Genomic DNA, 57,671 nt, shown 5'->3' with positions numbered 1-57,671 from the left:
CCAGCGGACCGCATCCATCACCAGCGCTCCGGCAGATCGACGAATTCGCGGCTGCGCACCCGTCCGACCTCCGGCGCCGCGACGCCGCCGGCGAAGACCAGGCCTTCGGGACCGTCCGACCGCAACGGGTAGGTGACGGACCGGGCGTATTCCGCCTCGTAGCGTTCCGACGGCCAGGCGATGCGGTATGCCCCCGCCGCGTCGCGGCGATAGAGCGGGTTGAGGACGAGGTCCGCGCCGGCCTTCGGCAGCGTCAGCCCGTCGATCACCGAGCGCGGAGCCGGCCGCATGCCGGGGCCGGCGACCACGGAGAAGGCCTCGCAGCCGCGGAGCTCCGACGGCGCCCGCGGGCTCGGCGCCCGCGCCGCGGCGAGCGCCGCGGTCAGCTCGTCGTCGTCGTAGACGAGGGCGTCGGGGAACAGCTCCGCGATCTCGTCGGCCGAGACCGCGCGGCCGGCCGAGAAGCCGGGCCTGTCGCTGTTGTGGATATGGCTGAGCGCGAGCCAGCCGTCGTCGCCGGCGTTCTGGCGCAGGTTGTCGAGCAGCGTCGCCTTGTCGTCGAGGAAGTAGAACGCGTCGTTGCAGACGACGAGGTCCACCGGCGCGCCGGGGATCGGCCAATGCTCCGAGCCGGCGTCGAAGCAGACGAGCTGCGCACCGGGCCCGACCACCCAATGCCGGGCGACCCAGAGTTTTGCGAAGACCACGTCGGCCCCCGCCACCTTGCAGCCGCGCTGCTTCAGGGTCCGCAGGTAGTGACCGATGCCGCAGGCGAACTCGAAGACGCAGATCGGATCGTTCCAATGCGCTTCGAGCAGGGCGAGCCCGGCGAGATAGGTCGGGTCGCTCCAGCGATGCAGGAAGTAGTCGCCGACGCGGCCCCAGCCGAGCAGGCGGACGGCATCGCGCAACGTCGCCGTCGCGCGGCCGGCGATCAGCTCGGCGAGCTCGGCCGGGTCGGCCAGCGGGCCGGTCCACCAGTCGTCCTGGTCGGCGAGCAGCAGCGCGAGCGCGGCGTCTGCCTCCTTGGCGTCGAGGTGGACGAGGGCGCGGGCGACAAGGTCGGCGCGGCCGATGCGAAGGTACGGGATGCCGTCGATCACCGGCCAGCGCTCGTTCGCCTCGGCATCGCGCAGGGAATGCGCGCTGTCGGGCTTCAAGGCGTTGCCGGTCGTTGGCGACCGCAGGTCGAAGGGGATCATCGCAACTCTGATGCCGCCTGCGCGGTCATGGCGGGGACGTCATGCGGAGCCCTCACGACGGGGCACTTCCACACGACGTGAGACTTACGGGATGCGCATATCCACGAGCACGCGGTCGTGGAACCCTTTGACCGGGCCGGCGTGGACAAGCTCCATGTCGCCCAGCACCGTCTGCATGGTGAGGGAGGCCGCCTGCAGGTGCTGCGCGATCTGCAGGACGCGATCGACGCAGTCGGCGGCGTGGAAGGCGCGGCCTTCCGCCGTCGCGTCGTCCGGCAAGACGGCGCGGGCGCGCTCTACCGTCTCGCGAAGCGGGCCGTCGAACTCGTCCAACGCCCACTGCGTCGTCCGCGCCATGATCGGCCCGAGATGGTCGCCGAGCAGCATCTCGCCGGTGAAGCCTGCGTCGGGCATCGCGGCGTTGTGGAAGTGATGCGCCATCGCCGCGAGGAACACGGTCGCCGGGTCCGCCCGGTAGAACGGGCTCAGCACGACGCCGTAGACCGCGACGAGGAGGCAGTGCTCGGCGTGGTTCTCCGGCGGCTCGAGCAGGATCCGGGCGCGTCCAGGGCAGGTGACACCCGCTCGCGGCTGCCGCGCCAGGGCCGTGACGAAGCCCGGCACCGGGCCCGGCCGATGCGCGACGCGGCGCGAGAGCCTGCCCCGCAGCGTCTCGCGCAGGCCGGGATCTAGGTTCGACGTGACGCTGTCGAACCCGTCCACCAGCACGCCGGACACCGCCTCTTCGGACAGGCCGGCGGAGGCGAGGAATGCGGCGTCGAGGTCGCACAGGCGGGTGGCGGCGAGCGCCGTGGCGGTGATGTCGAGGGCGACGTCTTCCGCGGAGGCACCCCCGGTCAGCGCACTCCAGCCCTGCGCGAACAAGCGCTCGGCGATGGAGCCGACGCGCCCGGCGGACCGGACGCGCTTGAGGTCGTTCATTTCGACGAACAGGTCGCGAAGCTCGGCCGGCGCGGCAGGCCCGGACGCGCCGTTCACCGGAACGCCGTCCGACATCAGCGGTCGCCGTCCAGCCAATCGAGCAGCATCTTGCCCTGCTTGCCGAAGTCGTGCTCCGGGCCGTGCCCGTTCTTGACCATCGGCGCCTTGAAGAAGGTCGAGAGCTGCTCCTGCACGCCGCCATCGCCGCGCTTCTTGGCGAGGTCGAGGACGCGGGCGATCTCGATGACGAGCGGCGCCGCCAGGATCGAGTCCTTGCACAGGAAGTTGACCTTCACCTGCATGCGCTGGCCCATGAAGCCGGTGATGTCGATGTTGTCCCAGGCTTCCTTGTCGTCGCCGCGCGGGCGGTAATAGTGGATGTGGACCAGATGATCCTCGACTGGGTAGCCGAGGATGGAGTCGAGCACCGTGCCCTTGGTGTTGAGCTTCGATTGGAGCGAGGCCGGGTCATTGAGGGCGAGGCCGTCGCGGTTGCCGAGGATGTTGGTCGAGAACCATCCGTCGACGTGGAGGGCGCGGGCCTTGAAGGCCGGCGCCAGCACCGTCTTCATCATGGTCTGGCCGGTCTTGCCGTCCTTGCCGGCCACCGGCACGTTCATCTCGGTGGCGAGCGAGAGCAGCGCCGGCACGTCGGCGGCGATGCTCGGGGTGAAGTTGGCGTAGGGCACGCCACTCTTGATCGCCGCGTAGGCGTAGAGCATCGCCGGCGAGATGTGCTCGTCGCTGGCGTCGAGGCCCTTCTCGAACGCCTCGGTCGAGTTCAGCACGGCGGCGGTGAGGTCGGGCCAGCGCTCGGTGGAGGCGAGGTTCACGACCACCACCTCGTCGAGGTTGCTCTCCTGCTTGAAGCGGCGCAGGTCGGCGGCGATGATCGACACCGCCTCGCGGTGGTCGGCGGCGACGATGCGGTTGGCGCCGTCGATGTTCTTGCAGAACTTCGCGCTGCCCACCGCCGGCCAGGGCTGGATGCCTTTGAGAACCTGGGCGCCGTTCTCGATGTCCTGCTTGGTGAGCACGCCGTGCCCCTGCGCGGCGGAGGCGAGGTCGTCGCCGTTGAGGTCCCATCCAGCGAAGACGAGATCCTTGTAGTCGGCCATTCCGGCCACCGAGACGCCGGCGAGAGGCAGCCCGTCGAGGCGGTTCGATCCGGACTTGATCATCTCGATGCCGGCGATGGCGGTGGTGGCGACTGCGCCACCCATGCCGACAAACGCAACGCCGACGCGACGACCGGTCTGCATGCTCATGGGGAGAAAATTCCTTAAACGCTTCGGACGCAGAGCTTCGAACGGGCCGAGGCGGACCGCCCTGCGTGGCCCTAGCTAACTGGCGCTCGGGGGCAACGTTCCAAGCCCGAATGCGACATCTTGGTGCCAACCTACGGCTGAATGGCACCCGAACGACTGGTTAAGAAACCGTGAAACGTCAGCGTTAACGGCTCCTTAAGCGCGCCACGGTTGGATCACCGAGCCGTCCCATTCTGGTCACGGCATCCGGCGATAGAGCCGCCGCTCGATCGAAGCCCGGCCCATGAACGCCGCGGCACGAAAAGGACCAGCAATGGGGGTTTTCCCGGAGCCGGCGCGTTGCGCCGACGACGTGAGCCGACTCGTGCCCAACGGGTCGAATTGTGAAGATGATACCGTGGCTTGGCTGCCGCGGTCCGCCTGCGGGACGCAGCGGAACGACGCCAAATTCCGCCGCCCTTCGCCGTTGCGCCGCCGCACCGCGGCCATGGGGCTGGCCGCCCTGCTCGCCGGCTTCGCCCTGCCGCAGACTGCCTTCGCCCCGGCCGCCTTGGCCCACGACCGGATCGACCAGAGCCCGCGTGCCGCGACCGAACTTGCGAGGGCCGAGCCCTCCGACAACCCTGCCGCGTGGAGCGGCGTTCCGGTCGTCGAGCAGGAGCCGGCCACCAGCGCGCTGATCGCCGGCGATCTCGCTGCCCTGCCCCGGCCCTCGCCCGAGACCGACGACACGATCCGGTTCGGCAAGGTCGGCGTGCCGCGCCGGATCGTCGACACGATCCTGAAGGCCGCCTCGGCCTCCGGCGTCGACCCGGTCTACCTGATGGCTTTGGCCGACAAGGAGTCGAGCTTCTCGACCGACGTGAAGGCGCAGACCTCGTCCGCCGAAGGCCTGTTCCAGTTCGTCACCGCCACCTGGCTCGAAATGATCCGCGACTTCGGCGCCCGCTACGGGCTGGACGCCGAGGCGGCCGCAGTGAAGGGGCGCGGCTCCGCGATCACCGTGGCCGCGCCGATGCGCGAGCGGGTGCTGTCGCTCCGCAAGGACCCCTATGTCGCCGCCTTGATGGCGGCCGAGCTGATCAAGCGCGACCGCGGGCGGATAGAGGCCCGCGTCGGCCGGGTGCTGACCACCTCGGAGCTGTACTTCGCGCATTTCCTCGGCACGTCGAGCGCCGGGCGCTTCCTCACCATGAACGTCGATCGCCCGGACGAGGTCGCCGAGCGCGAGTTCCGCAACGCGGCCCGGGCCAACCGGGCGCTGTTCACCCAGAAGGCCGACAAGGCCGCCGGCAAGGCCCGCCGCCATCTCACGGTGGCCGAGGTCTACGACCGGATCGACGGCATGATCGACCGGCGCCTGTCTCGCTACGAAGGTGTCACCGCCATCGCGCCCACGGTCGAGACGGCCGAGCCCGTGCAGGAGAAGCCGGCCCAGCGCGTCCAGGTCACCGAAGCGCTGCCGCCCGACGGCGAATGATCCCTTAGACGCCGGGCCGCCGCGCGTTCGCGAGCTGCGCCGGGGTGTTCTGCGCGCCCATCGCCTGCGCCATGTCGGCGGCCGACTGGCCGGCGGCGTCGCGCCGACCTGGGTCGGCGCCGTGGGCGAGCAGAAGCGCGACGATCTCGGTACGGTCGAACATCGCAGCGGTCATCAGGGCCGTGCGGCTGCCGTCGCCGGTGCCGTCCACGGCGGCGCCATGCAGCAGCAGCAGCGTGGCGATCGCGATGTCGCCCTTGAAGGCGGCGCCGGTGAGCGGCGTCTGGCCGCGGTCGTTGGCGAGTTCCGGGTCGCCGCCCGCCTCCAGGATGACGCGGGCGGTCTCGGCCTGGCCGTTATAGGCCGCCAGCATCAGCAGGCTGTCGCCCTTGTCGTTGCGGATGTTGGCCGGAAGGCCCTGCCCGAACAGCTCCGCCAACTCCGCGGCATGACCCATCCGCGCGTACTGGAACAGGCGGCCGGCGAACGCGACGGTCTCGTCGTCGAGGGCGGGCGGGGGTGCGTCAGCGGACATGCAACGATCTTCGAGCCTGGGTGGCGACACCGCCGATCTGGCGCCGACCCCCCGGCCTGTCCAGTGCGATCCGGGCCGGTCTCAGGCCGCGGCGGAGACCTTCGGGTTGGTCAGGCCGCCGAAGCGGCGGTCGCGGCGGGTGAACTCGGCCATCGCGGCGGCGAGGTCGTCCTCGCCGAAATCGGGCCACATCTGCTCGGTGAAGTGGAGCTCGGCGTAGGCCGCCTCCCAGAGCATGAAATCGGACAGACGCTTCTCGCCGCCGGTGCGGATCAGCAGGTCGACGTCGACCGGCGAGCCGTGCATCGCGCCGGCGACCTCGGCCCCGAACGCCGCGCGCGACGTCGGCTCTCCGGCGAGCCGCACGGCGGCGGCGAGGATCGCGTCGCGGGCGGAATAGTCGACGGCGATGCGCAGGTGGAGCTTGCGACCCTCGGCGGTCGCGGCCTCGGCCCGCTCGATCGCCTCGGGCAGGCCGGCCGGCAGCCGGTCGCGGCGGCCGACGACGCTGAGGCGGGTGCCCGTGCGGGCGAGCCGCGCCGTCTCGTTGCGCAGGTAGACGCGCAGCAGCCGCATCAAGCCGCCGACCTCGTCGGCCGGGCGCTGCCAGTTATCGCTGGAGAAGGCGTAGAGGGTCAGCGTGCCGATCCCGAGCCCTGGGCAGGCCTCGGCCGTGCGCCGGATCGCCTCGACGCCGGTGCGGTGGCCGGCGGCGCGCGGCAGCCCGCGACGGGTCGCCCAGCGGCCGTTGCCGTCCATGATGATCGCCGCGTGGAGGCCCGGCCTGGGGTCGGATGGGCTTTGCATCGTGTGAAGGCTCCGGACGGGAAGCGGCGTGGCAGGCGGAGGCGCAAAAGGGGCGTTCGGCGGTCAGGCCGGGTTGGCATCGAGCCGGCCGGAATCCGGCGCGCGGGCGGCCTTGGCCGCGTCGCGCACCACCTGTTCCAGCACCGCGAGATAATCGAGGAAGCGCGTCCGCCCCGCCGGGGTCAGCCGGCACAGGGTCTGCGGCCGGTTGTGGGCGTGGCCCTTCTCCAGGCTGACCAAGTCGGCCTCCTGCAGCACCGCGAGGTGCCGGCTGAGGTTGCCGTCGGTGAGCCCGCACAGGCGCTTGAGGTCGGGGAACGGAAGGCCCTTCGGGTGGCCGACCAACGAGGTCAGCACGCTCAGCCGCGCCTTCTCGTGGATCACCCGATCGAGCCCTTCGTAGGAGAAGCGGCCGTCGGCCCGGTCAGAGGTCGCCATCGCCGCCTCCCGCGTTCGACATGACGAGGGCGAGCCAGCCCTGCCCGACCGCGAAGGGCAGCCCCATCAGCCAGGGCGAGAGCGCCCGTGTTTCGCTGGCGATCGCCAGCACCGTCAGGCCGGCTAGGAGATACCACGCGCCGGCCCCCTGCACGGCGCGGGGCAGGATCCGCGCCGAGGCGAACAGGCCGAGCCCGACCAGAACCTGCCACAGGCCGGGCAGCATCCAGATCTCGTCGGGGGCGAAGCGCGCGATCACCACGGCGAGGCAGGCGCCCGCGCCCGCGGCCGGGAGGAACCCTTCGATCGCGTTCCAGACCATGGCGTCGGCCAGGCCCGAATGCAGTCGGCGCGAGCGCCGCACGGTCTCGATGCCGATCAGCCCGCCCGCGGCGCAGGCAGTGGCGATCCACAGGCCGAAGAACAGCAGCGGCCGCGCGCTCGGATCGCCGAGCCAGAGCGCCTGCCCGCAGGCGGTGGCGAGCGCCAGCACCCCGGTGGCGGCCAGGGCCGCCGAGCCGAGGCCGCGAAACGCGGTGTCCCGCGCGATCTGCGAGCGGATCGCGACGATGTCCGCCAGGGCCTTGTCGAGGTCGTGCATGAGGCTCTCCGGACCGGATCATGCTTTGCAATGCAAAGTAACCCGAGCCTGCGAATCCGGCAAGCGATTTGTTGCAACCTGCGGTTTAATACGCTGCCGGGTGGCTGTGCTCCGACGCGGGTACGCATTGCCGGGGCGCATCACTTTGCGGATCGTTTCATCCCTCCAACGACGTGCTTCGCCAGCGAATTTCCGACCGTCCCGATGTATCCGTGTGCATCACGAAAGCGCGCAAGAAGTCTTTTGTCGGCGCGCACACCCAAAACCGTGCCATCATCACCGCGAACGCAAACGGGAGAACGTGATGGCGACCGAGAACAAGCGCGGAAACCGCGAGACGAAAAAGCCGAAGAAGGCGGTTTCCAAGACGATTGCTGCGGCGCCCTCGACCAAGGACATGGTCAGCGCCGCGATCAAGACCGCCGGCAAGAAGACGAAGTAGCGCGGCGCAGGCCCAAGACCCGCCACCGGGATAGCGCCGGTGGAAAAGGTGCCGGCGTTGTCATCCCGCTAACCGACGGCATGCCACCACGGGGCATGCTCGATCGCATCTGGACGACGGCCAAGGCGGTATTCGGGGTAGCCCTGCTCGTGGTCTGCGCGCTGCTGGCCGCGCAAAAGCTCGACCGTGAGCGGGCCGAGCAATCCGCCCAGGCCCTGTTCCGCGCCGGCGGCCCCGAGGCCACCGGCTCGATCACCCCGGCCGCGCCGGCCCTGCCGACGCGGACGCCGTCGGAGTAGCCTTACTCGGCGGCCTGTTGCGCGACGTAGCCGAGCCGGCCGTTCAGCTCCTCGATCAGCTTGACCGCGGCTTCCGCGATCACCGTGCCCGGCGGGAAGATCGCCGAGGCGCCGGCCGCGTAGAGCGCGTCGTAGTCGCCGGGCGGGATCACGCCGCCGATCACGATCATCACGTCGCCGCGGCCCTGCTCGGTGAGCGCCGCCTTCAGCTCCGGCACCAGCGTCAGGTGGCCGGCGGCGAGCGACGACACGCCGACGATGTGCACGTCGTTCTCCACCGCCTGCCGCGCGGCCTCGGCCGGCGTGGCGAAGAGCGGCCCGATATCCACGTCGAAGCCGAGGTCGGCGAAGGCCGAAGCGATCACCTTCTGGCCGCGGTCGTGCCCGTCCTGACCCATTTTGGCGACGAGGATGCGCGGGCGGCGCCCGTCGTTCTCCTCGAAGGCCTCGACCAGCCCACGCACCTGCTCGACCGCTGGCGACATACCACCCACCTCCCGCTTGTATACGCCCGAGATCGACCGGATCTCGGCGCGGTGCCGGCCCCAGGCTTTCTCCAGCGCATCGGAGATCTCGCCCACCGTCGCCTTGGCGCGCGCCGCCTCGACGGCGAGCTCGAGCAGGTTGCCCTCCCCTTCCGCCGCCTTGGTGAGGGCCGCGAGCCGCGCGTCGACGTCGGCCTGGTTCCGCTCGGAGCGCAGGCGCTTGAGCTTGTCGATCTGCAGCGTGCGCACGTTGCCGTTATCGACGCGCATCAGCTCGATCTTCATCTCGTCGTCGGGCTTGAACTTGTTGATGCCGACGATGGTCTGGCGGCCCGAATCGATCCGCGCCTGGGCGCGCGCCGCCGCCTCCTCGATCCTGAGCTTCGGGATGCCGGCCTCGATCGCCTTGGCCATGCCGCCGAGCTCCTCGACCTCGCGCAGGTGCTCCCAGGCGCGCGCGACGATGTCGGCGGTGAGCTTCTCGACGTAGTAAGAGCCGCCCCACGGATCGACGATGCGCGTGGTGCCGCTCTCCTGCTGCAAGAACAGCTGGGTGTTGCGGGCGATGCGGGCCGAGAAGTCGGTCGGCAGCGCCAGCGCCTCGTCGAGCGCGTTGGTGTGGAGCGATTGCGTGCCGCCCTGCGTCGCCGCCATCGCCTCGATGCAGGTGCGGGTGACGTTGTTGAACACGTCCTGCGCGGTCAGCGACCAGCCCGAGGTCTGCGAGTGGGTGCGCAGCGGCAGCGACTTCTCGCTCTTGGGCTCGAACTCCTTGACGAGCTTAGCCCAGATCAGGCGCGCGGCCCGCATCTTGGCGATCTCCATGAAGTAGTTCGTCGAGATCGCCCAGAAGAACGACAGCCGCGGGGCGAACTGGTCGATCGTCAGGCCGGCGGCCAGACCCGCCTTGATGTACTCGACGCCGTCGGCCAGCGTGTAGGCGAGCTCGAGGTCGTTGGTCGCGCCGGCTTCCTGCATGTGGTAGCCGGAGATCGAGATCGAGTTGAATTTCGGCATGTTCTTCGAGGTGTAGGCGAAGATGTCCGAGATGATCCGCATCGATCCCTTCGGGGGATAGATGTAGGTGTTGCGGACCATGAACTCCTTGAGGATGTCGTTCTGGATCGTACCGGCGAGCTTCTCCGGCGGCACGCCCTGCTCTTCCGCGGCGACGATGTAGAGCGCGAGGATCGGCAGCACCGCGCCGTTCATCGTCATCGACACGGTCATCTCGTCGAGCGGGATGCCGGAGAACAGCGTGCGCATGTCGTAGATCGAATCGATCGCGACGCCCGCCATGCCGACGTCGCCAGACACCCGCGGGTGGTCGGAATCGTAGCCGCGATGGGTCGCGAGGTCGAAGGCAACCGACAGGCCCTTCTGCCCGGCGGCGAGGTTGCGCCGGTAGAACGCGTTCGAATCCTCGGCCGTAGAGAACCCCGCATACTGACGGATCGTCCAAGGCTGGGTGACGTACATCGTCGGATACGGCCCGCGCAGATAGGGCGCGACGCCGGGATAGGTGTCGACGAACTCGAGCCCCGCCCGGTCCTCCGGCCCGTAATGGGTCTTCACCGGGATGCCCTCGGGGGTCATCCAAGGCTCCCCCGACGGCGGCGGCGGCACGGCGACGGCGTCCGCGCCCCAGGCGATCTCGGCGAAGTTCGGGATGCGGGAGGTCATGGGCGGTCTTCTCGATCGGGGCCGGGCTTTTCGCCATTATAGGCGAGACGCGATCGGAGGCGACAGCCCTCTTCGTTGCTATGGTTCAGCCATATGAGTCTGGGGCGCTTCTTCCCTCCCCCACAGAGGGGGAAGGAAAGAAGCGGTAACTCTCAGGTGATCAAGCCGCGGTCGCCTCCTGCCCGCCCGCGCGATCCCGCGCGAGCTTGGTCACCGCCACCTGATCGACCTTGCCGGTGCCGAGCATCGGGATCGCGTCGATCACCACCACCTCCGCCGGGATCGCGAGGTCGGGGGCGCCGCGGCCCTTGGCGAAGGCTTGGTAGGCGGCCCGGGTCGCGTCCTTGGCTTGCGTGAACAACACCATCCGCTCACCCTTGCGCGCGTCGGGCACCGCGGCCACCGCGCTCGGGCTGTCGGGCCAGAGGTCGGCGGCGGTGGCCTCGATGCCGGCGAGCGAGATCATCTCGCCGGCGATCTTCGCGAAGCGCTTGGCGCGGCCCTTGATCGCGACGAAGCCCTGCGCGTCGATCGCGACGATGTCGCCGGTGTCGTGCCAGCCGTCCACTGGGGCCTCCAGCACGCCGGGGTTCTCGGCGCGGAGATACCCGAGCATGATGTTGCGACCGCGCACCACGAGGCGGCCGCCCTCGTCGATGCCGGTGACCGGGTCGAGGCGGTGCTCCATGCCCGGCACCAGCCGGCCGACGGTGCCGAAGCGGTTGAACATCGGCGTGTTGACCGCGACCACCGGGCCGCATTCGGTGACGCCGTAGCCTTCGAGGATGCGCAGGCCGAACTTCTCCGCGTAGGTGCGGCGGGTCGTATCCTTCACCGGCTCGGCGCCGGCCACGACGTAGCGCAGCGAACGCAGGTCGTAGGCATGCGCCACCTTGGCGTAGCCAGTGAGGAAGGTGTCGGTGCCGAACAGGACCGTCGCGTTCGAGCCGTAGACCAGCTCCGGCACGATCCGGTAGTGCAGCGGCGACGGGTAGAGGTAGACCGGCACGCCCGAGACCAGCGGCAGCACCAGGGCCGAGGTCAGCCCGAAGGCGTGGAAGATCGGCAGCACGTTGAACACCTTGTCGGACGGTCCGAAATCGATCCGGGCGGCGACCTGGGCGACGTTCGCGAGCATGCCCCGGTTGGCCACCATCACGCCCTTCGGCGTTCCCTCCGAGCCCGAGGTGAACAGGATCGCGGCCGCATCCTCGCCGGTGCGCGCGACGAGCGGCTTTCGGGCCGCGAGAAGGCCGCGGATCTTGTCGCCCGCCGTAACGGTGGCGCGCACCTCCTCCAGGTAGACCAGCTCGACCTTGTCCTTGATCGCCTCGACGAGCGGGCCGAGGCGGCCCTTCTCGATGAAGGCACGGGAGGTGAGGATCTTCGTCACCTCCGCCGCCTTGCACGCCGACAGGATGTTGGCGGCGCCGGCGGAGAAGTTGATCATCGCCGGCACCCGGCCGGCCGAGGCCAGCGCGAAGAACGTCACCGCGGCGCCGTTGGCGTTCGGCAGCATCAGCCCGATGGCTTTGCCCTCCGAGACCATCGGCATCAGCTTGCGGGCGAGGATGTTGGCGCCCATCACCAGGCGCGAATAGGTCATCTTGCCCGAAACCGGGTCCTCCAAAGCCGTCCGGCGCCAGCCGAAGCGCTCGCCGGCCGCGATCAGTGCCGTCATCACGCTGCGGTCGATGTCGGTGGTGTCGAAGACCAACTCGGACATGATGCCGTAGAGCCCCGCGCCCGCAGCCTGTCGCCGGGCCTTGCCTTTGAGGCTTGCGTCGACGGCGAGCTTGACCGGCGGCATCACCGTGACGACGACCTTGGGCCACCAGCGCCGTCTAACCTGGTCGCGTGACAGCCGCGAGAACACGGTCCGCTCCAAGCCCTCGATGCGGACGGGGACGACCATCGCTCCGGACTTGTCGGCGATCAGCCCCGCGCCGTCGTAGACCTTCATCAGGCTGCCGGTGACGGTGAGACGCCCCTCGGGGAAGATGATCAGCGTCTCGCCGCCCTTCACCGCGTTGATCAGCTGGCGGGTGGCGAGCGGGCGCGTCGGGTCGAGCGGCATCGCCTTGGTGACCCGCAGGAACGGCTTCACCCACCAGCGCTGCGCGATGCCGTGGTCGACGGCGAAGACCGGCTCCTGGGCGAGCAGCGACAGGGCGAGCGGCGCGTCGAGGAACGAGACGTGGTTGAGGGCGACGATGCAGTTCGCCCCGGCCTTCTCGACGTTGTCGAGGCCGCGGACCTCGAGCCGGTAGAACGCCCGGAACAGGATCGAGAGGAAGTCGCGGAACGGGCTCGTCTCCAGGGTGGCGAGGACGATCACTGCGACGACGAGGTTGAGCACGGCCACGAGAGCCAGCAGCGTCGCGCTGGAGAGCCCGGCGCCCTGGAGGGCTGCCAGCGCCAGCGTGCCGCCGACCATGAAGGCCGCCGTCATCACGTTGACGGCGCCGATGATGCGGGCGCGCTTGTCCTTGTCGGTCCAGGCCTGCACCGCGGCGAACGACGGCACGATGTAGAGGCCGCCGGCCATGGCCAGCCCGAGGAAGTCGACCGCGACCCGCAGGCCCGAGCCGGTGCGCAGGAAGTCGGCGGCGCCGACCATCGCGCCGGTCTCCGGCGCGTGGTGGGCCACCGTCCAGGCGAGGTCGAGGCCGAACAGGCCCATCAGCAGCGCGCCGACGGGGGTCGGCAACAGCACGATCCGCCCGCTGCACAGCCACGAGGCGACGCCGGAACCGAGCGCGATGCCGACCGAGAATACGGCGAGCAGCAGCGTCACCACCGTCTCGGAGCCGTTGAAGTCGTGGCGGACCAGAAGCGGCAGCAGCGACAGCACGACGACGCCGACGAGCCAGAACCAGCTGACGATCACCGAGCCGCGCCACAGGCGGCGGTCGCCCCACAGATCGCGCAGCAACGCCACGGTCGAGCGGGCGACGTTGCGGTCGACGTGCAGGTCGGGGGCGCCCTCGCCGGTCGCCGGGATGGCGCGGGCGGCGAGCCAGCACAGCACGGCGAAGGCCATGATCAGGCCACCGAAGACGAGGTGCGAGCCGCCCATGGCGCTGGCGAAGCCCGCCGCGATCGTGCCGAGCAGGATCGCGAGGAAGGTCGCGGCCTCGACGAGCGCGTTGCCGGCCGGCAGCTCCTCACGCTTCAGATGATCGGGGAGGATTCCGTACTTGATCGGCCCGAACAGCGCCGCGATGGTCCCGAACAGCCCGAGCGCCACGAACAGGATCGGCACCGAGGCGAGGAAGAAGCCGAGCACGGCGGTGCCGGCGGCGAAGATCTCCGCGAACTTCAGGCGCTTGGCGATGACCGCCTTGTCGTAGCGGTCGGCGAGCTCTCCGCCCAAGCCCGACAGGATGAAGAACGGGCCGATGAACACGGCGCTGGCCAACGTCACCAGGATGCCGGCGTCGGACTCGCCTGCCTGGTTGACCTTGAACAGGATCAGGAAGGCGAGCGCGTTCTTGAGGAAGTTGTCGTTGAACGCCGAAAAGAACTGGCACCAAAACAGCGGCGCGAAACGCCGGGCGGTCATCAGCGAACGGAACATGGCGGTCTCCCCGGCTGGGCCATGACTGGCTCAACCCGTGCGGTCGCGTCAAATCCCGGTCCTGCGTGGGCTGGGGACCCAAGTCCGCCGCGCCCCACCACCGCAATTTGAACAACGTGCAAACTATGCAGTCTGCGGCTGCGCGCAAGCTTGTTCTTGCACGCCGTGCAATCTATCACTCGATCCCGTGCGCGACCGCACGAGACACTACCGGGGCCATAGCGTGAAGACCGTTAAGAAGTGCGCCGCCGGGCCGCGCGGCGACCTCGACCGGGCCGGCTTCGTCGCGCTGGTCTGCGCGGCCGCCGAGGGCATCGTCCGGGACCAGGGCGTGCGCGCCCTTGGGATGCGGCCGCTCGCGACCGCCATCGGCTACGCGCCGAACTCGATCTACAACGCGGTCGGCGACCTCGACGCGGTGCTGCTTCGGGTGAACGCCCGCACCTTCGGCCGTCTGAAGGCCGCCCTCGAATCCGCCATCGATCCCGAGGCGTCGCCGCGGGCGAACGCGGCGGCCCTGGCCGAGGCCTACCTCGGCTTCGTCGCCGCGGACCCGGCGGTCTGGAGCCTCGTCTCCGACCATGCGCCCGCGCGCGGCGCCGCGGTGCCGGACTGGTACTGGGAGGCGCTGGCGGGCGCCACCGATCTCGTCGACGCGACGCTGAAGCCGCTGCTTCCCGCCGCCGACGAGCGCGCCCGGGCGGTCGCCGCCCTGTGGGCCTCGCTCCACGGGCTCGCCTCGCTCTCCACCTCGGGCAAGCTCGGGGCGCTGACGGACGCGGCGCCCATCGACCTCGCCCGGATGCTCGTGGCCCGCTTCCTCGCGCCGGACGCCTGATTGACCGCTCCCGCGAAACCGGGTTGTTGGGCGGAAAGTCCCTGAGAGATCGAGCGAACCATGGTCCTGAAACGCGTGCCGACGACGCCGTTCTCCGATCAGAAACCCGGCACGTCGGGGTTGCGCAAGAAGGTCACGCACTTCCGGCAAGCCCATTACGTCGAGACTTTCGTCCAGGCGATCGTCCAGTCCGTCCCCGGCCGCGAGGGCGCGACCCTGGTCCTCGGCGGCGACGGCCGCTTCTTCAACCGCGCTGTGGTGCAGACCACCCTGAAGATCGCCGCCGCCAACGGGTTCGGGCGGGTGCTCGTCGGCCGGGGTGGCCTGCTCTCGACGCCGGCCGCCTCCTGCGTCATCCGTAAGCACGGGGCGATCGGCGGCATCATCCTCTCGGCGAGCCACAATCCCGGCGGCCCGGACGGCGATTTCGGCATCAAGTTCAACACTGCCAACGGCGGCCCGGCGCCCGAGGGCGTCACCGAGGCGATCTTCGAGGCCACGAAGACCCTGACGGAATACCGCATCGCCGACGTGCCCGACCTCGACCTCGACCAGGTCGGGACGACGCGGATCGGCGACATGGTCGTGGAGGTGATCGACCCGGTCGCCGACTACGCCGCGCTGATGGCCGCGCTGATCGACTTCGACGCGATCCGCCGCCTGTTCGCCTCCGGCTTCCGCATGCGCTTCGACGCGATGAGCGCGGTGACCGGCCCCTACGCCCACGCGATCCTCGAAGGCATGCTCGGCGCGGCCCCCGGCACGGTGGTCAACGGCGAGCCGAAGGAGGATTTCGGCGGGCACCATCCGGACCCGAACCCGGTCCACGCCCACGACCTCTACGACCTGATGCTCGGTGCCGACGCGCCGGATTTCGGCGCCGCCTCGGACGGCGACGGCGACCGCAACATGATCGTCGCGCCGGGCCTGTTCGTGACGCCCAGCGACAGCCTCGCGATCCTTTCCGCGCACGCGACCTCGGCACCGGGCTACGCCGGGGGGCTTGCCGGCATCGCCCGCTCGATGCCGACCAGCCGCGCCGCCGACCGGGTCGCCGCGGCGCTGGGGATCGGCGTCTACGAGACGCCCACCGGCTGGAAGTTCTTCGGCACCCTGCTCGATGCCGGCCTGATCACCCTCTGCGGCGAGGAGAGCGCCGGCACGGGCTCGAACCACGTCCGCGAGAAGGACGGGCTCTGGGCGGTGCTGCTCTGGCTCAACATCCTGGCGGTGACGGGTAAGCGTGCCGACGCCATCGTGCGCGAGCACTGGGCGCGCTTCGGGCGCGACTACTACACCCGCCACGATTACGAGGAGATCGCCTCCGACGCCGCCAACCGCCTGATGGACGGCCTGCGCGAAAAGCTCGCCGCCCTTCCGGGACGGCGGATCGGCGACTTCACGGTCTCGGCGGCGGACGACTTCCGCTACGTCGACCCGGTAGACGGCTCGGTGAGCGAGCGCCAGGGCGTCCGCGTGACCTTCGCGGAGGATGCCCGCATCGTCTACCGCCTGTCCGGCACCGGCACGGCGGGCGCGACGCTGCGCGTCTACATCGAGCGCTACGAGGCCGCGCCGGACCGGCTCGAGCGTCCGGTGGCGGAGATGCTGGCCCCCCTGGTCGCCGTCGCCGGCGAACTCGCCGAGATCGCGGCGCTCACCGGCCGGGCCGAGCCGAGCGTGGTGACCTGAGGGGACCGCCCCCGACGGCGCAAACTACTGGTTGTCAGGCGCGGAACCGCCGCTTGGCATATTGTGTGCCTCTCCCCGGCGCATGCCTGCGCGGCACGGTGCAAGGAGGCTCCTCCTTGCCGCGGACACGGTAGGCCGACCGCTTGGCGGGCGGCGTCGCCGGGTCCTTCGATGCGCGGGCCGTTCCCGCCCCGCGATCGAAAAGTGCCCGATGGACAAGACTTCGCTCACGCGCCGCCACCTCATGCTCGGCAGCGCCGCCCTTGGTGCGCTCGCCGCCGGCTGGCCGCTCGCGGCGGCCGGCGCCCTCGCGCAAGGCGCACCGGCGCCGGCCGCAGGTGCGCCCTCCGGCAGCCTGACCTACGGCATCTCGATGTCGGACCTGCCGCTCACCACCGGCCAGCCGGACAAGGGCGCGGGCGGCTACCAATTCACCGGGCTGACCCTCTACGATCCGCTGATCGCCTGGGAGCTCGACGTCTCGGACCGTCCGGGCAAGATGGTGCCCGGCCTCGCGACCGCATGGGAGAGCGACCCGGCCGACCGCAGGAACTGGACGTTCCGCCTGCGCGACGGGGTCAAGTTCCACGACGGCTCGGCCTTCGACGCCGACGCGGTGATCTGGAACTTCGACAAGGTGCTCAACAAGGAGGCGCCGCACTTCGATCAGCGCCAGGCCGCCCAGGTGCGCCCGCGCCTGCCCGGCGTCGCGTCCTACAAGAAGCTCGACGCGATGACCGTGCAGGTCACCACCAAGACGGCCGACAGCCTGTTCCCGTACCAGATGCTGTGGTTCCTGATCTCGTCGCCGGCGCAGTTCGAAGCGGTCGGGCGCGACTGGTCGAAATTCGCGTTCCAGCCCTCCGGCACCGGCCCCTACAAGATCGGCGTGCTGCAGCCCCGCGTCCGCCTCGAACTGGTGGCGAACGAGGCCTACTGGAACCCCAAGCGCGCGCCGAAGCTCGCCAAGCTGACGCTGGCCTGCGTGCCGGAAGACCTCGCCCGGGTGAACGCTCTGCTCTCGGGCAACGTGGACCTGATCGAGCTGCCGGCGCCCGATGCCGTGCCGCGCCTCAAGGCCGCCGGCATGCGGATCGTCGGCAACGACACGCCGCACGTGTGGAACTACCACCTGTCGATGGTCGAGGGCTCGCCCTGGCGCGACATCCGCCTGCGCAAGGCCGCCAACCTCGCCATCGACCGCGACGGCGTGGTCCAGCTGATGGGCGGCCTCGCCGCCCCGGCCGTCGGGCAGGTCCAGGCGTCGAGCCCGTGGTTCGGCAAGCCGACCTTCCAGATCAAGACCGACGTCGCGGCGGCCAAGAAGCTCGTCGAGGAGGCCGGCTTCTCGGTGAAGAACCCGATGAAGGCGACGATCCTGATTCCCACCGGCGGCACCGGGCAGATGCTGTCCTTGCCGATCAACGAGTTCATCCAGCAGAGCTGGGCCGAGATCGGCATCCAGGTGGAGTTCAAGACCGTCGAGCTGGAGGTCGCCTACACCGGCTGGCGCCAGGGCGCGGCCGACCCGAGCCAGAAGGGCATCTCGGCCGGAAACATCGCCTACGTCACCTCCGACCCGTTCTACGCGATCCTGCGCTTCTACGATTCGCGCCAGGTCGCGCCGAACGGGGTGAACTGGAGCCACTGGAAGAACGCCGAGGTCGACGCCCTCTGCGACAAGGTCAAGGCCAGCCTCGACCCGGCCGAGCAGGACAAGCTCCTGGCCCGCATCCACGAGATCGTGGTCGACGAGGCGGTGCAGGTCTGGGTCGTGCACGACACCAACCCGCACGCGCTCTCGAAGAAGGTGAAGGGCTACACCCAGGCCCAGCACTGGTTCCAGGACCTGACGACGTTGGCGTGATCGGACGGCGCGGGTCTCCCCTCTCCCCGCACGCGGGGAGAGGCCCGGCTGCACCTCGTCGTGCAGCCGGGTAGCGAAGGCGAAGCCGCAGCGGCGGTGAGGGGGAGCGGCCGGAAAAGTCTCGACCGTTCGCGCCCCCTCGCCTTCGGCTGCCGCCTTCGGCTGCCGCCTCGTGTTGCCGACGACGAGGTCGGCAAAGCCCTTTCCCCGCGTGCGGAGATGAGGGGATGCGCGGCTTTCTCTGCCGAGGTTCAATGCGAGGCCCGGCATATCCCAGGATATGCGTCGATCGACGATCGCGCGATGCGAATGCCGCTGGCCCGCCTCCACCCCCTCAAAGCCGCTCGGCCTCCGCCGCCTCCCCCGCCAGCCGCACCAGCACCTGCCGCAGCCAGCGGTGGGCCGGGTCGTCGTCGTAGGAGGTGTGCCAGAGCATCGAGACGGCGACCTCTTCGAGCGCCACCGGCGCCGGGCTCACCGTCAGGCCGAGGGCGTCGGCGAAGTAGGTCGCGAGGCGCGCGTGCATCGTCGTGATCACCGGTGCGGCGCGCACCAGGAACGGCACCACCAGGAAGCGCGGCGTCGTGAGCGCGAGGGTGCGCGCCCGGCCGATCTTGGCCAGCGCGTCGTCGACGACCCCGTGGGCGGTCTCGCGCAGGCTGGTGAGGATGTGCGGGAAGCGCAGGTAGTCGTCGAGCGAGATCGGCGGTACGAGCCCGACCTGGCCGGCGTCGAACAGGCAGACGTAGGTGTCGCGGTAGAGCAGCCGCTGCTTGTGGTGGGTCTGGCCCTCGAACCCGAAGCCGATCGCGAGGTCGACCCGGTCCGCGTCGAGCTCCTCCAGGATGTGCGTGCGATCGACCGAGCGCAGCAGCAGGCGGATGCCCGGCGCCTCCGCGCGCAGGTAACCGAGCAGCCGCGGCCCGAGCAGCACCTCGGTGCTGTCCGGCAGGCTCACGGTGAAGGTCCGCTCGGTCGTCGCCGGGTCGAACGCCGCCTCGCGCCGCACGATCGCCTGGATCTGTCGCAGGGCCGCGCGAACCGGCTCGACGAGTGCCAGCGCGCGCGGGGTCGGGCGCATCCCGTCGGGGGCGCGGGTCAGCAGCTCGTCGTCGAACAGCCGGCGCAGGCGGGCGAGGCTCGAGCTCATCGCCGACTGGCCGACGCCGATCCGGGCCGCGGCGCGCGTCACGCTTCGCTCGGCGAGCATCGCGTCGAGGGCGACGAGGAGGTTCAGGTCGACGCGGCTAAGATCGATATGATCGATAGTCATCAACGATACGATCGGTTTGATCCATGCTGCACTGCAGAACATATTCGTGACCAAGGCAAGGGCATCGGGCCCTTCGCAGCACGAAAGTCACACGACCATGTTCACCAAGACCCGCAGCCGCACCGTCGCCCTCGCCGCGATCCTCGCCCTCTCCGCCGGCCTCGGCACGGCGGCCGCCGCCGAGATCAAGCCGGCCCAGGCCGGCAGCGTCGATCTCGGCACGCTCTCGGGCGTCGCCTACTACACGGCCGAGCCGAAGGGCTACCGCGTCGTCGTCACCCTGGCGCCCCGGGCCGCCGCCCCGGCCGTCCGCTTCGAGACGGTGCTGGCCGACGACCAGAGCGTCACGCTCTCGACCCCCCGCCAGGCCGACGCGCCTGCCGAGACGATCGAGATCAGCCGCGCCGGCGACCGCATCCTGGTCCAGCCGTCCCGGACCAAGGCCGTGACGCTCGAGGCCGCGGCCGTCGATTGATCGCGCCCGGTATGCCCGGGCTCGCCGACCCTCCCGGTCTCTCGACGAGGCCGGGAGCAGGCGTTCGTCGCAAAGCCGCCCCGTCGGTCCGCATGCCCTCCAAGGCGCGGCCCAGCGCCACGCGGACATGCTCGCGAAACACCTGCCCCGCGCCGGCAGCTCGCAGCCCCTGCTCCGCACCTCGTCGGGTTCTTCCGGCGGGTTGATCTACCGCAGACTGATCGAAGGCTTCGGTGCGTTCAGACGCGAGCGCATTACAGGCGGTCGAAACCCGTTCGACGAAGCTTGGCTTCGAGGCGTGCCGATCGCGTCGAGATCGATTTACTCTGGATTGGAGGGGACAAAGCCAATCCGTAAAACCGTCATCGCTGACGCCGACTCATCGGCCGCGCATCGTGTTCGCGGTTTTCTATGGAAATGGCGCACCCGACACGATTCGAACGTGTGACCTTTGCCTTCGGAGGGCAACTAATGGTCTAAAGAGACAACCAGACACGAAGCAATGCGCTGTGTTTGCCTATCTTTTCTGACCTATCTAACCTACCCACTGTGTGAGCCGCAGTGTGGGACGTGTGATGCCGAAGCCCCTGCCGATCGATACCGCTGCGAAGCGAGGCAAGCTGCCGGCGCGGAAGAACCCTTATTGGCAAGGTGTGTCCGGCGGCCGAGGCGGCGTTTCGCTGGGCTACCGGAAGCCGGCGCGAGGCGCGGGCTCCTGGGTCGCCAAGCTCGTCATCGACGGCAAGCGTGTCGAGGAGAGGCTCGCGCCGGCGGACGATGCGAAAGCCGACACCGACGCGATCTCGTATCCGGCGGCGGTCACGGCATCGCTTGCGTGGGCGCGCGAGCACTTCGCGCGGCTCGAGGCAGCCGTTGACGCGGAAGTAGCGTCTCGAGCTCCAACGGTGCGCTCCGCCGTCGTGAACTACGGGATGAGCCGACGGGCGCGGTCCGAGCGTGCAGGGCGCAACGCCGAGGGTCGCCTCGCGAAATACGTGCTGACGGACGATGCCTTCGCCGCGCTGCACCTGACGAGGCTCACGGCCGGGGCGATCCTGGCGTGGCGCCGCAGGTTGCCGGCTCGCCTGGCGACATCGTCCGTGAACCGCCTGCTAAACGATCTGCGGGCCGCCCTGAACAGCGAAGCGGATCAGCACCGCCGCGGTCTACCGGCCGGGCTCGTCGGCGAGATCAAAAGCGGCACCAAAGCGACCGCTGCGGCGCCGAACGCCCGAAAGCAGATCCTGACCGACGTCGAGGTCCGACGGATCGTTGAAGCGGCTGCCGTGGTGGACCCTTCCGGCGATTTCGGCCACCTCGTCATGGTCTCCGCCGCCACGGGTGCACGTTTTTCGCAGATCGCTCGGCTGACAGTCGGCGACGTCCAGGTCGACCGCATGCGGATCATGGTGCCGACGTCTCGCAAGGGGCGGTCCGTCAAGGCGACCGAGCACATCGCGGTGCCGATCGGGGCGGACGTGTTAGCCAACCTGCAGCCCATTCTGGCCGGGCGTAATGCTCGCGAGCCGCTGCTGCTGCGGTGGTCGCATCGGCGGAGCGATCAGCCTGGCCGGTGGGAACGGCACGAGCGGCGAGCGTGGGGAGAAGCCTATGAGGTGGAAAAGCCGTGGGCTGCGACAGTTGCCCGGGCGGCCGTCCCGGCCGACACGGTGATGCTTTCGCTGCGACATAGTTCAATCGTCAGAGGGCTTCGAGCCGGCCTGCCTGTGCGCCTTGTCGGCGCCCTCCACGACACCAGCGTCCAGATGATCGAGCAGCACTACGCGGCATACATCGTCGATGCGACCGAAGAGATTGCTCGGCGTGCCGTGATGACACTTGCGCCGGTCGAGCCGACACTGCTGCAGCCGGTCGCAGCATGACACACGATGTCGAAGGCGCGCTCCGTACCTGGGCCCTGCTTGAGGGCGTCGATCCGGATCGAGCCGTGGCAGACCTGCGCCATGGCGGTCCGCTCGCACACCTAGTTCGAAGCCTTTTATCAGGTTCCGCTAGACCGAAGCGCGGCAGAAAGAGAAACGTTGAAGAAAATTGGCGGCGGTTCGTATTAGTCGTAATGGCGAAGCGTCGTCTCGCTTGTGAAAATTCCGGCGACGAGGAGGATGAATTCCATCTGGCCGCATATTTTGATCAGCGAAAAGATTGGGAAGGTGATCGAAACATCACGCGTCCAGAGATGTATGCCAAAACATACCGTCGGATGGTAAAGCTCGGCTGGTGCGACGACGACGTTCCTCAAGGTCTCAAAGCTCAGTTTTCAACTCCGCCGGCCCTATCGGACGAATAGCCCCCGCATTCTGTCTCATGCGCTGTCCTGTTTGCCGTGGTTCTCTCTGGCGGACGAAACGGACAAAGCGGACGGATCCAAATGCCCCAAAGTTCACGGAGTGCCGGTACCCCAAAGGAGACGATCCCCTGGGACCAGCGTCCTCATCTTCGGATGACGGTCACGACGGATGTGACGGGCCTATCGCCGACGACGATATACCGCCTTGCCGCCGAGGGGCGGCTGACGCTGAAGCGGATCGCCGGCCGCGTCGTGGTAGAGACACCCGGCGTCATCGACCTTGTGAGAAACGCCGAGCCTTGGAAGCCGGGCACTCGCGGTGCCGCTGCCCGCGCGAAGCGGGCTGAAGTCGCCCGCTTGTCGCTCCGCTGAACGCAGCCGCCATCAAGTGGCCGTTGCCGTAACACCGACCGACGAACCGTCCCCCACCCCTGCTGAATTTGAAATTTCAAAACAACGGCCGGTCACCTCTCACAAAGGTGCCGGCCGGGGGAGTCTTCGTATGTCTGACCGAAACTTAAGCCGCTCGCGGCTGCTCTGCAACATGGCTGCCCTCTGGATCGGGAGGGGGCTATGAACGCTCCCACCCCCTCACCCTTTGCGAAGCTGTTCGGCGGTGGGTACCGGCTGCTCGTGCCGATCGTCCCGCACGGCGCGCCGTTGTCGAACCGCACCCACCTGAAGCCGAAGTCGCGCGGCAAGGCCCCGGGCATCCGGAACCACGAGGGCAAATGGACTTCGATCCGGGATTGGCAGAACACGACGCCGACCGAAGCGGACCTGAGCGCATGGACCGCGATGGGCGCCGGCGTCGGCATCCGGACGGGGCCGCAGCCAGACGGGACGTGGCTGGAGGCGATCGACGCGGACACGCTGGACGCGGCATGCGCCGGCATCATCGAAGCTCAGGTCGAAGGCTTCTTCGGCTTCACGCCGACCCGCGTCGGCAACGCGCCGAAGGCGCTCTACCTGATCCGGGTCGAAGCGCCGGCGGGCGACCAGCCGATCCCGTACATGTCGCTCGCTTTCGACGGCGGTGTGGTCGAGGTGCTCGGCCGCGCGAAGCAGTTCGTCGCCGGCGATTCTATCCATCCGACCACGCTGCAACCGTACAAGTGGACGCGGCCGCTGTGCAGGTTCGAGGATCTGCCGGTCCGCACGCTCGACGAGCTGCACGCGTTTCTATCGGCCTGTCGTGCCGCGCTGCCCGCGGCGGGTGACGTCTACACCGAAGGCCGCGGCAACCGCTCAGTCGCGCAAGAGGCGCTCGCCGGCGACTTGGCCGAGCTCGAGCGCGCGATCCCGCTGATCCCGAACGTGTACGAGCCGCCGGGCCGGGAAAAGTTCATTCGCATGGCGGCGGCGTTCCGGGGCGCGTTCCAGAACCACTACGAGCGCGGGTTGGAGCTGTTCGAGGAGTGGGCCGACAAGGCCGATCTCAGCGTCCGGCCGGACGACAGCGTCCACGAGGATCCGGGCCAGGTCTATCGGTCGGTGAAGGCGCCGTACGCGTGCGGTGCCGGCCTGCTGTACGAGCTCGCCGAGGCCGCGGACCCGTCGGGCGAGTTCCGCCGGGCCGACGCGCTCGCCGCGCCGTACTTCGATGCGGAGGCCGCGGCGATGCAGCCGGACGAGGTCGACACTGCCGAAGCCGCAACCATCGTCGGCGCCGACAAGATCCCGCCGCTTGTCTCCGGCAGAATCGACCTTGGCGACCTGATCGGTCTGCCGCCGCGGCAATGGCTGTACGGTACGAAGATCAGCCGGCGTTACGTCACGTTCTTAGCGTCACCGGGCGGCGTCGGGAAAACGGCCTACGTCTTCGCTATGGCCTTGGCCGCTGCGTCCTCGCAAGCGCTCCTGCACGATACAGCGCGCAAGCCGCTGCGTGTGTGGATCTACAATCTCGAGGACGACATCGTAGAGCTGCGCCGTCGCCTGGCCGCGGCGATGCGCCATTACGGGCTCGACCCGGCCGTGTTGGACAACATCCGTCTGAACTCAGGCCGCGATCGTCGTTTCCGCATCGTCCAGGCAAAGGACGGGCAGTTCGTGGTCCTGCCGGACTTCCGAGGTGTGATCGAGGAGATGCGCCGTGAGCAGGTCGACATCCTGATCGTGGACCCATACCTGCGCTCGCACGGCGTGTCGGAGAATGAGAACGAGGCGCAGGACGAGGTGATGCGGCTGTACGCCGACATCGCCGAGGCGACGAACGCCGGGATTGTGCTGGTCCACCATACCAAGAAGGGCGCCGTCGCGGGGGAGATGGATTCGCTGCGAGGCGGCTCGACGCAAGGCGGCGGCGCGCGGGCCGCGTTCACGCTATCGCCCATGGCGAGCGAGGACGCGGCGAAGCTCGGCATTCCCGACGAGGAGCGCCGGTTGTACGTGCGCATGGACGACGCCAAGAACAACATGGCACCGCCGGCGCAGCGCGCGGAGTGGCTGAAGCTCGCCAGCGTGCACCTCGGCAATGGGACGGTTGAGTACCCGCATGGCGACAACGTGCAGGTGGCGACCGCCTGGACGCCGCCGAGCGCGTGGGAAGGCGCGGAAGAGGGCTCCGAGCATAAGGTGTTGTCGGCGATCGAGGCCGGTCCGTCGACCGGTGAGCGGTACTCCGCGCGCCCGCAGGACAGGGATCGGTGGGTGGGTGATGCGCTCGTGTCTCTACTCGGCTGCACAGTCGGCCAGGCCAAAGCAACGATTGAGGCGTGGTTGAAGCAAGGCGTGATCGAGGTGGCCGACTACCGGTCGGTCGATCAGCGCAAAACGCGCAAGGGTGTGTATGTTAGAATGCTGCCAGAAGTGAGCGAGCAAGACATCTTTGGGTGACATACAAACGGCGGTGCGCCAGTGGCGTGCGCCAGTGGATTTTCAGTGGCGCAAGTGGCGCAAAGGAAATGCGCCACTGGGCTCCGGCCGCTATAGGAAGAATCCACTGGCGCACGCACCCGAAACACCTTGCGCCGCTGCCGCGCCACTGCGGTTTGCGACGTACCGCGCATCGGGTGTCTTTCGCGCCGGTTCAGCCTTTCCCTTGCGGGGGCCTCACCACGTGGATCCTTTCTATACGGCCGCCGCTGCCGGTCCGCTCGTCATGCTGTAGATTCGGACTTCGACTCCCCCCGCCGACCATGAGCTTGAAGACCTTGCCAAGGTCACTTTGCGGGAAAATGTGAATTCGATTAACATTGCTCCGGATCAGCCACTTAGAGAGGTGCCGGTTATGCCAGCCAAGGACGGTGATTGGACGCGCCAGGAGCGGATCTTCGCGAAGGAGATGGCGCACACCGGAAACGCGGTGCACGCGGCGAAGGTGGCGGGATATGCGCATCCGGCCGTGGCGGCCTCGAAACTCCAGCGACGCGAGCCGATCATGCAGACGGTCCGCCAGCAGGTTGCCGCTCGCGTCGAGAGCACGCTCGTGCCGCTGGCCGTCGCGACCTTCGAAGAGGTGCTGAAGCCCGAGAACGGGGAGAAGTACCCGGCTCGCGTCCGTGTCGACGCCGCGGACAAGGTGTTGAAGCACTACCGGTCGACCATGGGCGACGCGGAGCCGGAGAAGGAGCTGCACGAGATGACCGCGGCCGAGCTCCGGCAGAGATATGATCGCGAGAAGCTGAAGCTCGCCGCGTACGATGCGCTCGTCGCCGACGCCGAGAACACGATCGAGCACGAGGCCGACGAGGCACTCTCCCCCGCAGAGGAGGGAGGGTCGGGCGACGACATCTTCGGTTAGGCGAGCGGCGCGGATCATGGCCACCCTTGAAGCGTTTCGTATATCTCCTAAATCTTAGCTATATATCCAAGCAAACACAAAGTTGTCCGTTTTGTCCGTTTTGTCATCTATAGTATTAGATGTAATTTATGCATTGACCGAAGGGCAAATCGAAATTATGTATCTGCATGTCAGGCCGGCAAATGGACCGACGGGAGCCTCAGATGCAGATTGTTACCAATCGGGAAGCTAACTTTAACCAGCCCTACATCCGCTATGCTCAGAAGGTGGAGGCGCCGATCTACACCATCGAGTGGGAGGAGCATCTCGATAAGAATGATCCGTGCCGGGACACGCTGACCATGAACGTGGTCTTCCCGAGGCTCACGGCTCTCGCATTCGTCCGGGAGATTCTGTCTCCCGAGATGCTGGCTCTGAAGTCCGACCCCCACTTCGACTATGACGAGGACGGCGCGGAGTCCGGGTGGGCGCATACGGAAGTGCTGGGGCCGTCGGCATACATCTACGCTATGGCCGCCATAGCGGAGCGCATGGGTGCAGTCCGGCAATACGACTGACGCTGCGCCAGCCGTCGCCCATAAGGGATCCCTAGGCGCGCTCCGGCGCGCCTTTCGCATTCTATGCGCTGAATCGAAGAGAATGCTCGGCGAAGCTTGCCTAGCGCTGCACCATCAGGCAGGCCACTTTCGCGAAAAGTCGAATTCAATTGCAATGCGCCTCCGGCCAGCTTCCAGTCCGCATGCGGACATGAGGCGATACAGAGGGTGGGCTACTAACCTGTTCCGAGCATAGAACATCCGTGCTTAGCTTCCTGCTTATCGTCGCTGGCATTGCGTTCGGCCCAGCTCTCTCCCTAGGAACCATTCGTATCGCTCTGGGTCCGAGGGCTGCTCGCGCCACTTGGAGGGCAGCCCTCCGATGGCTTTACCTCGCGGTGCTTGCCATCGGTGGCGTCGGGTTGATCTGGTGGGCCTGGGTCGATGGCGTTGCAGAGACTGATACTGGCATTCAATTCGGCATGGCCCTCATGTTGATGGCCTTGGTCCTGTTCTCGTGCGCGGTCTCGTGGACGGTTGCGGGCACCCGGTGGGTCCGCATGGATGGTGCCACAATCCTCCCGTAGGCCGACCACCCAAGGCTGGATCCTCAGGTCGCTTTCGCGTTCAGCGCCCGATGTACCGACCCCTTGCCGATCCCGAGCTTGGAGGCGATGGCACCCATGCTCAGACCCTCCGCAGACAGCGCCTCTATCTCCGCCGTCTTGGCCCGTGCGGTCGGCTTGCGGCCCTTGTAGGCGCCTTCGCCCTTGGCCTTGGCGATGCCCTCTTGTTGGCGCTCCAGCATCATTTCCCGCTCGAACTGTGCCACGCCTCCAAGGACGTTGAGCATCAGCTTGCCGGTGGGAGTCGTGGTATCCACCCCAAGGTTCACGATGCGGAGCGCCACGCCCTTGGCCTCAAGCCCGGCAATGATGTTGCCCAGGTGGGTGACCGAGCGGGCCAACCGATCCAGCTTCGTAACCACCAACGTGTCACCCGAGCGAGCGAACCCAAGGGCGGCATCAAGCACCTTGCGCGGTGCGACAGAGGAGACTTGCTCCTGAAAGAGTTTTTCGCAACCGAGGGCGGTGAGGTCTCTGACCTGAGCCTCTAGGCCAGCTTCCTGCTCCAGCGTCGAGGTGCGAGCGTATCCGATCAGCATGGCAGTTTCCGAGGCGACGCGTTCCAATGAGTTCTTAGACATCGAACCTTGGACCGTTTCGAAATGCAATACCAATCTTTTGGAACTGCTGCGGCTGCCTTTTGGAACGTTCCACAAGGGCAAGCTCTATTGGAACGCTGATCGCTAGGGTCGGGTGACGATCGAGCCGACTACGTCCGACGCGGCCGCAGCTGCACCACGTTGCCGCTGAACTCCCGCGCCGGCGCCACGGCCGGCGCGGCGGGTCGGCGCTCCCCTACGGCCACGGCCTGCGCCGGGTGGAGTTCCTCGGCAAGGATGCGGGCGCTGCCCTGCGCTTCGGCCAGTACACCTTCCAGGATGGGGCTGACCGGGCGGCCGCGGCGGACGGCCTCGATCTCTTCAGCGATGACGTCGAGGGAGGCGACGAGCAACGTCGCGCGCATGTCGAGCGGGAGGTGCATGTGCTGTGATCCGTCGGGGGTGATGCGGGGCAGTGTGCGCCTGAGGAGCGCCCGGGCCAAGCGGCAACCGTCGGGTCGACCCCGCCGCGGTGGCGGTGCGGGCCAGGGGGTGGGTAGTCCAAACGACACCGCGAAACACGCCGGGGACGCCCGTAGGAAAATCTGGCCCTGAAACACTATTCAGACATACAAACGCAAATCGAATTAATTTTCTCCAAATCGTATGTATTTGTTTACCGCTCTCATGGCGGGTGCTACCGTGATGCTTGTTTTCTAGAGCAGGCGGTCCCGCCATGGCCAAACTAAAACTCGTCTTCAGCGGTGGCAGCGACGAAGAACCTCCCGCCTTCGTCGAAAATCACTCGAGCACCGTGGGCATCCTTCAGTCGCTCGATCAGGCGTGCCGCAACGAGTACCCGGCTTGGTGCTTGAGCAACGCACTGGAGGGCATCGCCAACAGGAAGCGGGGCAAAAGTGGTGCGCCGCTTCGGCTCGAACAGGATGACCGGGACCAGATCCTGCGCGCTCTCACACGTACGAAGGCGCTGATGCCGGAGTTCATCCCGGAGTACCCGCCTGATCGTCTCGCCCTCGGTATCGACGCTGCCATGACGCAGGTCGTCCTATGGGCGGAGACCCCGGACAAGCGGGCCCTCCGGCATCCTCACACAGCAGCCGACGCCGACGATCTGGCGCGGGTCCTCCGCAACGACATGCACAATCGGGATCTCCTCGACCGTGTGCGCGACCGCCGCGGCGAGCGTAGCGGGGAGGCGCTCGGCGAGATGCTATCCCCGCACGTCGAATGGGGGGGCATCTGATGGCCGAGCCGAACCCGTTCGACATCTTTGACCCGCTGCCGATCTCGCCGCTGGCCAAGGTCGCGCCAGCGGCCCTGTCCATGGTCCCCAACGGGTTCCAGGCGATGGAACAGCCAGCGACCAAGAAGCCGAATTTCTTCGACCAGTTCGACGAGCCCGCGCCGGCAACGCAGCCGCCGCCGGGTGTCTCCCCGGACAACCCATTCCTACGCTTCCACCAGCAACCCGCCGCAGCCGCGCCGGTGGCGGCCAAGGAGCCGAACGTCTTCGACCAGTTCGACGAGCCGGCACCGGGCACTCCGGCCGCCAAGACGCAGCTCGACGCGGCCGGTGACGTCGGCGGCGGCATCGTGCACGGCATGGTCAACGCCGCGACCGGCTTCTTCGGCGGGGTGGGAGCGCTCCAGCAGGCGGAGCGCGGCGCTGCAGGCAACGCGCTGGAGAGCCACGGCTACCCCAGCGCCGCGGCGATGGTCCGTAGCGTCCCGACCCTGCCGAGCGGCGCCGATCTGAACGGCATGATCGAGCGCGTGATGGGCCCGCTGTATCGCAAGCCCGAGACGACGGCCGGGCAGTACGCCAGCACCATCGCCGAGTTCGCACCTGGTGCCGCCATCGGGCCGGGCGGGCTCATCCGCAAGATCATGGAGGCCGCGGTCCCGGGCGTCGCGTCCGAGACGGCAGGCCGGGTTGCGCCGGCGGGATACGAGGGCGCGGCTCGGCTGGCCGGCGGTCTCGCGGGCAATCTCGGCACTGCCGCCGCGGCAGCGCGCGCAACGGGTGCCGACCGCGCCATCGTGGCGGCCACGCGCGGCATGGAACCCGGCACGCTCCGTACCGGCCAACCCGTGCTCGATACGGGACGGGGAATCGGCGTGCCGCTTTCTGGGCCGGAAGGCATCCAGTTCGCGACGAACAACGGCACCAAGCTCGGCGAGCTCCAGCGCGTCGTGGAGGGCTCCACCGGCGGCGGTCCGACGATGGCCGCCTTCTACGCCAACCGGCCGGACCAGATGCGCGCCGCGGCGACGAACGCCTTCGACACGATCGCGCCGCAGAGCATAGCCCCGTCGACCCTCGGGCCCCGCACCGCGGCGGCGGCCGATACCGCCATCAACGACGTGCGCCAGGGCATCAACGCGCAGACGCGGCCGGACTATGCCCGGGCCGAGGCCCATCTCGTCGACCCGGCCGACTTCGCGCCGATGCGGACACCGGCCTTCGACGCATCCCTCGGCCGGCTGCGCGGCGATCCCGTCCTCGGCCCCGAGATCGCGCACCTTCCCGACAACAGCGGCCGGGTGATCGATCTCGTGACCAAGGACATGGGCGCGCGTTCGCAGGCCCTCTCCGCAACGGGAGAGGGGTTCAACCCGCTGCTCGCCGAGCGCTACGCGTCCGGCTCCGCCGATGCGCGCGACATCCTCCGCGATCCGGCGCGCGGCGGCGTCCAGGCCTACGACGACGCGCTCACCGCGCAGGCGCAAGCCCGGGCGCAGAACTTAGATCCTCTGACCCAAGGCCCGCTCGGTCAGATCGCTGGCCGGGGCGGCGGCCGCGGGACGCTGTCCGGGACGCAGGCGGTCGGCGACGCGATCCTGCCGGCAGCTGCCGAACGCGGCCAGGCCGGAGAGTTAGCCGACGCCACGCGCCGCATCGGCGCGCTCGACCCGGAAGCGATCGCTCAGCTGGTCCGGCAGCGCATGGGCGACCAGTACGACGCCAGCGCGACGGCGCTCATCGGCGGCGGGAATCACAGTGGGGGCGCCAAGTTCGCCAAGGACATGGCGGGCACGCCGCAGAAGCAGGCGAACATCGATGCGGTGCTCGGTGCGCTTCCGAACAGTCCGCAAGCGCCACAGGCCGTGAACACGTTGCTCGACACGCTGCGCGCTACAGGCCGGCGCCTGCCGCCGGGCTCGAACACCGCGGCCGACCGCGCCATGCAGGACACCCTGTCGGAGCAGAACACCCTGGGAGGGGCCGTCACGGCGGTGCGGACGCAGGGTCGATCCCTGTTCGCCAACGTTGGCGGCAAGGCACGGCAGGCGGCTCTTGGCCGGCAGACCGGCCGCCTCGCGGACCTCTTCACCGCGCCGGACAGCGCCGACCGCATCGCCGACATCGTGCAGCGCGGCGTCGAGCCGGTGTTCGCGAACGCGCTGCTAAGGCAAAGCCTTCAGACTCCGGGAGCTATGGGCCAGCGATGAGGTACACGCTCCATCAGCTCGCCGCCGGCAGCTACGATCTCGCCCTCGACGGGGTGATCGTCGGCGGTGTCGTTCGCGAGACCACCGCAGGAGGTGCTCTTACCGGATGGTGCGCGGAGCTGCTGGAGGATCTTCCGGTTGCGACACGCCCCCGGCCCTTCGATTGCGTCGAGCACCGATTCCCGACCCTGGAGGCGGCGACGGCGTGGCTCGGCGGTGCGCGGATCGTCAGCGCTCCATCACTTCATCTCAACTAGGAGGGTTGCCGGATCAATATAGTTTCGGTCACCATACTCAGAATGGAAGCGTTCCCGCCACGCGTCTGTGATTGCATCGCGCTGCACGGCAAGGCGTACGACGCCGGCCTCGATCCGAGGGCGGTCGGCGAGGCCGAGGACGGCGGCGATGGCGTCCGCTGCTGATTGTGGATCGCCTGCGACTGACTCGTAGACCAGCTCGATCGGTCGGATGCCGGTGCGGGCGAAGAACATGTCCCAGCGCGCGTTGCGTTGGCAAACCTGCCCAACATAGTGCTGAATCGCCGCGCCGTCGTAATGCGGTGCGCTGGCCGCGGTCTCGGTGGAGCGAAACTGCCGGGTCTGGATCGATCGGACCCAAGACATCGCTTGGCCGAGCACGTCCAAGCGGCGCAGGCGCACGAAGTGGAGATTCGGCAAACCCTCGGTCAGCTTCAGATGCGGAGCAACCGTATCGAACAGTCCCGGAAACAGCTTCAAGCCGTAAATGCCGTTCCCGGTAGCACCCATCGTCAGGATGCGTTCGATCTGTGCGTGTGGATCGTCGGGATAGGCTGGATCGTCGTGGATGCGGCGCGCCGCGCCGTTGAAATACTCGCGCGGCCGGCCGAGGGCGCCGGTGCTGCTCAAAATTTCGCAGATGTAATTGCTGCCCGAGCGCGGAGCGCCGCACAGCGCATAGCCGCGCAACGGCCCAGGCGCCGGATCGTCCGCCGGGCGGGGCGCGGCAGAAGAACGGAAGCGGTCGAAGAGGCGACTCATTTGTGCGGCTCTCTCAAGGATCAAGGAACGGGTCGACATGGCTCGGGTCCCCGCGCTCGGCGATGAACCGTGCGCGCCAGTCCGCACTAAGCGCGTCGCGCTGAATCCGGAAAACGGAGGGTTGCCGGCCGAGAGCGGGCGCACGCGCGAGCCCTACCGTGCGGGCCACGGCGCCGATGGCGGCGCCGGGATCGACTAGAAGATCCTCGTAGGCGATCTCGACCGCGGGGAGCCCGGTGCGGGCGAAGAACATGTCCCATCGGGCGCCCCTCTGGCAGATCTGACGGATCCGGAGGGCGATCGCGTCGGCGTCGTAGGCGGGTTCGCCCGTGGCCGCGTCGGAGGCGCGGAAGCGCCCGGTCTGCGAAGCACGGACCCAGGACAACGCCTGCCCGAGGACGTCGCGGCGGCGGAACCGCACGAAGGCGAGGTTCGGCAGTGCCTCCGTCCACCGGAGATGCGGCGCCACCACGTCGTGGAGGCCGGGGAAGACCTTGAGAGCGTAGACGCCGTTGGCGGTGGCACCCATGGTTAGGATGCGAGCGACCTGCGCCACGGGGTCGTCAGGGTAGGTCGGGTCGTCGTAGCGACGGCGGGCATCGCCGTTGAAGTACTCGCGCGGATGCCCGAGTGCACCAGTGCTGCTCAGCACGTCACAGAAATGGTTGCTGCCTGAGCGCGGCAGTGTGCAGACGGCATAGCCGCGTGTCACCGGCACCGGTGCGCGTGACGCCTGCCAGAAGCGGCTTAGGAGTCGGCCGATTCCAGTTGGGGGCGCCGGGGCGGCGCGTTCGCCTGTACCAGCCTGAGGCGCGTGCTTCATCATCCCGCTCAAGATTGCCATTTCCTCCCGCCAAATCTACCTAAAGACCATCTTAATAATAGGATAATCGGAAAGTCATTTTAGAAGAGTAACATATATGCATCATAAATCGAGAACGCATGTTATGCCCGATCGAGTCCTGTGATTGCGATTGACCTCTTCGGACTTCCCCGTATGTAACTGGAAAACCGGTCCAGGCCGCGATATTCGTCCGTTCGATCAAGCACCAGACAAATATAGAAAGGGGGAGACGATGACGTCCAAGGATACATCCTTGCGCCGGAGCCTACTGCTGACCGTTCCGGTCTGGGCTGTCCTCGTCGCCGATGCGTACGCAGCTTGTCAGCCAGCCGTCCCCGCCAACGGCCAGACGGTGACCTGCACCGGCAGCCAACCGAACGGCTTCATCGCGCCGGCCGGCGTGACGGGGCTGACCGTGAACATCGCCACCGGGACCGCCGTCGGCGCGCAGCAGACCAGCGCGGGCACCAACCCGAGCTTCACCAACGTCCGCGTGAACGGTACCAGCACGGTCAACAACGCCGGGGCGATCGGCAACGCGGCGCCGCTCAACCGCGACAACTTCGGCGTCAACCTCGCCGGCGACCTGTCGACGCTCAACAACTCAGGCACGATCACGATGACGGCGCCGGCCGGCAACACCACGACCCGCGTCTACGGAGCCTATTCGAGCGCGCCGAACGGGTCGCAATACGCCAGCACGACGGTGAACAACGCCGGCACCATCGCGGTGACCCAGAACGGCAACGGCATCGCCCGGGGCATCTATTCGGGCGAGAACACCACGCTGTTCACGATCAACAACAGCGGACTGATCCAGGCGACCCGCGGGACCACCGCGACGGCGACGACCGCCGTGGTCGCGGGCGTCGATTCCGACGACGACACCGACCGCCTCGTGGTCAACAACGCGGCGGCCGGCCGCATCACCGCGACCGGCACCAACACCCGCGCCCTGTCCGGCCGCGCCGCGCAGTACGAGATCAACAACAGCGGCACGATCACCAACGCCACCGCCGGGGAGGCGGCGATCGCCACCTTCGCTCTCAACGCCGGCAACGCCGGCGACGCCACCACGGTGCGCGCCTACAACACGGTGATCACCAACGCCGCCACGGGCATAATCAACGGCGACGTGCGCAACTTCGACCAAGACCTGCAGACGGCCGCCACGGTAGTCAACCTGCGCCGCACCGGCACGGTGACCAACGCCGGCACGATCAACGGCAACCTCGCCTTCGGCACCGGCAACCAGACGGTCAACAACACCGGCCGGATCAGCGGCACCATCAGCTTCCTCGACGTGGCGACCGCGGGGGCGGTGGCCGGGACCGTCAACACGGTGAACCTCGGCACTGGATCGAGCATCGGCGGCAACATTGCTGCGCGGGGGCTCGGCACCAACAACCTCAACCTCGCCGGGACCGGCACCCTGACCGGCACGGTGGCCGGCTTCACCAACCTCACCCAGACCGCCGGCGCCTGGACCCTCGGCAGCGGCTCCATCCAGACGCTCTCGGGCAACCTCACGGTGGCGGGCGGAACCCTGACCCTCGCCGCAGGCTCGACCCAGACCGTCGGTGGCGTGATCCAGGTGACGGGCTCGGGCGCCCAGCTCACCGTCAACAACACGCTGACCAACAAGACGGTGAACCTGTCGGGCTCGAACACCACGGTGGTCAACAACGGCACCCTCGTCGGCACCGGCGCAGCGGGCCGCGCCAACACCGCCGCCAACCGTGTCTACGGCGTGCTCGCCAACTCGACGGGAGCCGACTTCGCCAACGTCTCGGTGGTCAACAACGGCACCATCGCGGTAACCGAGAACGGCGTCGGCATCTCGCGTGGCGTCTATGCCGGCGAGAACATCGCCTCCATGTCGATCACCAATGCCGGCACGATCTCGGCGACCCGCAATGGCGCCGGCCCGGCGGCGGTCGCGGCCATCGATTCCGACGACGACGTGGCGGCGCTCACGATCAACAACCGGGCCGGCGCCACGATCAGCGGCACCGGGACGGGGGTCCGCGCCATCCAGGGTCGGGCGCAGAGCTACACCATCAACAACGCCGGCACGATCACCGGCCCAACCGGCGGGCAGGCCATCGTCGTCTACGGCGCCGGCAACGCCTTCCTTAACAACGCGGCCGCCGGCACGATCAACGGCGACGTGCGCTTCACCGACGCCGACCCGCAGAACGCGACCACCGCCAACCGCCGTAACAGCACCACCGTCAACGCCGGCACGATCAACGGCAGCATCCTCTACGGGAGGGGCAACCAGACGCTGACCAACACCGGCCGCATCAGCGGGGCGATCACCTTCAACGACGTGGCCGCGAGCCGCAACGCGGTGACGCTGGGCACCGGCTCGACGGTCGGCGGCGCGATCAACGCCAACGGGCTCGGCGTCAACGCCCTGACGCTGACAGGCACGGGGACGCTGGCCAGCAACGTCGTCGGCTTCACGACCCTCCGCGAGGCCGATGGCGCCTGGACGCTGGCCAACGGCACCTCGCAGAGCTTTTCCGGTGGCGCGACGGTCGCCGGCGGATCGCTCGACGTGAACTCGGTGCTAGCCGCCAACACGCTCGTCGGCTCCGCCGGCACGCTCAGTGGTACCGGCCGGATCGCCGGCACCCTGACGAATGCCGGCCTCGTTGCCCCGGGCAACGCGGCCACCCCCTACGGCGCGCTCTCGGTGACCAACTACGTGCAACAGGCCGGTGGAACGCTCCAGAGCGCGATCACCGCGGACGGCCAAGCCGCTCGCCTCGTCGCCTCGGGCACCGCTACGCTCAACGGCACCGCGAGCCTGATCGCGGCACCCGGCACTTACTTGCCCAATACCCGCTACACCGTGCTCACTGCCGCGGGCGGCATCAGTGGCACCTTCGCGGCCGTGACCGACAGCGGCAGCCTGCCCTTCCTGATCCGCCCAACGGCGTCGACGGACGGTAACAACGCCTACATCACCCTGGCGCAGCAGAGCTTCGGCCTCGTGGCGCAGACGAGCAATCAAGCGAACGCCGCCCGCGGCCTCGACGCGGCGCTCGCCAACAACCCGGCCGCGCTCCTCGTGATCGACAACCAGAGCAACGCCGGCATCGCCTCGACCCTCGACCGGGTCGCCGGCCAGGCCTACGCGTCGCTCGCCGACCCGCAGCTCCGCTCGGGCCGCGCCTTCGGCAGCCAGCTGCTGTCGCGGGCCTACGCCGCCAGCTCGGAGGCCGGGCCACAGAGCTTCACCCTGCCGCCCACCGTCTATTCCGCCGACCTGCCCAGCCGCGGCCCGGTTTCGGAGCCGCGGGTGATCGAGACCAACCGCGGCTACGGCCTCTGGGCCACCGGCTACGGCCAGTTCGGCAGCGTCGACTCCACCGCCAACGCCGCCGGCCGCAGCGAGACGGTCGCCGGCCTCGCCACCGGCATCGACTTCCACCCGCAGGTCGGCACCGTGCTCGGCATCGCCGCCGGCTATGGCTCGGTCGACGTCTCGCTCAACCGCACCGGCGAGCGCGCCCACACCGACAACGCGCAGGTCGGCGTCTACGGCGGGTTCTCGAACGGTGCGGTCTACGGCAACCTCGCCCTGGGTTACGCCCGCACCGAGGGCCGCGTGAACCGGTCGATCGGCGTGCCGCAGCTCCAGCCGGGCGGCGCCCAGGGCAACGTGAGCGGCGACCAGTTCATCTCGGCCGGCGAGCTCGGCTACCGCGTCGCCTTCGCCCCGACGGCGGTGTTCTCGCCCTTCATCGGTTTCCAGGTGAACACCTTCGATCAGGACCGCGTACAGGAGACCGGAAACGGCACGTTCAACCTCAACATCGCGGCCCGCGACTTCCTCTCGGCCCGCACCCTCGTCGGCGGCCGGCTGGAGACCGCCACCGCGGTGTTCGGCGGACGGCCGGTCTCCCTGTGGATCAAGGCGGCCTACGTCCACGACTTCGCCGACGTGAGCCGGACGATCAGCAGCGCCTTCGCGCTCGCGCCGACCGTGCCGTTCCTGGTCAACGGCCGGCGCCTCGACCGCGACCGGGCGCTGGTCGGGCTGGGGCTCAGCACCGAGCTGGCCCCGGGGCTCGCCGGCTTCGTCGCCTACGACGCCGAACTCGCCTCTACGGACACCATCCAGGCCGTGCGCGGCGGCCTCCGGTACAACTTCTGACGCCGTACCGGACCGGAACGATGCGTGAGCGGGCTGCCGACACGGCGCCTCTCCCGCATCGTCGCTTCACACAGTTGCCGATTTATCCCGAGTAGAAGCAGGATAGATAAGAAGATTAAGCGTAGGGGTTGAGGCAATTTTCGGTTGTCATTTGTGGTTGCTGATCACGAACACGCGATCTATGCTTTGCGAAGAGCCTGGGACATAGAAAAACGGCGCTGTTGCATGGAAGCGATGAGGGGTGCGGCACTTCTGGGACCCAACGTGAACGTCGATCCCCGGGGTCGGCTGGTGGCCTTCGAGGCGTTCGACAACCTTCCCTTCGTTCCCCAGCGCGTGTTCGTGATGGAAGTGGACGATGCCACCGTGACCCGCGGCGGCCATGCCAATTCCTGCGACGAGGTGATCGTGGCGCTCCGTGGGGCTGCGACGATCGCGCTGGACAACGGCGAGGAGACCGCCACGGTGCGCCTCAACGGCGATCATGCTCCGCTCTGGATCAGCGCGGGCATCCTGATCCGCCTGGAGAATTTCGAGGCAGGCACGCTGCTGCTGGTCTGTGCCTCCGAGCGCTACGGCGACACGCGCCATTACGCGCAGCCGCAGAAGGCGTTGATCACCGGCGAGGCGGCAATCGGCGGACGGGACCGGTGAACGACCTGTCGATCGCGCAGGCGCTCCCCAACCTGCGCATCGCACGGTTCCGTCAGGAGATCGACGCGGCCGTCGCCTCGGTGCTCGGTGGTGCGCACTACATCCTCGGCGCGCCGGTGGAACGGTTCGAGGCGGCCTTCGCCGCGCACGAGGGGCGCGAGCATGCGGTCGGCGTCGGTTCCGGCACGGATGCGCTGGCACTCGCGCTGCGCGCGCTGGGCGTCGGCCCGGGCGACGAGGTTGTCACCGCGGCGCTGACCTTCGCCGGCACCGCGCAGGCGATCCTGCATTGCGGCGCCCGTCCGCTCTTCGCCGACGTGGATCCCCACACCTGGTGCATCACCGCCGAGACCGTCGAGGCCGTCCTAACGCCGTCGACGCGCGCGATCCTGCCGGTCCATCTCTTCGGCTTCCCAGCCGACATGGCCGCCCTGTGCGCGTTCGCCGCGCGTCGTGGTCTCGCGGTGGTCTCGGACTGCGCACAGGCCCACGGTGCCCGGATCGGCCCGCGCCCGCTCGGCAGCTTTGGGGACGCGGCGGCGTATTCCTTCTATCCGACGAAGAATCTTGGCTGCGTCGGCGACGGCGGTGCGGTGCTCGTCGACGATCCGGTACTCGCTGGACGCCTCAGGGCGCTGCGGGAATATGGGTTCTCGCACGGCACGCGCATCAGCCGCGAAGCGGGGTTCAACAGCCGGCTCGACACGCTCCAGGCGGCGATCCTCTCCGCGCTCCTGCCCCACCTGGACGCGGGTAATCGCGAGCGCCGTGCCATCGCCGGGCGCTACCGCGCGGCGCTCGCCGGCCTCGACGGGCTCAGGCTGCAGGACGAGCATCCGGGCGGCGTCAACCACCAGTTCGCGGTGGCTGTCCCCGACCGCGGCGAACTGGCGATGCGGCTAGCCGATGAGGGAATCCGCACCGCGATTCACTACCATCCGGGCCTGCACCGCCATCCGGCGTTCGCCAATCCAAAAGCCGCGCCGCTGCCGATCTCCGACCGGCTGAGCGCAAGCCTGCTCAGCCTGCCGATCCAGCCCGAGGTGGCCGGCGCAGAAATCGAACGCATCGCGTCGGCCGTGCGCGAGGCATACGTGCGATGACGCGGCTCGTCGTCTACGGCGTCGGCTCGCCGATCCTCGGAGACGTCGAGGAGAGCGCATACCGCGCGGGCATCACGATCGTGCTCGGCGTCCGCAACGTCGCTGAGCCGAGCCGGCTGTCGTCGGAGATTCCCACCTGCGCCCCCGAGGAGGTCCCTGAAGAACTCCGCGACCTGCCGTTCCTCGTTCCGCTGTTCACGCCGGGCCATCGACAGTGGGTCGTAGGTGAGGCGCTGTCCCGCGGGTTCGTCCGCCACGCGACGCTGATCGACCCGACCGTGATCCAGCCGCGCGATCTCGAGCTCGGCGAGGGTTCCTACGTCAACGCGGGCAGCGTCTTCGGGAGCGGCAGCCGGTTCGGTGCTTACGCCTTCGTCAACCGCAGCGCGAGCATTGGCCACCATGTCGATGTGGGCCGGTACGTGTCGATCGGCCCCGGCGCGACGTTGGCCGGCGGCGTCCGCCTCGGAGACGGCGTGGTCGTCGGGGCCGGTGCGGTGGTGTTGCCCGGCATCGCGGTTGGGGCGAACGCGGTGATCGGAGCCGGCGCGGTCGTTACCCGAAACGTCGGGCCGGAATGTCTTGCCCTCGGCAACCCGGCTCGCGTGGTTCGGCAGGACATCGGCGGTCACAAGGGAGTGCGCGTTCGATGAGCGCCGAAGCGAAATTACAGCACGCAGCCATCGCCGACCGTCTGATTGTCCACCTCTACACACTATGCTGGGACGAAGCCGACATGCTCGGCTTCTTTTTCCGGCACTACGATCCCTTCGTCGAGCGCTACGTGATCTACGACGACGGCTCGACGGACGGCTCGCGCGAGATCCTGCACGCCCACCCCAAGGTGGAATTGCGCGACTTTCCCCGCACGGATCCCGATTCCTTCGTGCTTTCTCACCGGGCAATGCAGAACGAGGCCTGGAAGGAGAGTCGTCACAGGGCCGACTGGATCGTTGTTACAGCCATCGACGAGCACCTACACGTGCCTGGCCGCGCCATGGCTGACTACCTCGCTGAGGAGGCCGACCGGGGCGTCACTCTGATTCCGGCCCTGGGCTTCGACCTAAATCACATCGAGATGCCCGATGATGCGGGCTTACTCGTGGAGCGCGTCACGCGCGGGCGCCCACGCCTCGCCTTCAACAAGCTCAGCATCTTCAAGCCCGAAGCACTTCGCGAGACTGGCTTCGGGCCGGGGCGGCATGCGGCAACGCCCGAGGGCGACCTCGTCCTACCCCCGCACGACACCCTTCAGCTCTGGCACTACAAGCATCTCGGCTTCGAGCGGAACGCAACACGAGAGGCGATACAGGCCGAACGGCTCGGGCAAACAGACCGTGCGGAGGGTTTCGGCCAGCACTACCTATGGGGAAGCGACCGCTTACGCATTTTCTGGGACGAGATGGAGCGCGAGAGCATCGACCTCGCCGCCGCTGATGCGGGATCCCTGGCCATCCGGCCTCTCTGGTGGGAGGAGCAGGGGATGCGGCGAGCCAATTCGGCGCCTTTGCCACGCCTCGTGCCAGCGTCGCCGAGGGCCGTACCGACTGTGTCGGTGCTGATAAAATCATACCAGCACGCGCCCTATGTCCGGCAGACGATCGAGAGTTTGCTCGCCCAATCCTTCCAGGATTTCGAGATCGTCGTCACCGACGACGGCTCAACCGATGGGACCGCCGAAATCCTGCGCGGCATCACCGATCCGCGCATCCGCCTCGAATGCCGGCGCGAGAATCAGGGCATATCGGCGGCAATGAATGCCACCGTTGCGCGGGCGCGAGGGCGCTACCTTGCGATCCTCAACTCCGACGATTGGGCGCTGCCAGGTCGCCTCCGGCGGCAAGTTGGCTTCCTCGATGCGCATCCGGACGTCGCCGCGGTGTTCGGGATGCCCAGAGCGGTGGATGAGAACGGCCTACCGACGCAAGCCTACAACGATTTCACCGTTCCGCTGCGTTTCACCGATTTCTCCCGGCGGACATGGCTGCGATACTTATTCTTCCAAGGCAACACTCTCTGCGCGCCTACCGCGATGATCCGCCGGGAGGCCTACGAGGCCGCCGGCCCCTACGATCCGCGGCTGACGAACTTACAAGATTTCGACATGTGGATCAGGATGCTGATGGCCGGGCAGAATATCCACGTCTTGCCCGACAGCCTGACGGCGTTCCGCATCCGCGACGGCATGGCCAACGCAAGTGCCCCAAATCCCGAGGCGCGCCTGCGCTCGACCTTCGAGCATTCCATGGTCCTGCGTCGGTTCAAGGAAATGGGCGAGGTGTTGTTCTCCGAACTCTTCGACCCGGAGGAAATCACTGATCTCAAGGAGCCGCTGCCCCTGCGCTTCGCCGAGCTCGCGAGCAAGATTGATCGGCCAGAGTTCAGAAGCTTCGCCCTGCACACCCTCTACGAGGAGGCGTGCACGCCAAAGCAGCTCACTGAACTGCGCGAGTGGGGTAGTCGGATCGACGCGCTTGGCGTGCGAGGGGTCGAGGAATGCGAGAACAGGCTCCGCACCGCGGTCACCGAGCGGGAAGCGCTTGCTGCCGACCGTGACCGCAACGTCGCCACATTAAGGCATAAGGAGGAAATGCTCGCGCAGGAGCACAGAACTCTTGCAGAGCGCGACACCCAAATCGCGGAACTAAGAAAATCCCTTATCGAGCGCATCGACGCTATAGACATACTAGAGTTGAACCTAGCTTACGGGATGGCATCTCAGAAAATAGCTATGACCGCACTTCATGATGAACTTGATAATATCAAGATCCAACTGACTGCGGCGACCGAATCTTTAAACTGGATGCGATCTCGGCTAACATGGCGCATGACCGTGCCGTTCCGCCAAGTCACGAAGCATATGCGATTAATTCGGCAACGAATGAACGAGCGTCGCCTCTGAGAATAACATAGGCGGCAAAGGCATCTTGTGTATTAGGCATTCCCACGAGGGGAGCGCCGAAGCCTCGAACCGAACAGGCGCAGCATGCGGCATCGGTAGGTTCGGACTGGTTCGCCGGATCGTGTTTTCCACGAACGATGATGCCAGACGGGTATAATGCTTTGCTGACGGCACACGCCGAATTGGCGGCGCGCCTCAGCAACCACGATGAGTGGGAACTCGTTCCGCTCAGTCGCGAACTCAAGCGATGCGCCGTTCAATATCGTGCCCAACCGCGCTGAAGTCGCCCCAGCGTTTCCGGACGGCCTGCCACTCGTCGAGCTGCGAGAGCGGAAGCCGAACCTCCACCACGAGGTCATCGTCGAGCAGACCCGGGACGATTTCGGTCGTCGCGTCCGGGAACGCCGCTAGGATGGCCGCACGAATGCTGTCGATGCGATCAGCCCGATCGGCCGTGGGCTCGATGAGAATGTGCTTGATGACCCGGATCATGCCCGCTGATGGCACAACGGGCGTGCGCCGGTCAGCGAGGCCAGATGTCTCGACGCAGCGCCTGCCGTGTCAGTATCGCTTTGGTGTCCGACACAGCTCAATGCGGTCAGCCTTCGGCGTCAGGCCGCTCAAGATGCAGAGCTATGTCGCGAAGAACTCGCGCCACTAGCGGCGGCCAGGGCTCACCCTGAGCCTGAAGGAGCTTCGCTGCGTCCTAGAGCGCTGCGATCTGTGCCAGCGGGATCGGACCTCGAACTATCTGCGCATAGCGAACTAGCGCGGCGAGGGACGACGACAGCCGTGAGACCTCAGCCATTTTCTCCATGACCGAAGCCCCATGCGATGGCTATGTGGGCCGGCTGTGTGAGCCGGACCAATCCAAAAGCGCTAAGTCATTGAGAAGATTGGCGCACCCGACACGATTCGAACGTGTGACCTTTGCCTTCGGAGGGCAACGCTCTATCCAGCTGAGCTACGGGTGCTGACCGTGCGGATTTCCTAGCCGATGCGGTCGCCGCGCGCAACGGGGCAGTGTCGCGGGCGGTCGTGTATAGATCGATGGCGGTGCTCAAAGAGATAATGGCGAGTGCTCCTGCGGCGTAGATCACCCGTTCGAAGCATGTCGGGTGGCGCGGGTGATAGAGCAGTCGTCGGCAGTGGTCGGCGATGCGCTAGCAGATGCAGCTGCGGCGCGCGTTCGGCGCTCGGTATGCGCCGCGCCTGTGCCGCGTTCACTCGACAGGGGACCTGATGCCTTAACGCAGCGCCACGCGATGCAGTTTGTCGCAACCTCACGTGCCGCATGTCGGAGCGCATCGCGGTAGCCACGCGAGAGATCCTGTGCTGTAAAGTTGTCTCACGGCTTGGTGAGCCTTGGGCTCCACGGATCGAGAGAGTAGCGCGGGCTCGGGTTGCGTTCGTTGTTTCAGTCCAGCGCTTTGGCACACCCTCGCGTTTCCGCCGCTGATCTGGTCGAGAGCATCGCCAGCTTGGCTGCTGGCCAGCGCATCGTTGTTCTGGGGATCGGGATCGACGCCGTCTCCGATCTCTTGTCTGAAGCTCCGATCCTCAATCGTAGCGTGCTTCCTGTAGCTGCAGACGACGGTTCGAACGCGCCCACGATCCTCGATCGCCTTCTAAACGATCTCGCCGCCCTCGCACTTATGCGCTGGCCACGATGGCAGGGCGCCGAGGGGAGTTCCGATCCCTGGCTGAAGGCTGCATCCAGGCGCGCCGCGCACGGCCTTCCGCCGCGCTTCCGACGCACTGCACGGGAACTCGAACTAATTCGCCTCACGAACGTGATCGATTCCGCCGGCGTCATTCTGGTCTGGCAGGTCGACCCGTCCTCGGCTCTGCGTGCGGGGCCGGTCATCGAAGCCTTCGAGTGGTGCGCGAGACACGGCGTGCCGGTCGTGGCGGCGCTCCCGGCGTTATCACCCGAGGGCGCACCCTATGACCGCATCCTCTACGGAGCCTTTGCCTTTGCCCGGGCCGAGGTTCCAGCCGTCCGGCGCTTCATTTCACCGGCTGGCACCCACCCTGCGAGCGAGACCGAACGTCGGGTTGCCACCGCGCTGGAGCAGGACGCTGAGCTGACGGGCTTGTTCGCCTGCAATGCGTCGATTCCTATCGGCGCCTGGGGCGGGACGGTGCGGGTCGACCTGCTCTGTGCCACGCATCGCATCGTGGTGGAGCTCGACGGCCCCGAGCACCGGGCCGAGCCCAAGTTCGGAAACGACCGTCATCGGGACTACGAGTTGCTGACGGCAGGGTATCTCGTCCTGCGCCTGACCAATGAGCAGGTCGCCGCCGACCTGTCCCTGGTCATCGAGAAGGTCCGCGCCGTCATCCGTCTGCGGCGCGACGCGAACGGGAGTTGAGCCGATGAGCGGAACGCCGACGTCGAGACAGGTCCTCGTCCTGTGGTGCTTACTAGGCAGGGGCGGCAGCGCCCTGCAGAGCGTCCTCGCCCCACGCGTCGGCAAGGCGGATCGGGAGGCCTTGGTCGCCGGTCGCTACGTCGAGGCCACTAGACAGGGGCGCTCCGTGAGGCTGAGCGTGACGGACAGGGGCTGGGACTGGGCAGGCAAGCATCTGCGCGAGCCGCTGCCCCCTGCGTTTCGCGTGCTGCAAGACTGGATGGAACGGATCGATGCCGATCTGGCCCGATCGGGTCGGACGCTCGCCGACCTGATCGGTCCGCCCCCCGAGGAGCCGCCGGCGCCTGCCCCGAGGCCCGTTTCCGAAGTGCGCAGGCCCGCCAAGGCACGTCAGCCCAGCGCCAAGGCGGTTCGGGCACGAATCGGGGCCGCCTATCTGGCTCTGACCGGCGGAGAGACGGCGAAGGCCGTGCGACTGAGCGCCTTGCGCAGCGAACTCAAGGATCTCGACCGGGCGACCGTCGATGCCGGGCTCGCGGCGATTCTGCGCGGCGATCCGACAGCGCGACTGAGCCAGTTCAGCGACCCGAAATCCCTCGACGACGCCGAGCGTGCGGCGGCCTTCAGCCCGGCGGGCGAACCCTTCCACATCATCCGGATCCAATCATGAGCGATGCCCTCGACGCCCTGCGTGGGGTCGATTTCGACTGGGTGCGCACCCTCGACAGTATTTGGACCGATACGCTGCCGACCGGCGGCCCGAACGAGGCGCTGGTGCCGGAGATTGTCGCGGCGCTCCAGCGTGCCAAGAAGCCGGCCGATCGCATGCCAGGGCAGGTGCTCGTGGGACCGTCCGGTGTCGGCAAGACCCACGTCGTCGGCCAGATCCGGCAAGAGGTGTGGGGCTCGGGCGGCTGGTTCGTGCCCCTCGACGTGCTCGGGCTCACCGACTTCTGGCGCAGCGCGGCACTGAGCTTCGTCACGGCGCTTTTGCAGACCATGCCCGACGGTCGCCGCCAGTCGGATGCCGTGCTTGCGGGGGTGGCGCGCCGCTTCAAGGTGGAGAAGCAGGTCGAGGTCGCCTTCAACACCCCGAAGATGGATGCGCGGCGGATCGTCGATGTCCTCGTCAAGGCGCTGATGAGCGTCGATATGGGCCGCGCGCTCAAGCATCTCGACGTGTTCCGGGCCTTGTGCCTGCTGCGCTCGCAGAACCTGACCGTCGTGGCCCTCGCCCATGCGTGGCTTCAGGGCTACGATGCCGATCCGACGGAGCGGGCTGCCCTCGGCTTCACGACGCCGCCGCCGGCCCCTGTAGATCTCGTGCGCGGCATGTGCTGGATCATGGCGCTCAGCGGGCCGACCCTCGTCGCCGTCGATCAGATCGACGGCCTGATCGAGAGCAGCCGGCTCGCGGCCGAGGACGGTATCGAGGCGGAAGCAGGCCTCGCGCAGGTGCTCGCCGCCGGGTTGCTGGAGGTCCATCTCGTCTGCGACCGCAGCATGACCGTTGTGACGTGCCTGGAGGAGTCCTGGGATCGACTGGACGCACGCGCCCTGACACCGATGAAGGGTCGATTTACTGAAGCTCAGACGCTCCGAGGCATGACTGATCAGGCCGCCGCCGCCGCGCTCATCGTGGGCCGCCTGCAACCGGCTTATGCGGAGGCGGACTTCGCACCGTCATTCCCGACGTGGCCCTTCAGCGATGGTGCCATCGCGGCGGCAGCAACTGGCGGCTTGATGCCCCGCACACTGCTCATGAAGTGCGACGCCTTCCGCCGCCATTGCCTCGCATCGGGCAAGGTCACCATCTGCGAGACCCTCATCGACAGGCCGGAAACCGAGGTGGAACCGCTCCCGCCCGCTGCGTTCGACCTCGCGGCCATGGCCGCGCAGGCCGACATCGCCAGCATCGCCGGCGATGAGGATACGTGGCTCGGGCAGTTGCTGCGGGACACCTTCGACCTCTACGCCTTGGAGGACGATCCGGACGACGCCCTCGACGTCGTGAGCAAGGGCGAGCCGGACCAAAAGATCCCGCCGCTGCACGGGCGGCTGATCTTCATCCACCGCGAGGAGAACGACCGCGAACGGCATGTCTGCTACCGGGCGCTCCAGCACCAGAACGCCATCGCGTTTCAGGCCCGGCTGAGGGCGGCGCTCACGGCCTCCGGTATCTCGGCGCGCATCGCCGATCGAGAGTTGCTGCTGGTCCGCCGTGGCCCGATGCCTGGCGGAGCCAAGACGAAGCAACTGGTCGAAGCGTTCATCGCGGCGGGAGGCAAGCCGATCGCCCCGTCCGACGACGACTTGCGGGTCTTCGTCGGCCTGCGCGACCTGAGGACGCGCGCGCAGGTCGCGGGCACCTCCGACACGTTCGAGCGCTGGCTCCGGGCCGAGAAGCCGATCGCGCGGACAGCCTTCTTCGAAGCCGCCGGGATCACGCATACGCAGGCGGAGGACGGGGTGCCGAGAGCGCAAACCCCCGACGCACGCCTCGCGCCGCCGCCATCCCTTCTTAGCGCGTCCCCTCCCCCTGCCGCGATCATCCATGAGGCTGAGGCGCCGGCGCCCGAAACCCGGCCAGCGGCGATCCCGGTCGGCCATAGGATCAGCCCCGACGCCTCGGAGGTCGACCTGCCCCTCCGCCTCCTGTCCCGCCATACGGCGATCATCGCAGGTTCGGGGTCGGGCAAAACGGTGCTCCTGCGCCGCCTCGTGGAGGAAGCGGCGCTGGCCGGCCTTCCGGCCATCGTGATCGATCCGAACAACGACCTGTCGCGGCTGGGCGAGCTCTGGCCGGAACGCCCGAAGACGTTCACGCCCGAGGACGCTCGGAAGGCCGAGCGCTACCGCACCGACGTCGATGTCGTGGTCTGGACGCCGGGTGTGCATGCCGGCAACCCACTGTTCCTGTCCGTCCTGCCCGACTTCTCGCAGCTCGGCGCGGACAGGGACGAGCGCCAGCAGGCGATCGAGATGGCTGCGGAGACCCTCGGGCCTCTCGCGGGCGCCAAGACCAATCTACTGCGCGGTGTGCTGGCCGGCGCGCTCGAGCACTTCGCCGGCCGGGGCGGCGGCACGCTCGCCGACTTCACGGCCCTGCTCGCGGACCTGCCCGATGGGATCAGCCCGATCGGCAATGCGACCAAGCATGCGGCCGGCATGGCCGACCAGCTTCATGCCGCAGTGGCGACAAACCCGCTTCTGAAGGTGGAAGGCACGGTGCTCGATCCGCGCCACCTGTTCTACGGGAGCGATCCGGCGCGCACGCGCATTTCGGTCGTCAACCTCTCGGGTCTCGCCTCGGACGCCGCCCGCGAGGACTTCGTGAACCGGCTGCAGATGACGCTGTTCGGCTGGATCAAGAAGAATCCCTCCCCGCACGGCATGCTCTACGTGGTGGACGAGGCGCAGACCTTCCTGCCGTCGCAGCGCGCGGCGCCGAGCCTCGGCAGCGGCATCAAGCTCGTGGCGCAGGGGCGCAAATACGGGCTCGGGATGATCGTCGCGACACAGGTGCCTCGCGGCATCCACAATCAGGTGGTCTCGAACTGCACGACGCAGTTCTTTGGCCGGCAGAGCGCACCCGCAACCATTGCGGCCGCCCAGGAGATTATTGCAGCCAGCGGCGGCACCGCCACAGATATCGGTAAGCTGGGGGCCGGCGAGTTCTATTTCGCCACCGAGGGTTCTGGACGGCCGGCCAAACTGCGCACGCCGATCTGCCTCACCTACCACCCGGCCAACCCACCGACGCCGGAAGAGGTCGTCCAGCACGCCAAGCGTTCGGCCGCCACGTGCAAGGCCCAACCTCAGGCATGAAAACTCGGCTTCTCCTCCGCCCGTTCGCGCATGCTTCAGCAATCCCCGAAACGTGTGCAGCCCGCCGACTGGATGGATGAAGGCTCCTGCGGCAAAGGTCGAACATTCGAATCGTGTCGGGTGCGCGAGCGCTGCTCGCGAGCGGCGTTGGAGCCGGCAATGTGCCCCAGATGCGGACGACACGCGGTATGCTCTCCCGGGGGGCACTGGGCACGCACTTGAGGCACAGGCGCTGCCAGCGGGGTGCGCTGCACCTGTGCCGTCGCAGGCGAGCTGGATTAATTCACAGGCTCGCTGCCTTCCAGCTCCTCCCCCCCCTCCCCCCACGGTGTTCTGACAATTACAAATGCAGACGATGACCCTCACCGAAGCGCTACAACGATTCAATCGGAAAGAGCGCCACTGGCTCGTGCGAGATGCTCTCGGACCAGCTTCTGCTCGGCTAGGCGAAAATTTCGCGGACCGTGTTCAAGCTGCTATACGATTACGCGATCAAAGTTTTAAAATTGATCGCGGTGCATGGTGGGCTATTGATTTTCATATCGATTGGCTCGTCGCCGCTCTTCACATGCTTCGGCACGGATCAGAGACAGTCGCAATTCCGCAATTGAACGCGCCGATGATAGTTACTGGTAGCCAGCAAGATATTGATTTGGTGATTGCATCAGAATCAACGCTTGTGCTGATTGAAGCAAAAGGCGTCGGGTCATGGGCTGGCGCCGGACTTGACTCAAAAGTCGCGCGCCTCAGCGCGCTTCCATCCTCTGTAGTCAATTTGGACGGAAAATCTGGTGAAATTCAACTGCATTTTGTGCTTTGCTCTCCTGGAAAGCCCCCTTGTCTTGATACAAGTGCATGGAACTCCTGGATGAAGACGGATCAAGGCATTCTTCACATCGATCTTAATGTGGTTGCAGAGGCCGGACAATTTTTACGAGTCCAACGATGCAGTGAAGCAGAATCCCCAAATGATAAATGGACTCATTGGCAAGCTATCAATGATTTGAGAAGCAATAGTCTCGTCAATAAATAATTCGTTTGCTACCCGTTGTATAAAAATTGAAAAACAAGAACTTTACGCTAAGTCCCCATGTTATCTTGGATCGCATATTACATTTGAATACCACTTTCGAGGTCCACGTCGATGGGCACTCCGGCTCTATCTGCTGCAACCTTAAGCCGGACACGAACGTCCGCGCTCGCCGGTGTGATCATGTAGCCAGTCGTTCGGTCGCCGATCATCATCGACGTGGTGCGTGGCGCTGTATGCCAGTGAAGGCCGATCAGGGCGCATAGCACAGCGTCGAGCCGGTCTTGATCCGCCTTGCGCGGGGTGGCGATCGTCGAGACGTTGTCGACCCATTCTGTCAGCCCGATTACCCGATTTGCTATGGCGATGCGGCGCACGGCGGCAATCACGGCGTGCCACCCGGTGAGCGTAAAGGTCTTGCGGCGGCCCGGGTTGTAGCGCGGTCCGAGCAGCCTGCCACAGAAGGCTGGCCCCAGGGAGGGCAATGCCAGTGCGGGGAAGACCTCCATTAGGAACAGCCCTGCGGTCGCACTCCGCGACCCCTCGGGATCCTCCATCGCCCCAAGTCGCTCTTTGAAGCGCCAGACGGGGGCGGCATCGTCGAACATGCCGATCTTGGAGCGGTTCGCCGGCTGCACGCCGCCGCCGAGCCAGGAGATTAGAGACGCAGCAACGCGATCTACCGGCCGTAGGCTGGTCTGGTTCGGGACGATCGTCGGCTGGTCGAGAGCGACGACGCGCAGGGCGCTGACAGATGCCTCTGCCTCAATGACAGCAAGGGCTCCGTCGAAGGAGACCAGAGTCGGCGGAACGAGGCTGCGCCGGCCGTCGCAGGCGATGCGGATCACGCTGATCGCGCCTGGTGCCTTCGGACTGTCCGTCCAGGCCGAGTCGAAGCCAATGAGGCTGGTCGTGCCCGCTACTTCATCGCTCATTGGCCTACCTTGACGTGTCCTCACTTCGAGGTAGCGATTGGCATACGCCTACACTGTCGCTCACGTGCAACCTCACGGAGAAATCGAGCGCGCTAAGCCGCGCTGCGTTGCAGTCCATCGTCGGCGCGTGACACAAAGCCGGTCCAGGGAGGCCGGAATGCTCACGGGCGAACTCAAAAACAAGATCGACGCGGTCTGGAACGCATTCTGGTCGGGTGGCATCGCCAACCCGCTCGAGGTGATCGAGCAGATCACCTACCTGCTGTTCATCCGCGGCCTCGACGACGCGCATACCCGCGAGGAGAACAAAGCGAACCGGCTAGGCAAGCCGATGGAGCGGCGGATTTTTCCGGCGGGGAAGGATGACATCGGTAAGGCCGGCGGCCTCGCCTACGAGGAAATGCGCTGGTCGCGGTTCCGCAACAAGGCGCCGGCGCAGATGTTCGCGATCGTCGCCGACCACGTCTTCCCCTTCATCCGCACCATGGCGGGTGCGGACACAGCGCACGCGGCGCACATGAAGGACGCGCGCTTCACCATCCCCACGCCGGGGCTCTTAGCGAAGGTCGTCGACCTCCTCGCCGACATCCCGATGGAGGATCGCGACACCAAGGGCGACCTCTACGAATACATGCTCGGCAAGATCGCGAGCGCGGGCCAGAACGGCCAGTTCCGCACGCCGCGCCACATCATCGAGCTGATGGTCGAGATGATGGCGCCCGGTCCGAAGGACGTGATCTGCGATCCGGCCTCGGGCACCTGTGGCTTCCTCGTCGGCGCTGGCGAATATCTGCGAGACAATCACCCTGGCATCTTCCGCGACGAAAAACAGCGGAAACACTTCCACGAGGGGATGTTCCACGGCTTCGACTTCGACGGCACGATGCTGCGCATCGGCTCGATGAACATGCTGCTGCACGGCGTCGAGCAGCCGGACATCCGCTACAAGGACTCTCTGGCCGAAGAGCATGGCGGCGATGCCGACCGCTACTCGCTCGTGCTCGCCAACCCGCCCTTCGCCGGCTCGCTCGATTACGAGACGACAGCCAAGGACCTCCAGAAGATCGTCAAGACGAAGAAGACCGAGCTGCTCTTCCTCGCGTTGTTCCTGAAGCTCCTGAAGCCCGGCGGGCGGGCGGCCGTCATCGTGCCGGACGGCGTGCTGTTCGGCTCCTCCACGGCGCACAAAGCGATCAGAAAGATGTTGGTGGAGGACCACCGGCTCGACGGCATCGTGAAGCTGCCCTCGGGCGTGTTCCGCCCCTATGCCGGCGTCTCGACCGCGATCCTACTGTTCACCAAGACGAACTCCGGCAGCACAGATTTCGTGTGGTTCTATGATCTTAAGGCCGACGGCTTTTCGCTCGACGACAAGCGCACGCCACTGCTGCCGGCGGAAAAGCTCGGCGTGGCCCCCGGCAAGGACGCCAGGAGTATCTCTGGCTTTACGTTGTCCGACGAGGAGACCCTCAAGAACAACCTGCCTGACGCCGCTTCGCGCTGGGCGGAGCGGGTGGGGACGGAGCGTGAGCGCGCCAGGGTCGAGCAGAGCTTCTGTGTGCCCAAGGCTGAGATCGCGGCCGCCGATTACGATCTCTCTCTCAACCGCTACAAGGAGATGGTGCACGCGGCAGCTGAGCACCGAGCGCCGAAGGAAATCATCGCGGATCTAAAAGTGCTGGAGCTGGAGATTTTGGAAAGCTTAAATGAGTTGGAGGGGATGCTTTGAGTTGCGCATTTCCGGTTCAGCGCTTGGGTGATATAGCGCAAAGCATCGATTATGGCTTAACAGCATCAGCAATTTCGGAAAACACAGGCAATAAATTTCTTCGCATTACTGACATACAAGATGGCGCCGTCGATTGGTCCAGTGTGCCATTCTGTGATGCAGCAGAGGCTAAACTTCGATCAGCGATATTAAACGATGGAGACATCGTCTTTGCTCGAACCGGGGCTACAACTGGTAAAAGTTTTCTAATAAAAGATCCGCCACAAGGAGCTGTTTTTGCGTCATACCTCATAAGGGTTAAGCCGTCGCGATCGGTGGATGCGAGCTTCCTTGCTCATTTTTTCCAATCTTCTAAGTATTGGGGCCAGATAAGGCTTAAAACACAAGGCGCGGCTCAGGGGGGCGTCAATGCAACTAGCCTAAGTGGCCTTGAAATACCTCTCCCGCCGCTTGACGAGCAACAACGGATCGCGGCGATCCTGGACAAGGCGGACGCGCTGCGCCGGAAGCGCAAGCGCGCGTTGGAGTTGCTTGGCGGACTAACACAGTCGGTTTTTCTGGAGATGTTTGGGAACCCGATTACCAACTCAATGGGGTGGCCAACCGCTACGCTCGGATCGATTTGCGATGTTCGAGATGGCACGCACGAATCACCTAAATATGTAGCTGATGGCTTTCCTTTGCTAACTTCGAAGAATTTTTCGAACGGGAAAATAGATTTCGACGGTGCAAAATTTATATCGGAAAACGATTACATTAATATAAATAGAAGATCCAAAGTTCACAAAAATGATATTGTTATGCCTATGATTGGCACTATAGGCTCGCCTGTTCTAATTAACAGGGAGCCAAATTTCGCGATCAAAAATGTTGCTTTGTTCAAATTCCAGAAGTCGAAAATGGTGCCTGAGTTTGTTCACGCTTTATTAGCTGGCCCTCTTCTGCTGAAGAAAATATCCGATGCGAGCCGTGGCGGGACACAGAAGTTTCTATCTCTAGGTGATCTTCGATCGTTGGTGGTTCCGCTACCGCCGAGACATCTACAAGAGAGCTTTAAGAAGGTAGATGCTTGTAATATTAATCTCATAATAAATTTAGATATAGAGCAATTATCTCTGAACGAATTATTTATCTCGCTCCAGCGCCGCGCCTTCTCTGGCCAGCTCTAACCATGGTCAACGCAGTAGCAGATACCGACTAAACGGACACGCAAGACGATCTGATCGTAGCCGACTACTTTGACATGCTCCGGCCGGAGCTAAGCAGAGAGCTCGTCGTCAAGGCCCACCGCAACGCCGCGCTGCAGGCGCTGACGGCACGCAGCCGCGGCTCGATCAGTTCAAGCAGAGAACATCAGCGCCGTGCTGATGCACCTCGGCATGCCCTGTATCCAGGGCTACAAACCGATGGCAAACTTCCAGCGCGCTCTGATCGACGGCGTCGAGCGCTATCTCGGCGCCCGCCCGGCGATGTTCGACAGCCCGGTCGTCGCGACGCACACGGCGGGCCTCAGCGAGACCGAAAGCCTGTTCTTCTATGCGCCGCCGACGCCGGGCTTTCAGCCGACGCCTGCGCCACTGGAGCGGATCGTTAAGAAGTTCGATCCGGCGCTGAGGGATGCACACAACCGGGCGCTCGGCCGGCAAGGCGAAGAGCGCATCTTGCTTCATGAACGGGCGAGTTTGCGCGCCGCCGGCAGGGCCGATCTCGCGCGCATTGCGCGGGTCGCGCAGGAAGACGGGGACGGCGCCGGCTATGACATCCGCTCGTTCGACCTCTCGGGGCGCGAGCGGCTGATCGAGGTCAAGACGACGATCGGGCAGAGCACGACGCCATTCTTCCTCCCCAAAAACGAGCGCGCATTCGCCCAGGAGCGGACCGACGCGTTCCGCATCGCGCGGCTCTAAGATTTCGCGCGCCAACCGCGCGCCTTCGAACTCGCGCCGCCGCTCGACAGCCTCGTGATGCTGAGACCAGCGACGTGGCGCGCCGAATTTTAACCTGATACAATCTGCAACTTGCGATTTCACGTTTCGCCGGGCAGCTTAGCGCTGCATGTCCAACTTCGCCTTCCTCCTCCCGGAATTTCCGCACGTCCACGAGGCGGCGGCGGAGGCTGAGCGACAAGCGGCGGCTTCACCCACGGCAGCCGCTTTCTTCTCCGGCAAGGCGGTCGAGGTCGCGGTCAAGTGGGCATTTCGCAACGATCCGTGCCTGACGCTGCCCTATCAGGATAATATCGCGGCACTGCTGCACGAGCCGAGCTTCAAGCAGCTCGCTGGACCGGCGGTCTTTGCCAAGGCGAAATACATCAACACCTTACGCAACCGCGCGGTGCATGAGGAGAAGACGGTTTCTCCCGGCGACGCCACAGGGGTTGTGAAGGAGCTGTTCCACGTCTGCTTCTGGTTCGCGCGGACCTACGCGCGGGGCCAGCGCCCAGCGGATGGGCTTGCCTTCGACGTCAGCCAGCTGACCCGCAGGGACGACGTCGTCAAGCGCGCCTTCGTGCAGCTCCAGAAGCAGCAGAAGGACCTCGAGGCCAAGGACGGCGAGCTGACCAAGCTGCTCGTGAGCCAGACGGAGCTCGACGCGGAGCTCAAAGCCTTGCGCGCCGAGGTAGCGGCTGCGCGACAGGCCAATGCGGCCGTTCCCGACCATCACGACTACAAGGAAGCCGAGACCCGCGACCGCTTCATCGACCTGCTGCTGAGGGAAGCCGGCTGGACGCTGGACAAGGCGGAGGACGTCGAGTTCGAAGTCGCCGGCATGCCCTCGACCAGCGGCGTCGGCTTCGTCGACTACGTGCTCTGGGGGCTGGACGGCAAGCCGCTGGGGCTAGTGGAGGCCAAGGCTACAAAGCACAGCCCGGAGAAGGGGCGGCAACAAGCAAAACTCTACGCCGATGCGCTGGAGGCCCGGTTCGGCCAGCGGCCGGTGATCTTCCTGTCGAACGGCTACGAGCACTGGATCTGGGACGACCTCAGATCACCGCCGCGCGCCATCGGCGGCTTCTACAAGCGCGACGAGCTGGAACTCGTGATCCAGCGCCGCACGAGCCGGAAGGCGCTGGCAGCTGAGAAATTGAACCGAAAGATCGTCGAGCGGCCCTATCAGCACCGGGCGATCAGAGCGATCGCCAAGAGCTTCGAGGAGCACTCCGAACGAAAGGCGCTGCTCGTCATGGCGACGGGTTCCGGCAAGACCCGCACGGTGATCGCTCTGGTCGATCTCCTGATGCGTGCGGGCTGGGTGAAGCGCGTGCTGTTTCTCGCCGACCGCACAGCACTCGTGAAACAGGCTGTGAACGCCTTCAAGGAGCATCTACCAGACTCAGCGCCTGTCAATCTCGTGACCGAGAAGACCGTCGAGGGCCGCGTGTTTCTCTCCACCTACCCAACGATGATGAACCTCATCGACGGAAAAGCTCAAGGGAAACGCGCGTTCGGCCCCGGCCACTTCGATCTCGTGGTGATCGATGAGGCGCACCGCTCCGTCTACCAGCGCTACTGCGCGATCTTCGCATATTTTGACAGCTTCCTCGTTGGCCTGACCGCGACCCCACGCGAGGACGTCGACCACGACACCTACGCGTTGTTCGATCTTGAGGACGGCGTGCCGACCGACGCCTACTCGCTCGACGAGGCGGTGCGTGACGGCCATCTGGTGCCACCCGAAGCGATCTCGGTGCCACTCAAGATCATCCGTTCAGGGCTGCGCTACGACGACCTCTCCGACGCGGAGAAAGAGCAGTGGGACATGCTGGAATGGGGAGAGGAGCAGATTCCCGACAGCGTGGAGGCAGCCGAGATCAACAAGCGGCTGTTCAACGAGGACACAGTCGACCACGTGATCGCGCATTTTATGGAGAAGGGCGTGAAGGTCGAGGGCGGCGATCGGCTCGGCAAAACGATCGTGTTCGCCAAGAACCAGGCGCATGCCGAGTTCATCGAGAAGCGCTTCAACGCGGCCTATCCGGAGCACAACGGCCACTTCGCCCGCATCGTCACTTACAAGGCCGACTACGCGCAGAGCCTGATCGACGACTTCTCCGAGAAGACCAAGGCCCCGCATGTCGCGATCTCGGTCGACATGCTCGACACCGGCATCGATGTGCCGGAGGTCGTCAACCTCGTGTTTTTCAAGGCCGTGCGCTCGAAGACGAAATTCTGGCAGATGATGGGCCGCGGCACGCGGCTTTGCCCGGACTTGTTCGGCCCCGGAGACGACAAGGTGTTCTTCCGGGTGTTCGACTACTGCGGGAATCTTGAGTTCTTCGGCGCGGATCCTGAGATGAAGGATCCGGGCGCTGCAGCGTCGCTCTCCGAGCGCCTATTTGCGGCGCGGCTCGATCTGGTGCGGGCGCTCGACGACAAGCGAGGCACGTCCGCCGGCATGGAGGACGAGGGCGCACCTTGCGACGCTAGGGAGACTGCGCCGCCGAGTGAGCATAAGGTCCGCGTCGATGCCGTCACCCAGCTGCGCGAGACGATCGCCGGCATGAATCTCGACAACTTCGTGGTCCGCCAGCGCCGGCGGACGGTGGAGAAATATCAGGAAGCCGCCGCCTGGATCTCGATCGGCGACGAGGCCCGCGATGAGCTTGTCGAGCAGGTCGCGCCGCTGCCGACCGCCAAGCGGCACGGGACCGAGGAGGCGAAGCGGTTCGACCTGCTGATGTTCTCACTCGAACTTGCGCTGCTGAAGGGCTTGAAACGGCTCGCAACGCTCAAGACGCAACTGCTTGAGATCGCATCCGCACTCGAGGAGCAGACCGCCATCCCCGGCATCGCCGCGCAGGCCGTGCTGATCGAGGAGATCCAGACCGATTTTTGGTGGGAAGGCGTGACCGTCCCGCTGCTCGAACTCGTGCGTCTTCGCCTGCGTGACCTGATCCAGCACATCGAGAAGCGCAAGCGCGCGATCGTCTACTCCGACTTCGCCGACGAGATCGGCGAGGGGGTGGCCCACGATCTCCCGCAGGTCGGCGAGATCGACTTCGTGCGCTTCAAGGCGAAGGCGCGCTCATTCTTGAAGAAGCACGAGGACCACATCGCGCTCAGTCGGCTACGCCACGGCAAGGCGCTTACGGCAACCGATCTCGTCGAGCTGGAGAAGATGCTGGTCGAGGCCGGGATAGGGGATGCCGAGGCCATCGAGTGGGCACGCAAGGCCAGCGCTGGCTTCGGGCGCTTCGTGAGATCGCTGGTCGGACTGGACCGGCAGGCCGTCAATGACGCCTTCGCTGAGTTCCTCGGTGGTGGAACGGCAACGCGAGAGCAGATTGAGTTCATTGGCCTCGTCGTCGACCACCTGACCGCGCAGGGCGTGATGGAGCCGGGCCTGCTTTACGAGAGCCCGTTCACAGACGTGGCACCACAGGGACCGGAGCAGGTCTTCGACGACGTTAGGACGACGCGGCTGTTCGAAGTGATCGACGCGCTCAACCAGAGTGCGGTGGCATAGGGGCCTGTCGAGTGCTGCGGTGGTTGCCCGTCAAGTCTGTGCGATCGCACCAATCAGCCGCCCCCCCCCAACGCTCGACATCAAGCGCTCGGATCAGCGATCCGACTCGGTTCCGGGATCAACAAAATCAATGCCTTATTAAAAAGTTCATTTTTCGACGAACACGCCTCCCCCAACTCGCTATAGACTATGGGTCAGGCTCCTCTGAGCCATGGCGCGCTCGATCCGAGCATCAGAGCAGGCAGATGCAGAAGAATTCACGCACGAGCATCGAGAGCATCCTCGTGATCGAACAGGTGTTCGCGGACCTCAAGTTCAGCTGGGAACAGGAGATGATGCGTCTCGCACTGGCAGCGTATGTAAAGGGCGGACCAATTCCAGGCCGCTGTGGCGGAGTAAAACCAGGCCAGTGGCGGCCGGCAGCTTGAACGATGAAGGGGCCCGATCGGGCGCCTTCATCGTTCAAGCTGCCGGCCGCCACTG

At 66.7% G+C, this 57,671-nt stretch carries 47 protein-coding genes and 1 tRNA gene (1 of these 48 running past the window's edge); 30 read left to right on the top strand and 18 right to left on the bottom strand.

Annotation, left to right across the window (positions count from 1 at the left end):
• The 4 genes from MFF13_RS10590 to MFF13_RS10575 all read right to left on the bottom strand — a co-directional run.
• A protein-coding gene (locus MFF13_RS10590) for a Gfo/Idh/MocA family protein (RefSeq protein ID WP_238272155.1) crosses the window boundary here: on the bottom strand, positions 1-18 show its start. The gene continues 1,005 nt to the left of window position 1, outside the view; the window shows 18 of its 1,023 coding nt (coding positions 1-18); it begins with the start codon at positions 16-18; the stop codon falls past the left edge of the window.
• Positions 18-1,202, bottom strand: coding sequence for a class I SAM-dependent methyltransferase (locus MFF13_RS10585; RefSeq protein WP_238272154.1), 1,185 nt, complete (start codon positions 1,200-1,202; stop codon positions 18-20). The genes MFF13_RS10590 and MFF13_RS10585 overlap by 1 nt, the downstream gene beginning before the upstream one ends.
• 84 nt (positions 1,203-1,286) lie before the next feature.
• Positions 1,287-2,219: an HD domain-containing protein gene (locus MFF13_RS10580; protein WP_147753964.1), complete on the bottom strand. Its 933-nt coding sequence runs from the start codon at positions 2,217-2,219 to the stop codon at positions 1,287-1,289.
• Positions 2,219-3,412, bottom strand: coding sequence for an inositol-3-phosphate synthase (locus MFF13_RS10575; RefSeq protein WP_147762261.1), 1,194 nt, complete (start codon positions 3,410-3,412; stop codon positions 2,219-2,221). The genes MFF13_RS10580 and MFF13_RS10575 overlap by 1 nt, the downstream gene beginning before the upstream one ends.
• Before the next feature lie 313 nt (positions 3,413-3,725).
• Between MFF13_RS10575 and MFF13_RS10570 the strand changes: the two genes are divergently transcribed.
• Positions 3,726-4,892: a transglycosylase SLT domain-containing protein gene (locus MFF13_RS10570; RefSeq protein WP_147828431.1), complete on the top strand. Its 1,167-nt coding sequence runs from the start codon at positions 3,726-3,728 to the stop codon at positions 4,890-4,892.
• A 4-nt stretch (positions 4,893-4,896) separates the two neighbouring features.
• On the opposite strand, the gene MFF13_RS10565 is transcribed toward MFF13_RS10570, so the two are convergent.
• The 4 genes from MFF13_RS10565 to MFF13_RS10550 form a co-directional block, all read right to left on the bottom strand.
• Complete coding sequence (locus MFF13_RS10565) at positions 4,897-5,427, bottom strand: ankyrin repeat domain-containing protein (RefSeq protein ID WP_238272153.1); 531 nt, start codon at positions 5,425-5,427, stop codon at positions 4,897-4,899.
• An 81-nt stretch (positions 5,428-5,508) separates the two neighbouring features.
• The gene (locus MFF13_RS10560; protein WP_238272152.1) at positions 5,509-6,234 is read right to left on the bottom strand and encodes a di-trans,poly-cis-decaprenylcistransferase; all 726 of its coding nucleotides are present in this window, start codon (positions 6,232-6,234) and stop codon (positions 5,509-5,511) included.
• Positions 6,235-6,297: 63 nt separating this feature from the next.
• The gene (locus MFF13_RS10555) at positions 6,298-6,672 is read right to left on the bottom strand and encodes a transcriptional regulator (RefSeq protein WP_147762265.1); all 375 of its coding nucleotides are present in this window, start codon (positions 6,670-6,672) and stop codon (positions 6,298-6,300) included.
• Positions 6,659-7,273 carry a hypothetical protein gene (locus tag MFF13_RS10550; RefSeq protein ID WP_147762266.1) on the bottom strand — a complete coding sequence of 205 codons (615 nt, stop codon included), beginning with the start codon at positions 7,271-7,273 and terminating at the stop codon, positions 6,659-6,661. The genes MFF13_RS10555 and MFF13_RS10550 overlap by 14 nt, the downstream gene beginning before the upstream one ends.
• 304 nt (positions 7,274-7,577) lie before the next feature.
• Between MFF13_RS10550 and MFF13_RS10545 the strand changes: the two genes are divergently transcribed.
• Both MFF13_RS10545 and MFF13_RS10540 read left to right on the top strand, forming a co-directional pair.
• Positions 7,578-7,715: a hypothetical protein gene (locus MFF13_RS10545; RefSeq protein ID WP_187273601.1), complete on the top strand. Its 138-nt coding sequence runs from the start codon at positions 7,578-7,580 to the stop codon at positions 7,713-7,715.
• Positions 7,716-7,810: 95 nt separating this feature from the next.
• Positions 7,811-8,014 carry a hypothetical protein gene (locus MFF13_RS10540; RefSeq protein ID WP_147753348.1) on the top strand — a complete coding sequence of 68 codons (204 nt, stop codon included), beginning with the start codon at positions 7,811-7,813 and terminating at the stop codon, positions 8,012-8,014.
• A gap of 2 nt (positions 8,015-8,016) precedes the next feature.
• On the opposite strand, the gene scpA is transcribed toward MFF13_RS10540, so the two are convergent.
• Complete coding sequence (gene scpA, locus MFF13_RS10535; protein ID WP_147753349.1) at positions 8,017-10,182, bottom strand: methylmalonyl-CoA mutase; 2,166 nt, start codon at positions 10,180-10,182, stop codon at positions 8,017-8,019.
• 160 nt (positions 10,183-10,342) lie between these two features.
• On the bottom strand, positions 10,343-13,762 hold the full coding sequence (locus MFF13_RS10530) for an acyl-[ACP]--phospholipid O-acyltransferase (protein ID WP_238272151.1): 3,420 nt from the start codon (positions 13,760-13,762) through the stop codon (positions 10,343-10,345).
• A 223-nt stretch (positions 13,763-13,985) separates the two neighbouring features.
• Here MFF13_RS10530 and MFF13_RS10525 point away from each other — a divergent pair, with 223 nt between their 5' ends.
• The 3 genes from MFF13_RS10525 to MFF13_RS10515 all read left to right on the top strand — a co-directional run bounded on the left by MFF13_RS10525 (position 13,986) and on the right by MFF13_RS10515 (position 18,159).
• Entirely contained in the window at positions 13,986-14,600 is a 615-nt protein-coding gene (locus MFF13_RS10525; protein ID WP_147828426.1) for a TetR/AcrR family transcriptional regulator, read from the top strand.
• 60 nt (positions 14,601-14,660) lie between these two features.
• Positions 14,661-16,292, top strand: coding sequence for an alpha-D-glucose phosphate-specific phosphoglucomutase (locus MFF13_RS10520; protein WP_238272150.1), 1,632 nt, complete (start codon positions 14,661-14,663; stop codon positions 16,290-16,292).
• A gap of 211 nt (positions 16,293-16,503) precedes the next feature.
• Complete coding sequence (locus tag MFF13_RS10515; protein ID WP_238272149.1) at positions 16,504-18,159, top strand: ABC transporter substrate-binding protein; 1,656 nt, start codon at positions 16,504-16,506, stop codon at positions 18,157-18,159.
• Between the two features lie 334 nt (positions 18,160-18,493).
• Here the strand turns inward: MFF13_RS10515 and MFF13_RS10510 are convergent, their stop codons facing one another.
• Complete coding sequence (locus MFF13_RS10510; RefSeq protein ID WP_238272148.1) at positions 18,494-19,432, bottom strand: LysR family transcriptional regulator; 939 nt, start codon at positions 19,430-19,432, stop codon at positions 18,494-18,496.
• A gap of 97 nt (positions 19,433-19,529) precedes the next feature.
• On the opposite strand from MFF13_RS10510, the gene MFF13_RS10505 reads away from it, so the two are divergent.
• The 7 genes from MFF13_RS10505 (at position 19,530) to MFF13_RS10475 (ending at position 26,517) form a co-directional block, all read left to right on the top strand.
• Complete coding sequence (locus tag MFF13_RS10505) at positions 19,530-19,907, top strand: hypothetical protein (protein ID WP_147762273.1); 378 nt, start codon at positions 19,530-19,532, stop codon at positions 19,905-19,907.
• Positions 19,908-20,482: 575 nt separating this feature from the next.
• Positions 20,483-21,790 (top strand): tyrosine-type recombinase/integrase, encoded by a 1,308-nt coding sequence (locus tag MFF13_RS10500; protein WP_238272147.1) that lies wholly within the window; start codon positions 20,483-20,485, stop codon positions 21,788-21,790.
• A complete protein-coding gene (locus tag MFF13_RS10495; protein WP_238272146.1) occupies positions 21,787-22,215 on the top strand; it encodes a hypothetical protein in 429 nt (142 codons plus the stop codon). The genes MFF13_RS10500 and MFF13_RS10495 overlap by 4 nt, the downstream gene beginning before the upstream one ends.
• Before the next feature lie 153 nt (positions 22,216-22,368).
• On the top strand, positions 22,369-22,587 hold the full coding sequence (locus tag MFF13_RS10490) for a hypothetical protein (protein WP_238272145.1): 219 nt from the start codon (positions 22,369-22,371) through the stop codon (positions 22,585-22,587).
• A gap of 201 nt (positions 22,588-22,788) precedes the next feature.
• On the top strand, positions 22,789-25,053 hold the full coding sequence (locus MFF13_RS10485; protein WP_238272144.1) for an AAA family ATPase: 2,265 nt from the start codon (positions 22,789-22,791) through the stop codon (positions 25,051-25,053).
• Between the two features lie 448 nt (positions 25,054-25,501).
• Complete coding sequence (locus MFF13_RS10480) at positions 25,502-25,960, top strand: hypothetical protein (protein ID WP_238272143.1); 459 nt, start codon at positions 25,502-25,504, stop codon at positions 25,958-25,960.
• A gap of 203 nt (positions 25,961-26,163) precedes the next feature.
• Positions 26,164-26,517, top strand: a complete 354-nt coding sequence (locus tag MFF13_RS10475) for a hypothetical protein (RefSeq protein WP_238272142.1) — start codon at positions 26,164-26,166, stop codon at positions 26,515-26,517.
• 589 nt (positions 26,518-27,106) lie between these two features.
• Here MFF13_RS10475 and MFF13_RS10470 read toward each other — a convergent pair.
• Both MFF13_RS10470 and MFF13_RS10465 read right to left on the bottom strand, forming a co-directional pair.
• A complete protein-coding gene (locus MFF13_RS10470; RefSeq protein WP_238272141.1) occupies positions 27,107-27,661 on the bottom strand; it encodes a recombinase family protein in 555 nt (184 codons plus the stop codon).
• Between the two features lie 170 nt (positions 27,662-27,831).
• Entirely contained in the window at positions 27,832-28,104 is a 273-nt protein-coding gene (locus tag MFF13_RS10465; RefSeq protein ID WP_238272140.1) for a hypothetical protein, read from the bottom strand.
• Between the two features lie 293 nt (positions 28,105-28,397).
• Between MFF13_RS10465 and MFF13_RS10460 the strand changes: the two genes are divergently transcribed.
• Genes MFF13_RS10460 through MFF13_RS10450 form a run of 3 tightly spaced genes read left to right on the top strand, consistent with a single transcriptional unit; the run spans position 28,398 to position 31,392 of the window.
• Positions 28,398-28,925: a hypothetical protein gene (locus MFF13_RS10460; RefSeq protein ID WP_238272139.1), complete on the top strand. Its 528-nt coding sequence runs from the start codon at positions 28,398-28,400 to the stop codon at positions 28,923-28,925.
• Positions 28,925-31,135, top strand: a complete 2,211-nt coding sequence (locus MFF13_RS10455) for a hypothetical protein (protein ID WP_238272138.1) — start codon at positions 28,925-28,927, stop codon at positions 31,133-31,135. The genes MFF13_RS10460 and MFF13_RS10455 overlap by 1 nt, the downstream gene beginning before the upstream one ends.
• Positions 31,132-31,392 carry a hypothetical protein gene (locus MFF13_RS10450; protein ID WP_238272137.1) on the top strand — a complete coding sequence of 87 codons (261 nt, stop codon included), beginning with the start codon at positions 31,132-31,134 and terminating at the stop codon, positions 31,390-31,392. Before MFF13_RS10455 ends, MFF13_RS10450 begins: the two co-directional genes overlap by 4 nt.
• Here MFF13_RS10450 and MFF13_RS10445 read toward each other — a convergent pair.
• Entirely contained in the window at positions 31,375-32,154 is a 780-nt protein-coding gene (locus MFF13_RS10445) for a Stf0 family sulfotransferase (RefSeq protein WP_238272136.1), read from the bottom strand. The genes MFF13_RS10450 and MFF13_RS10445 overlap by 18 nt on opposite strands.
• 13 nt (positions 32,155-32,167) lie before the next feature.
• Complete coding sequence (locus MFF13_RS10440) at positions 32,168-32,977, bottom strand: Stf0 family sulfotransferase (protein WP_283205818.1); 810 nt, start codon at positions 32,975-32,977, stop codon at positions 32,168-32,170.
• Between the two features lie 274 nt (positions 32,978-33,251).
• Here MFF13_RS10440 and MFF13_RS10435 point away from each other — a divergent pair, with 274 nt between their 5' ends.
• The 5 genes from MFF13_RS10435 to MFF13_RS10415 all read left to right on the top strand — a co-directional run bounded on the left by MFF13_RS10435 (position 33,252) and on the right by MFF13_RS10415 (position 41,825).
• A complete protein-coding gene (locus MFF13_RS10435) occupies positions 33,252-37,166 on the top strand; it encodes an autotransporter outer membrane beta-barrel domain-containing protein (protein WP_238272134.1) in 3,915 nt (1,304 codons plus the stop codon).
• Positions 37,167-37,391: 225 nt separating this feature from the next.
• Positions 37,392-37,820: a sugar 3,4-ketoisomerase gene (locus tag MFF13_RS10430; RefSeq protein ID WP_306422423.1), complete on the top strand. Its 429-nt coding sequence runs from the start codon at positions 37,392-37,394 to the stop codon at positions 37,818-37,820.
• Positions 37,817-38,923 (top strand): DegT/DnrJ/EryC1/StrS family aminotransferase, encoded by a 1,107-nt coding sequence (locus tag MFF13_RS10425; protein WP_238272132.1) that lies wholly within the window; start codon positions 37,817-37,819, stop codon positions 38,921-38,923. The genes MFF13_RS10430 and MFF13_RS10425 overlap by 4 nt, the downstream gene beginning before the upstream one ends.
• On the top strand, positions 38,920-39,576 hold the full coding sequence (locus MFF13_RS10420; protein ID WP_238272131.1) for a DapH/DapD/GlmU-related protein: 657 nt from the start codon (positions 38,920-38,922) through the stop codon (positions 39,574-39,576). Before MFF13_RS10425 ends, MFF13_RS10420 begins: the two co-directional genes overlap by 4 nt.
• Positions 39,573-41,825 carry a glycosyltransferase family 2 protein gene (locus tag MFF13_RS10415; protein WP_238272130.1) on the top strand — a complete coding sequence of 751 codons (2,253 nt, stop codon included), beginning with the start codon at positions 39,573-39,575 and terminating at the stop codon, positions 41,823-41,825. The genes MFF13_RS10420 and MFF13_RS10415 overlap by 4 nt, the downstream gene beginning before the upstream one ends.
• A gap of 240 nt (positions 41,826-42,065) precedes the next feature.
• Here MFF13_RS10415 and MFF13_RS10410 read toward each other — a convergent pair whose 3' ends face one another.
• Entirely contained in the window at positions 42,066-42,317 is a 252-nt protein-coding gene (locus MFF13_RS10410; protein WP_238272129.1) for a hypothetical protein, read from the bottom strand.
• Between the two features lie 405 nt (positions 42,318-42,722).
• Positions 42,723-42,799, bottom strand: a tRNA-Arg gene (locus MFF13_RS10405).
• 438 nt (positions 42,800-43,237) lie between these two features.
• Between MFF13_RS10405 and MFF13_RS10400 the strand changes: the two genes are divergently transcribed.
• From MFF13_RS10400 to MFF13_RS10385, 4 genes are all read left to right on the top strand, one after another.
• On the top strand, positions 43,238-44,200 hold the full coding sequence (locus MFF13_RS10400; protein ID WP_238272128.1) for an endonuclease domain-containing protein: 963 nt from the start codon (positions 43,238-43,240) through the stop codon (positions 44,198-44,200).
• A 4-nt stretch (positions 44,201-44,204) separates the two neighbouring features.
• Positions 44,205-44,870, top strand: coding sequence for a hypothetical protein (locus MFF13_RS10395; protein WP_238272127.1), 666 nt, complete (start codon positions 44,205-44,207; stop codon positions 44,868-44,870).
• Positions 44,867-48,028, top strand: coding sequence for a helicase HerA domain-containing protein (locus tag MFF13_RS10390; protein ID WP_238272126.1), 3,162 nt, complete (start codon positions 44,867-44,869; stop codon positions 48,026-48,028). The genes MFF13_RS10395 and MFF13_RS10390 overlap by 4 nt, the downstream gene beginning before the upstream one ends.
• A gap of 355 nt (positions 48,029-48,383) precedes the next feature.
• Positions 48,384-49,061, top strand: a complete 678-nt coding sequence (locus tag MFF13_RS10385) for a hypothetical protein (RefSeq protein WP_238272125.1) — start codon at positions 48,384-48,386, stop codon at positions 49,059-49,061.
• A gap of 77 nt (positions 49,062-49,138) precedes the next feature.
• Here MFF13_RS10385 and MFF13_RS10380 read toward each other — a convergent pair whose 3' ends face one another.
• Complete coding sequence (locus tag MFF13_RS10380; RefSeq protein ID WP_238272124.1) at positions 49,139-49,993, bottom strand: DUF429 domain-containing protein; 855 nt, start codon at positions 49,991-49,993, stop codon at positions 49,139-49,141.
• A gap of 157 nt (positions 49,994-50,150) precedes the next feature.
• On the opposite strand from MFF13_RS10380, the gene MFF13_RS10375 reads away from it, so the two are divergent.
• The 5 genes from MFF13_RS10375 to MFF13_RS10355 all read left to right on the top strand — a co-directional run bounded on the left by MFF13_RS10375 (position 50,151) and on the right by MFF13_RS10355 (position 57,616).
• Complete coding sequence (locus MFF13_RS10375; protein ID WP_238272123.1) at positions 50,151-51,722, top strand: type I restriction-modification system subunit M; 1,572 nt, start codon at positions 50,151-50,153, stop codon at positions 51,720-51,722.
• Between the two features lie 23 nt (positions 51,723-51,745).
• Positions 51,746-52,891 carry a restriction endonuclease subunit S gene (locus tag MFF13_RS10370; protein ID WP_238272122.1) on the top strand — a complete coding sequence of 382 codons (1,146 nt, stop codon included), beginning with the start codon at positions 51,746-51,748 and terminating at the stop codon, positions 52,889-52,891.
• A gap of 198 nt (positions 52,892-53,089) precedes the next feature.
• Positions 53,090-53,629, top strand: coding sequence for a protein NO VEIN domain-containing protein (locus MFF13_RS10365; RefSeq protein WP_238272174.1), 540 nt, complete (start codon positions 53,090-53,092; stop codon positions 53,627-53,629).
• 148 nt (positions 53,630-53,777) lie between these two features.
• On the top strand, positions 53,778-57,188 hold the full coding sequence (locus tag MFF13_RS10360) for a DEAD/DEAH box helicase family protein (RefSeq protein ID WP_238272121.1): 3,411 nt from the start codon (positions 53,778-53,780) through the stop codon (positions 57,186-57,188).
• Positions 57,189-57,433: 245 nt separating this feature from the next.
• The gene (locus tag MFF13_RS10355; RefSeq protein WP_238272120.1) at positions 57,434-57,616 is read left to right on the top strand and encodes a hypothetical protein; all 183 of its coding nucleotides are present in this window, start codon (positions 57,434-57,436) and stop codon (positions 57,614-57,616) included.
• The last annotated feature ends 55 nt before the right edge of the window (positions 57,617-57,671 follow it).

This window comes from Methylobacterium cerastii (assembly GCF_022179125.1).
Taxonomy (GTDB): domain Bacteria; phylum Pseudomonadota; class Alphaproteobacteria; order Rhizobiales; family Beijerinckiaceae; genus Methylobacterium; species Methylobacterium cerastii.
This window is presented reverse-complemented; position numbering and strand designations above follow the sequence as displayed.

Coding starts and splice junctions, on each gene's coding strand:
- MFF13_RS10390 (WP_238272126.1), top strand. CDS start 44,867: ATGAGCGATGCCCTCGACGCCCTGCGTGGGGTCGATTTCGACTGGGTG.
- MFF13_RS10495 (WP_238272146.1), top strand. CDS start 21,787: ATGACACACGATGTCGAAGGCGCGCTCCGTACCTGGGCCCTGCTTGAG.
- MFF13_RS10380 (WP_238272124.1), bottom strand. CDS start 49,993: ATGAGCGATGAAGTAGCGGGCACGACCAGCCTCATTGGCTTCGACTCG.
- MFF13_RS10455 (WP_238272138.1), top strand. CDS start 28,925: ATGGCCGAGCCGAACCCGTTCGACATCTTTGACCCGCTGCCGATCTCG.
- MFF13_RS10530 (WP_238272151.1), bottom strand. CDS start 13,762: ATGTTCCGTTCGCTGATGACCGCCCGGCGTTTCGCGCCGCTGTTTTGG.
- MFF13_RS10470 (WP_238272141.1), bottom strand. CDS start 27,661: ATGCTGATCGGATACGCTCGCACCTCGACGCTGGAGCAGGAAGCTGGC.
- MFF13_RS10515 (WP_238272149.1), top strand. CDS start 16,504: ATGGACAAGACTTCGCTCACGCGCCGCCACCTCATGCTCGGCAGCGCC.
- MFF13_RS10355 (WP_238272120.1), top strand. CDS start 57,434: ATGCAGAAGAATTCACGCACGAGCATCGAGAGCATCCTCGTGATCGAA.
- scpA (WP_147753349.1), bottom strand. CDS start 10,182: ATGACCTCCCGCATCCCGAACTTCGCCGAGATCGCCTGGGGCGCGGAC.
- MFF13_RS10395 (WP_238272127.1), top strand. CDS start 44,205: ATGAGCGGAACGCCGACGTCGAGACAGGTCCTCGTCCTGTGGTGCTTA.
- MFF13_RS10365 (WP_238272174.1), top strand. CDS start 53,090: ATGCACCTCGGCATGCCCTGTATCCAGGGCTACAAACCGATGGCAAAC.
- MFF13_RS10440 (WP_283205818.1), bottom strand. CDS start 32,977: ATGAAGCACGCGCCTCAGGCTGGTACAGGCGAACGCGCCGCCCCGGCG.
- MFF13_RS10360 (WP_238272121.1), top strand. CDS start 53,778: ATGTCCAACTTCGCCTTCCTCCTCCCGGAATTTCCGCACGTCCACGAG.
- MFF13_RS10460 (WP_238272139.1), top strand. CDS start 28,398: ATGGCCAAACTAAAACTCGTCTTCAGCGGTGGCAGCGACGAAGAACCT.
- MFF13_RS10565 (WP_238272153.1), bottom strand. CDS start 5,427: ATGTCCGCTGACGCACCCCCGCCCGCCCTCGACGACGAGACCGTCGCG.
- MFF13_RS10555 (WP_147762265.1), bottom strand. CDS start 6,672: ATGGCGACCTCTGACCGGGCCGACGGCCGCTTCTCCTACGAAGGGCTC.
- MFF13_RS10465 (WP_238272140.1), bottom strand. CDS start 28,104: ATGCACCTCCCGCTCGACATGCGCGCGACGTTGCTCGTCGCCTCCCTC.
- MFF13_RS10505 (WP_147762273.1), top strand. CDS start 19,530: ATGTTCACCAAGACCCGCAGCCGCACCGTCGCCCTCGCCGCGATCCTC.
- MFF13_RS10510 (WP_238272148.1), bottom strand. CDS start 19,432: ATGACTATCGATCATATCGATCTTAGCCGCGTCGACCTGAACCTCCTC.
- MFF13_RS10570 (WP_147828431.1), top strand. CDS start 3,726: ATGGGGGTTTTCCCGGAGCCGGCGCGTTGCGCCGACGACGTGAGCCGA.
- MFF13_RS10580 (WP_147753964.1), bottom strand. CDS start 2,219: ATGTCGGACGGCGTTCCGGTGAACGGCGCGTCCGGGCCTGCCGCGCCG.
- MFF13_RS10375 (WP_238272123.1), top strand. CDS start 50,151: ATGCTCACGGGCGAACTCAAAAACAAGATCGACGCGGTCTGGAACGCA.
- MFF13_RS10385 (WP_238272125.1), top strand. CDS start 48,384: ATGACCCTCACCGAAGCGCTACAACGATTCAATCGGAAAGAGCGCCAC.
- MFF13_RS10475 (WP_238272142.1), top strand. CDS start 26,164: ATGCAGATTGTTACCAATCGGGAAGCTAACTTTAACCAGCCCTACATC.
- MFF13_RS10550 (WP_147762266.1), bottom strand. CDS start 7,273: ATGCACGACCTCGACAAGGCCCTGGCGGACATCGTCGCGATCCGCTCG.
- MFF13_RS10585 (WP_238272154.1), bottom strand. CDS start 1,202: ATGATCCCCTTCGACCTGCGGTCGCCAACGACCGGCAACGCCTTGAAG.
- MFF13_RS10500 (WP_238272147.1), top strand. CDS start 20,483: ATGCCGAAGCCCCTGCCGATCGATACCGCTGCGAAGCGAGGCAAGCTG.
- MFF13_RS10490 (WP_238272145.1), top strand. CDS start 22,369: ATGACGGTCACGACGGATGTGACGGGCCTATCGCCGACGACGATATAC.
- MFF13_RS10480 (WP_238272143.1), top strand. CDS start 25,502: ATGGCGCACACCGGAAACGCGGTGCACGCGGCGAAGGTGGCGGGATAT.
- MFF13_RS10560 (WP_238272152.1), bottom strand. CDS start 6,234: ATGCAAAGCCCATCCGACCCCAGGCCGGGCCTCCACGCGGCGATCATC.
- MFF13_RS10540 (WP_147753348.1), top strand. CDS start 7,811: ATGCTCGATCGCATCTGGACGACGGCCAAGGCGGTATTCGGGGTAGCC.
- MFF13_RS10415 (WP_238272130.1), top strand. CDS start 39,573: ATGAGCGCCGAAGCGAAATTACAGCACGCAGCCATCGCCGACCGTCTG.
- MFF13_RS10430 (WP_306422423.1), top strand. CDS start 37,392: ATGGAAGCGATGAGGGGTGCGGCACTTCTGGGACCCAACGTGAACGTC.
- MFF13_RS10410 (WP_238272129.1), bottom strand. CDS start 42,317: ATGATCCGGGTCATCAAGCACATTCTCATCGAGCCCACGGCCGATCGG.
- MFF13_RS10485 (WP_238272144.1), top strand. CDS start 22,789: ATGAACGCTCCCACCCCCTCACCCTTTGCGAAGCTGTTCGGCGGTGGG.
- MFF13_RS10545 (WP_187273601.1), top strand. CDS start 7,578: ATGGCGACCGAGAACAAGCGCGGAAACCGCGAGACGAAAAAGCCGAAG.
- MFF13_RS10575 (WP_147762261.1), bottom strand. CDS start 3,412: ATGAGCATGCAGACCGGTCGTCGCGTCGGCGTTGCGTTTGTCGGCATG.
- MFF13_RS10520 (WP_238272150.1), top strand. CDS start 14,661: ATGGTCCTGAAACGCGTGCCGACGACGCCGTTCTCCGATCAGAAACCC.
- MFF13_RS10420 (WP_238272131.1), top strand. CDS start 38,920: ATGACGCGGCTCGTCGTCTACGGCGTCGGCTCGCCGATCCTCGGAGAC.
- MFF13_RS10445 (WP_238272136.1), bottom strand. CDS start 32,154: ATGAGTCGCCTCTTCGACCGCTTCCGTTCTTCTGCCGCGCCCCGCCCG.
- MFF13_RS10450 (WP_238272137.1), top strand. CDS start 31,132: ATGAGGTACACGCTCCATCAGCTCGCCGCCGGCAGCTACGATCTCGCC.